We start from the raw sequence: 55,555 nt of genomic DNA, 5'->3' as shown, positions 1-55,555 counted from the left end.
GTCGTACACCGCGGTCAGCGCCGCGAAGGAGCCGCCCGGGGAGTTGACGTAGAGCGTGATGTCCTGGTCCGGCGCCGTGTGTTCGAGGTACATCAGCTGCGCCATCACGTCGTTCGCCGCGGCCTCGTCCAGAGGCGAGCCGAGGAACACGATCCGGTCCTCGAACAGCTTTCCGTACGGGTCGAGCGTGCGTACCCCGCTCCCGGTGCGCTCGGTGAACTCGGGCAGGACATGGCGGGCGGACGGTCGGGACATGGGCACACCCCTCCTCACGGGAGAGCCGGCGCTCTCCGGCTTCTGTACAGAATGTACAGGACGTACCTGACGTTACAATGGCGGTATGGCCTACGAGATTCCGGTGACGCAAGCCAGGGCTGAGCTCGCCGACCTGATCAACCGCGTGGTGTACGGCGGTGAGCGGGTCGTCGTCACACGGCACGGCAAGCCCCTCGTCGCACTGGTCTCGGCCGCTGACCTGGAGCGCCTCGACGCCCTCGACGAGGCGGCCGACGAGCACGTGGTCCGCTCGGTGTCCACCGTGCGCGACGCCGCGTCCGCCCCGCGCGAACGGCAGCGCTTCGGCATCGCCGCAGAGCACCGGAGCCCGGGCGCGTCCTGAGCCGCGCGGGTCCCGGCCGGCTCGGCACCCGCGGCGATGCCGCCCGAGGCAAGCGGCTGAACGTCGCCGCCGGCACCGCGGCTCGGCACCCGCGGCAAGCGGCTGGACGTCGCCGCCGGCATCGCGGTGCGCTTCGAGCCCGGCATCCCCGTCGGCGTCGAACTCGCGCCCCTCAGCAGCGCCCGGAGCCTGACGGGCCTGCACGGCGAGACCGGGGTGCCCTCGATGCCCGAGCTCTCCCGCGCGGCCTACGCCGACCCGTTCGGGCGCACCGCCGGAGACCGCGTCCGGCTCGCCGACGCAGATCTGCTGACCGAGTTCGAGGAGGACCGGTCCGGCGGCCCCGGTTCCGGCGGGGACGAGACGGTCTTCGGCGGCGGCCCGGTCATCCGCGAGTCCATGGACCAGTCCCGCTCGTCAGCGCGGAGACGCCGCCCCGGTCAGTGCCGTGGCCGCCGGCGCGCTCCGGCTGCTGCGGCGGCTGGGCGAGGCCCTCGTGCTGCTCGGCTGTGCGGCTCCGTTCCGCTCAACGGGACGCGATCGTCCGGTTATCGGAATGGTAAAGATGGCCGACAGCCCCTGTTCTCAGGCGGTTCACAGCCGAGAGGATCCCCCGGACCACTTGCAGCGAACAACTGTAGGGGGAGGGGCCCCACTTGAGGGACAACAGACCGAAGAGCCGCCTGCTGGCGCTCGGTTCCGCCGGAGTGCTCGTCACCGCGACCCTGATCGCGGGTGCCGTCTCGGCCCCCGCCGCCGGCGCGGTCGGCCGGCCGAGCCACGACCGGGAGGCCAGGGGCGCCGAGATCGCCGCCGCCCGCGCCGCCAAGGCAGGCATCGACTGGCAGGACTGCCCGGCCGACTGGGGGCTGGCCAAGCCCATCCAGTGCGGCTGGGTCAGCGTGCCCGTCGACTACGCCCACCCGTACGGCCGGCAGATCAGACTCGCCGTGGACCGCATCGGCAACACGGGCACCAAGGCGGAGCGCCAGGGTGCCCTCGTCTACAACCCGGGCGGCCCCGGCGGTTCCGGGCTGCGCTTCCCGACCCGGGTCACCGGCAAGAACCCCGTCTGGGCCAACGTCGCCAAGGCCTACGACTTCGTCGGCTTCGACCCGCGCGGCGTCGGCCACTCGGCACCCATCTCCTGCGAGGACCCGCAGGAGTTCGTCAAGGCGCCGAAGATGGACCCGGTCCCGGACTCCGAGGCGGACAAGCTGGCCCAGCGCAAGCTCGCCCGCGAGTACGCGGACGGCTGCCTGGACCGCACCGGCCGCACGATGCTCCAGCAGATGACCACGCCGAACACCGCCCGGGACCTGGACGTCGTCCGTGCCGCCCTCGGCGAGAAGAAGCTCAACTACCTCGGCGTCTCCTACGGCACCTACCTGGGCGCCGTCTACGGCACCCTCTTCCCGGGCCATCTGCGCCGCATGGTCGTCGACAGCGTGGTCAACCCGGCCCGCGAGAACATCTGGTACCAGGCCAACCTGAATCAGGACATCGCCTTCGAGGGCCGCTGGAAGGACTGGGAGGACTGGGTCGCCGCGAACGACTCCGCCTTCCACCTCGGCACCACTCGCGCGGCCGTCCAGGACAAGTGGCTCCAGTTGCGCGCCACCGCGAAGAAGAACCCCATCGGCGGCGTCGTCGGCCCGGCCGAGCTGATCTCCTTCTTCCAGAGCGCCCCGTACTACGACTCCGCGTGGGTGCCGGTCGCGACGGTCTTCAGCAAGTACGTCGCCGGTGACACCCAGGCTCTGGTCGACGCGGCCGCCCCCGACCTGTCGGACACCGCGGGCAACACCGCCTCGGAGAACTCCAACGCCGTCTACACGGCCGTGGAGTGCACCGACGCCAAGTGGCCGACCAGCTGGCGGACGTGGGACCGGGACAACACCCGGCTCAACGCCGACTACCCCTTCATGACCTGGGCCAATGCGTGGATGAACCTGCCCTGTGCCACCTGGCCGGTCAGGCAGCAGAACCCGGTCCACGTCACGACCCACCAGGGCCTGCCCCCGGTGCTGATCGTGCAGTCCACCCGTGACGCCGCCACCCCGTACCAGGGCGCCGTCGTCCTGCACCAGCGCTTCCGGGGCTCCCGCCTGATCACCGAGAAGGACGCGGGCTCGCACGGCGTGACCGGCCTGGTCAACCCGTGCATCAACCAGCGTGTCGACGCCTACCTGATCGACGGCAGGCTGGACGGCGCGGACGTGACCTGCACCCCGCACGCCACGCCCAAGCCGTAACCGTCCCGGCACGGCGACGAGGGGCGGCCGGACTCTCCGGCCGCCCCTCGTCGGCACAGCCCTCGCGGTCAGCTCAGCGGGGCCCGCGGGAACCTGCGCTCCTTCTCGCCCGATTCCGCGGACTGCTGCGCCTTGGCGACCGCCGCGTACTGGTCGACGTACTCCTGTTCGGACAGGGTCAGAATGGCGTACATGATCTCGTCGGTGACGGCCCGCAGCACGGCCTTCTCGTGCTCCAGGCCGGCGTAGCGCGAGAAGTCGAGCGGCTTGCCGAAGCGGATGGTGACGGGATGGATCCGCGGGACGACCTTGCCAGGAGGCTGGGCCTCGAACGTGCCGATCATCGCGCACGGCACGACGGGAACGCCCGCCGTCAGCGCCATCACGGCGACCCCGACCTTGCCCTTGTACAGCCGGCCGTCGTGCGACCTCGTCCCCTCCGGGTAGATGCCCAGCAACTCGCCCCTGCGCAGCACTCCGAGGCCCTCCCGGATCGCCGCCTGGCCCGCCTCCTTGCCGGAGCGGTCCACCGGGATCTGCCCGGCGCTGCGGAAGAAGAAGGCGGTGAGCCGGCCCTTGAGGCCGGGCCCGGTGAAGTACTCCGCCTTGGCCAGGAAGGTGATGCGGCGCTTGAGCATCGCCGGCATCAGGAAGTGGTCGGAGAAGGACAGATGGTTCCCGGCGACGATGGCCGGGCCCGCCGCCGGCACGTTCTCCAGGCCCTCGATCCGGGGCCGGAAGACCAGCCTGAGCAGGGGACCCAGCAGCACGTACTTCAGCAGGTAATAGAACACGGCTCGCCCCTCAATCCAACCCGGTTCGGTGCTGACCAGGGTTCTTCGCAGGTCAGGGTGCAGATCAGGGGCGTGGGCCCAGGTGCACCCGCAGTCATCTGTAGCCATGTTCGTTCGCGCTCATGCCGACCGCCCCGCCGAGTGCTCCGTCGTGTCATCGATGTGCCACGACGGGGTCACTGCCCCACTGCGGTGACGTGGGCCGGGCGTCCCCGCGCCGGTCGCGGAGGTCTCCTCGCCCCGGACGGAGGGCGACCGCCCGTGAGGGTGTCGGGGGAGACCCGAGGAATGCTGGCGTCATGCTGCCCTCCGTGCCAAGCCGGTTGCAGGTGCACGGCGTACGCAATCGCAGCTTCCGCTGACGCGTCAACAGGGCGAGAGCCGGTTGCCGGAGAATCCGCCGATGCCGGACGGCGGGCGGGGCCGGACGTGGGCTGGATCGCGGTGACGGAGGCATGGCGCAGGGCCTCCCGGCTCACGCTGCCGAAGCGGCGTGATGGCGCGGTTCCCCGTCAGATGCCGGGTAGGCGGGGGCCGGTCTGGCGCTGCCTGAGCGGGGGCTTGCCGGGCACCACGACGGCGCCGGCGCGCGCGGGACGCCGTCGCCCCTCCGCGGTCACCCGCGCAGAGCGGAGGCGAGGACGGCGGACAGTCGGGCGGAACCCGGGGCGGTGGTGAAGCGGGTGACGCGCTCCAGCGTGGCGAGGCCGGTGCGGTTGGTGACGAAGTACGGCGGCTTGGGGGACAGCGAGGGGCAGCCCGTGAACAGGCCACGGGGAGCGGGGGCGAAAGGGGCGCGCAGCACGGTCTTCTCGATGTCCTCGAGCATGAAGGCGTTGTTGACGAAACCGATGCCGCTTCCGATCGCCTGCCGGGTGTGGCCGGGATGGGCACCCCATGGCGTGTATCCGAGCAGGAAGTTCACGCCGGACCAGGAATTGACGCCGATGGTGCCGTAGCGCAGTCCGCTCACGGCCGCCTCCACCTCGCGGGGCCCGGTCCGGGGGTGCACGATCAGGGTCGCGCCGAGTGTGCCGGGCAGGACGGTGTTGGCGAAGTCCACGGCCTGCTGGAGGAAGTGCGCGGGGGTCTCGCCGGGCAGGCGCACGACGCCCAGCGCACTGGCGAAGACCTCGCGGGTGAGCAGCATGTCGTCGTGGTCGGCGATGTCCGCGACGAGGATCCGGGAGTCGTCGCCGTGACATTCGGCCCCCGGATGTGCCGCCAGGACGCCCTGGAGCCGGTGATGGGCCCCGGGGTAGTAGTCGGTGCGCGCCGGCAGGGCCCGCAGCACCCGCCTGATCTCGTCCAGCAGTGGTTCGGTTCCGCGCCAGGAGCGGGGCAGCACCAGCACCTGGCTGGCGATGCAGTTGTGGCCGGAGTTGTTCATCTTGCTCGTGACGATGTGCTCGGCCTGGAAGCGGAGGTCCGCCCTGCTCCACGGCCCCGGTACCACGATGCACGGGCTGACGCCGCCGAGCTCGCTCGTGAACGGCTTGTCGATCAGCGGGGTGTCCTCGCGGCGACGCCGCGACGCGTGTTCGTCGGTACCCCAGACGATGGCGTCGTGGGTGCGGTCGCTGCCTGTGACGTGGATGGAGTCCACGCTGTCGTGGGCGGTGAGGTAGGCGCCCTCGGCGGGGCCGCCGTCCACGAACCGCACCCAGCCGCGCTGGACGTACTCGGCGAAGATCCGCTCGAAGTGCGGGCGCAGATAGGCGTTGACAGGGTTCATCTTGGCGATGACGACCTGGCCCTCGGCGTAGAGCTTGTGCAGGATGTCGGTCGCGGTGAGCGAGGCGACGTTGCCGGCCCCCAGGACCAGCGCCACGCCGGGACGCGGCACACCGCCCCGGTACTGTGCGGCCGCGCGGTGCCGTACCTGCTCGGCCGTGATCCCGGGGCGCATCCGGACCCGGGCGGAGTAGCCGCCCAGCAGCAGGCGGTCCCAGCCGGTGGCGGGGAAGACGTCCACCCAGGTGCGGCCGCCGCGCTCGTGCACCGCGCCTGCGGGCAGCGGTTCGTGGCCGGCGGCCAGGCGCCGCAGCACGTGCAGCCGCGCGGTGACGTGCTGGGCCAGCGCCCACGGGCCGCCGGCCCAGTCCTCGGCGGCCCACGGTGAGCCGGGGCCGTATCCCTTGGCGCGTGCGCCCGCCGCGGCCAGACCGGCAGCGGCGTCACGGATCCTCGGCAGGAGCCGTTCCAGCAGACCGATGCGTTCGGTGAGGGGCGCGGTCGCCCAGGACGGAGCGCTGTGACGCAGCTCCCCCAGGGCGCGGTCGAGGACGGTCGGGTCGAGGGTGGGGCTGTTCACGTCACTCCTTGGCGGGGCGAACAAGCTTCGCGGGAAGGGGAGTCGTCGGGCGGCGCGGCGCCGGACGCCGAGGCCCCGGGCGATCCGGGCGATCCGGGTGACGGTGGCCGTCCCGCCGGATTGCGCGGGACGGCCACCGTGTGCGGGCGGACGGTCGGTCCGCGGATCACGGGCAGTGCCGGGTGAGGGGCACGGCCGCTCAGGACAGCGGGACGCCGGCGATCGCGATGCGCTCCATCACGCGCCGCTGGGGGTAGTAGTCGTTGATGGCGTAGTGCTGGACGGCGATGTTGTCCCAGATCGCGATCGAGTCGGGCTCCCAGCGGAACCGCACCTGGAGCTCCGGAACGCGGGCCTGCAGGCCCAGCTCGTGGAGCAGCTCCCGGCTCTCGTCCTCGGGCAGTCCGACGATCCGGGTGGTGAACGGCTCGTTGACGTACAGGGTCTTGCGCCCGGTGCGCGGGTGCCGCACGACGACCGGGTGCTCCACCGGAGGCAGGAACACACGCAACGCCTCGATCTGCTGCGGGGTCATGAACGTACCCCAGCTGGACTCCCAGTCGTGTACGGCGGTGAGGCCCTCGATGCGCCGCTTCAGCTCGTCGCCGAGGTTGTCGTAGGCGGAGCCCATGTCCGCCCACATGGTGTCGCCGCCGGCCGGCGGGACCTCGACCGCGCGGAGCACCGAACCGAGCGCGGGCGCGGCCATGAACGAGTGGTCGCTGTGCCAGATGTTCTCCTGGCCGATGGCCGACTCGTCCTTCGCCAGCCGTGAGACGCCGACGGTGTCGCCCTTGGGGAAGAACGGGTTCGGCTCCGGTTCACCCCACACCGCGGCCAGGGCCAGGTGGGTGTCCACGTCGAAGCCGTGCTGATCGCGGAAGAAGATCACCTTCCATTCGAGCAGCGCCTGGCGCAGCTCCTCCGCGAGTTCCTCGCCGATCGGCCCGGACAGGTCCACACCGCCGATCACCGCCCCGATGTGCGGCGTCATCGGCTCGATCCGCAGCAGCCGGTACGCGCCCGGTGCCGCGCCGGGCGCGGTCCGCTCCAGCACCCGCCGGCCGAAGTGGATCAGCGGCTTCTCCAGCAGGGGGTTCTTGTCGGCCCCGATGGTCTCCATGCGTCCTCCACGGTCGCATCCGAAAAATCGTTACGGGCAGTATCGATATCCAGGGGGGTGACGGCAAGGGCCTGTCCCTGGGCATTTCGCCGCCGCTCGCGGCGACCAGCGGGCGAAGCAGGAGAAGAAGGGCGACGTCCTTGCGGGATTCGCGGCGAACAGGTCTTGTCGTCGCGCCGGACTGTATCGATACTTCACGTAACGATTTATCCGCCGCCATGATCGGCGCATGCCGACGCGCCCCGATCCGTCGGTGTCCTCTCCCCGCCGTTGCCCGCCTGACCACGCCTGCCCGAGAGCAGCTACCTTCGCGGAGCCCCTGTGCCCAACACCGACCTCACCCCTGCCACGGCCACCGATCCCGTCCTGTCGAGCCCCCGCCACCGACGGCTGGCCTGGACCGTCACCGGTCTGCTGGTGGTGTTCATGATGGTCAACTTCGCCGACAAGTCCGTCCTCGGCCTGGCGGCCGATCCGATACGTCATGACCTGGGCCTGTCGGCGACCGGGTTCGGGCTGGCCAACAGCGCGTTCTTCCTGCTCTTCTCCCTGTGCGGCGCCATGGGCGGGCTGCTGGCGGACCGGGTGCGACCGCGATGGCTGCTGCTGGGGATGGCGCTGCTCTGGTCGATCGCCCAGGTGCCGATGGCTCTCGGCGGAGGACTGGTCGCGCTGGTGGCCTCGCGGATCGTGCTGGGTGCCGCGGAGGGGCCCGCCTTTCCGGTGGCCCAGCACACGGCCCTGGCGTGGTTCCCGGACCGACGACGCAACCTTCCCGGCGCTCTGATCACCGTGGGGGTCACCCTCGGCGTGGTGTTCGCCGCCCCGGGGCTGACCTGGGTGATCCACCGCTACGGCTGGCGTTCCGCCTTCGCCGCGGTCGCCGTCGCCGGCATGGTGTGGGCCGCGGCCTGGGCCGTTCTCGGCGCGGACCACCGGACTTCGCAAGCCGAATCCCGCGGCGCCGGCGCGCACGCCGGCAGCAGCGGCGAGGAGAGCTCGCCGGCACCCTCGTATCGCCGCATCCTGACCACCAGGACCTGGATCGGCGCCACGATCGGCTACTTCTCCACGTACTGGATGATCGCTCTGTCACTGGTGTGGGTGCCGTCCTACCTGCACGACGGCCTGGGCTATCCCACAACGACCGCCGCCGGCCTGGTCGCCGGGATCTGGGCGGTCAGCGCCATCGCGCTGCTGGGGCAGGCGGGAGTGACCGGATGGCTGCTGAAACGCGGCGCGACCAGCCGGCTGGCCCGTGCCCGTGTCGGCGGCATCAGCCTGATCGTCTCCGCCCTCGGCTGCGGCGCCCTGTCGCAGGCCGGGCGCGGTCCGGTCACGGTGCTGTTCCTGTTCGCGGGCTTCGGCCTGTGCGGAGCCATGTCGGCGGTCGCGGTGACCACCGTCGCCGAATTCGTCCCGGCCCGTCGACGCGGCGGCGCGCTCGGCATCATGAACGCCGTGGTCACGACGGGCGGCCTGGTGGCCCCCGCCCTGACCGGCTACCTGGTCGACACCCAGGGCAGGGCCGGCTACCAGCACGCCGTGCTGCTCGCGGCCGCACTGCTCGCGCTGGGAGGCACGGCCGCGGTGACACTGATCGATCCGGCCCGCGACGCCTGGCGCCTGGCTCCCTGACCGTCGACACCGACGGCCGCGCCGCACTGTTCCGTCCGGACGACGGGCGGAACGGTCCGCTCGCCGCCCGCCGCCCGCCGCCCACGGACAGGCGGTGCTCAGGCTCCGGGGTGACCCACTGCCCGGACGACCAGGGCCACCAGATCCTCCACGAAACGTTCGTTGGGCAGTTCGCGTTCCGCCAGCAGGCGGTACACCAGCGGCGCCGCCACCAGCGTGGCCGCCGAGCGGATGTCGATGTCGGGCCGCACTTCGCCGCGTGCGATGCCGCGTTGAAGAATGCGGCGCGTCTCGGCCATCAACCGGTCCGTGTAGTCCGCGTACTCCCCGCGATCCCCGCCCGCCTCGGCGGCCGCCGCCATGAGTTCCGTCATCAGCCGCGCTGTGCCAGGCAGTCGGTACGCCGCCAGGCGCGCCGTCAGTACTGCGCGCAGCTCGGCCCGGATGTCACCCAGGTCCGGCACCGACAGCGGGCCGATGCGTGACTCGGCCGCCGCAATGATCAGGGCCCGCTTGGAGGGCCAGCGCCGGTAGATGGCGGGCTTGCTCACCCCAGCGCGCGCGGCCACGGCATCCATCGTCACCGCTTCCACACCCTGCTCGGTCACCAGCTCGATCACCGCCTCGAGGGTGTCGTCCGTGACCCGCTCCTGCCGCGGCCGCCCCGGTCCGCGTTCGGCCTTCTGTGTCTGTGCGCCGCCCATGGCTCCGAGAATACGAGGCGCCGCGAGCACCCCGTCACGCTGTTCGCTGCCGGCCCGCCCGGGCCGGGCGCGTCCAGGGGATCAGCGCCGGGACGCGCGTGCGGTAGGCGTCGTAGGCGGCGCCGAACTCACCCGCCATCAGGCGGTCCTCGATCCGGACCCGGCGCAGCAGCCAGGGGACGGCGGCCGCGAGCAGGGCGATCCAGACGCCGAAGCCGCAGGCCAGCATGGAGCCGACGACCAGGCCGAGCAGGCCGGTGTATATGGGGTGGCGGACCAGCCGGTAGGGACCCTCGGTCCGCAGTTCGTGGTGCTCCTGGACCGTCGGGACGCCGGCCCACATCGTGCCGAGCACCCAGCGGGCCCACAGCAGGAGAGCGGTCGAGGCGACGGCGAGCATACCGCCCAGGAGCGCGAGCTCCGGCTGCCAGTACTGCAGGTGGCGCCAGACGTCCCGGGAGTGCCGGACCAGCGTGACGAACACGAACACGCCCGCGACCAGCGCGGCCCGGCGCGGCAGCGCGTGGCGCAGCCCACGCAGCCGCTCCTGGCGCCCCGTCCGCCTCTTCATCCCGAAGTACGCGGCACCCACGATCCAGGCCACGACGAAGACCAGGACGCAGACGTCGGTCAGCACGACCAGTGCGTGATGAAGCGAGCTCATGCCCACAGCGTGCTCCGCTCAGGAAGTCGATCACCACCGCCCACGGGTTGAATGTGCGGTCTCCACCCGGGGATGGAGACCGCACCCCCCGGGGCCGGGGCGGACAGCCCGCCCGCGGCCCCGGGCGGGGTGGGTCAGGCCAGCACCTTCTCCAGCGCGGCCAGTGCGGAGCGCAGTTCCTCCGCCGTGATGGTGAGCGGTGGTGCCAGGCGGATCGTGGAGCCGTGGGTGTCCTTGACGAGGATGCCCTCCCGCATCAGGCGCTCGCTGACCTCGCGGCCGCTGCCGATCGCCGGGTCGACGTCGACGCCCGCCCACAGCCCGCGCGAGCGGAAGCCGACCACGCCCTTGCCGACCAGCTCGGTCAGACCGTCCCGCAGAACCACGCCCAGTTCGGCCGCCCGGCGCTGGAACTCGCCGGTCTCCAGCAACTCGATCACGGCCGTGCCGACCGCCGCAGCGAGCGGGTTGCCGCCGAATGTGGAGCCGTGCTCGCCCGGGTGCAGCACGCTCAGCACCTCGCGGCGGCCCACCACCGCCGACACCGGCACGATGCCGCCGCCGAGCGCCTTGCCGAGCAGCACCAGGTCCGGCACGACGTCCTCGTGCTCGACGGCGAGGGTGCGGCCGGTGCGGCCGAGGCCCGACTGGATCTCGTCCGCGATGAACAGGCAGCCCCTGCGGCGGGTCAGCTCGCGCACCCCGGCCAGGTAGCCGTCGTCGGGGATGATCACCCCGGCCTCGCCCTGAATCGGCTCGACGAGCACCGCGGCCGTCGTGTCGTCGACCGCCGCCTCCAGCGCGGCCAGGTCGTTGTACGGCACGATCCGGAAACCGGGCGTGAACGGGCCGAAGCCGGCCCGGGCCGTCTCGTCCGTGGAGAAGCTGACGATCGTCGTCGTACGGCCGTGGAAGTTCTCCGCCGCGACCACGATCGTCGCCTGGCCGTCCGGGACGCCCTTCACGTCGTACGCCCACTTGCGGGCCACCTTGATGCCGCTCTCCACCGCCTCCGCGCCGGTGTTCATCGGCAGCACCATGTCGAGGCCGGTCAGCTCCGCGAGCCGCTCGGCGAACCCGGCCAGCCGGTCGTTGTGGAAGGCCCGGGAGGTGAGCGTCAGCCGGTCCAGCTGGTGGTGCGCCGCCTCGATCAGCGCCGGGTGCCGGTGGCCGAAGTTGAGCGCCGAGTACCCGGCGAGCATGTCCAGGTAGCGGCGGCCCTCGACGTCCTCCACCCAGGTGCCCTCGGCCCGGGCCACCACCACCGGCAGCGGGTGGTAGTTGTGCGCCAGGACCGGCTCCTCCGCCCGGATCAGATCGTCGGACGTGCGGGTGCGCGCGGGTGCGGTCATCAGCGGATCTCCTGGGTGCAGCACTTGATGCCGCCGCCGGCCTTGTGGAACTCCGACAGGTCGACGGGGACGGGGACGAAACCGTGGTCGGCGAGGCGTTCGGCGAGCGCCTCCGCCTGGGGGGCGATGAAGACGTTCCGGCCGTCGGAGACGGAGTTCAGGCCGAACGCGAGCGCGTCCTCGCGGGTGGCGAGCACCGCGTCCGGGTACAGGCGCCGCAGCACCTCGCGGCTGCCCGGCGAGAACGCCTCCGGGTAGTAGCAGATGTTCTCGTCGTCGAGCACGAACAGCGCCGTGTCCAGGTGGTAGAAGTACGGGTCCACCAGGGTCAGGCCGATCACCGGGTGGCCCAGGAACTCCTGCGCCTCGCGGTGCGCCTCACGGGTCGTGCGGAACCCGGTGCCGGCGAGCACGTAGCGGCCCGTCCACACCAGGTCGCCCTCGCCCTCGGACACCGACTCGGGGCGGTACACGTCGTAGCCGGCCGCCTTGAACCAGGTGTCGTAGTGCGTCGACTCGGGGCGCCGCTCCGGCGCGTGGAAGAGGGAGCCGAAGACCCGGCCGCCGACCACGAACGCCGCGTTGGCGGCGAACACCATGTCCGGCAGCCCGGGGACCGGCTCGACCGCCTCGACGGTGTGCCCGTGGGCACGGTAGGCGCGGATCAGCGCCTGCCACTGCTCCTGGGCGAGATCCACGTCGACGGGGCGGTCGGGATGCATCCAGGGGTTGATCGCGTACTGCACGGCGAAGTGTCTGGGTTCACAGACGAGGAAGCGCCGAAGGCGCGGCACACGGCTTTCGGACACAGAGGGTCTCCTCCGGTTTCCTGTGTGTCACTGAGGGGTGACACCACGGTAGGAAGCGAGGGAGACGGTCGACAAGCACAGAAAGCTGCGTGGTTGCGCAGCATCGCTGCGTTGTAACGGCAGGTCGCGCACGCCTGCTGCGTGCCCGCGGCCCCTCACTCGGGGGCCGGGTGGGTGGCGCCCGCTTCCGGGCTTTCCGGGAGGAGGTGGGACAGCACCATCACGCTGATCGTCTTCCGGATGAACGGCTCGGCGCGGATCCGCTCCAGCACCTCCTCGAAGTGCTCCACGTCCCGCGCCCGCACGTGCAGCAGCGCGTCGGCTCCGCCGGTCACCGTCATGGCCGCCGTGATCTCCGGATGGTTGCGCACCACCTCCGCCAGCCGCCGGGGCGGGGCGGCGCCCTCGCAGTACACCTCGACGTACGCCTCCGTGCGCCAGCCGAGCGCCGAGGGCTTCACCGTCGCAGTGAACCCGGTGATCACCCCGGTCTCCCGCAGCCGGTCCACGCGCCGCTTGACCGCCGTGGCGGACAGCCCGATCGCCCCGCCGATCTCGGCGAAGCTGGTCCTGGCGTTCGTCATCAAAGCGGTGATGATCTTGCGGTCGAGCTCGTCGAACGACGCGGTCCTGCTGTTCATGCGGGCACTGTAACCAGCCCCGCGACGCCGGGCGCGCCTACGACTGCGTGACGATCATGGCGAGCGTCAGCAGGCCCAGCACTACCCATCCGAACCACAGCCAGCCGTTGCTGCCGAGCGCGACGGTGTAGGCCGTCACGACGACGAGTCCGCCGACCGTGAGCGCACCCATCGCCTTGGTGGAACCGTTCGTGGAACCGGGCATCGCGGCACCCTCCTCCTGGTCCGTCCCGACCATGGTGCCCCGGCTGCGGCCCGGAGGGGATACCCGTGCTGCCGCGGGCTCAGCCCTTGTGCGCGTTCAGCGAGGCCAGATAGGCGTTGTACGCCTCCAGCTCCCGGTCGCCGTCCCGGTCGGCGGCCCGGTCCTTGCGCCTGGCCTGCCGCTGCTCGGAGCTGTACCACTGGAACAGCAGCGCGATCAGCACCAGCACCGACGGGATCTCGCTGAACGCCCAGGCGATGCCGCCGGCCGCGTTCTGGTCGGAGAGGGCGTCGATGCCCAGCGAGGCGGGCGGGTGCTCGAAGGTCCCCACCATCGGGGCCGACGCCATCATCAGCGCGATGCCGAAGAACGCGTGGAAGGGCATGCCCGCGAACAGCTCCAGCATCCGCATCAGGTGACCCGGCCGGTGCGGGCCCGGGTCCACGCCGATGATGGGCCAGAAGAACACCACACCCACGGCGAGGAAGTGCACCATCATCGCGACGTGCCCGGCCTTCGAGCCCATGAGGAAGTCGAAGATCGGGGTGAAGTAGAGCGCGTACAGGCTCGCGATGAACAGCGGGATCGTGAACGCCGGGTGGGTGATCACCCGCATGTACCGGCTGTGCAGCAGCGCCAGCAGCAGCTCGCGCGGCCCCTTGCGGCCCTTGCCCGCGGCCGGCAGCGCGCGCAGTGCCAGTGTGACCGGCGCGCCGAGCAGGATGAGGATCGGCGACAGCATGCTGATCACCATGTGCTGCACCATGTGCACGCTGAACATGACCATGCCGTAGTCGTTCAGCCGGGTGCACATCATCAGCCCGACGGTCAGGACACCGACGACGTAGGAGACGGTACGACCCACCGGCCACGCGTCCCCGCGCCGTCGCAGCCGGACCACACCCCAGCCGTACAGGGCCAGCCCGAGCAGGCAGGCGACGAGGAAGAAGGGGTCCGCCGACCACTGGAGCCCCCGCCCCAGCGTGAACGGCGGCAGATCCGTCATCATGCCGTGCCCGCTGTGATCCATCCGGCTGCTCCTGCTTCATGGGGGTTGTGCGGTGTTGGTCCACAGCTGTCTGTGTCCGCACCAAGAGTAGAGCCGCCCCCGGTCGACGCCGTGACCGGGGGCGGCTTCTCCACACCCGGACGGCCGAGCCGTCCGGGCCCGCGAACTACAGCACGCACTCAGCCTCGTCGTACCGCTCGACCGGAACGGTCTTCAGCGTCTCGACGGCCTCCGCCAGCGACACCATGACGATGTCGGTCCCGCGCAGCGCCGTCATCTTCCCGAACTCGCCCCGGTGCACGGCCTCCACCGCGTGCCAGCCGAAGCGGGTCGCCAGCACCCGGTCGTACGCCGTCGGCGTGCCACCGCGCTGGACGTGACCGAGGATGACCGGCCGTGCCTCCTTGCCGAGCCGGTGCTCCAGCTCCACGGACAACTGGCGGGCGATCCCGGCGAAGCGCTCGTGACCGTACACGTCCTTGCCGCCCTCGTCGAACTCCATGGTGCCGGGCCGCGGCTTGGCCCCCTCGGCGGCGACCACGATGGCGAACCGCTTGCCCGCCTCGAACCGCTCACCGACCCTCTTCGCCAACTCCTCGATGTCGAAGGGCCGTTCGGGGACGACAATGGCGTGGGCACCGGCCGCCATCCCGGAGTGCAGCGCGATCCAGCCGGTGTGCCGCCCCATGACCTCGACGATCAGCACGCGCTGGTGCGACTCGGCGGTGGTCTTGAGGCGGTCCAGGGCCTCGGTGGCCACGGTGACGGCCGTGTCGAAGCCGAAGGTGACGTCCGTGACGGCGATGTCGTTGTCGATGGTCTTGGGCACGCCCACGATCGGCAGCCCGTTGTCCGACAGCAGGCGGGCCGCCTTCAGCGTGCCCTCACCGCCGATCGGGATGATCGCGTCCAGACCGAGCTCCTCGACGTGGCCCCTGGCCCGGGCCACGCCGTCCCGCAGGTGCTCCGGGCGGACCCGGGAGGAGCCGAGGATGGTGCCGCCGCGGGCCAGGATGCCGCCCACGGCGTCGAGGTCGAGCTTCAGATAGTCGCATTCCAGGAGGCCCTTCCAGCCGTCCCGGAAACCGATGACCTCGTCGCCGTGGTCGGCGACAGCACGGTGCACGACGGACCGGATGACGGCGTTCAGGCCGGGGCAGTCACCGCCGGACGTGAGGACACCAATGCGCATAGCCCGAATTACCTTCTCAACGTGGGCCGGGAAACCGGACCACGTTGTCCGGCGGATTCCCGGCCACCCTACCGGCGCGAGGGGGTGGCTCCGTAGCGGGCGTCCGCCTGCTGGACGCGCCCGCCCATGTGAGCGGACGGGCCGTCAGGCGGGCCCGCCACAAGCCTGCCGGAACACGCTGAAATGCCGCCGGGACCCGCCTGCGCGGGCCGCCGTGCGGCAGCGCCTACGCGGGCTGCTGCGCGGCAGCGCCTACGCGGGCTGCTGCGCGGCGGCGATGCGCTCGCTGCGCAGCGCCTCGTACCAGCGGTCGTCGATCGGCGGCAGCGCGTTGACGTCGAGCGCCAGCTTCAGCAGCAGGTCGGCGATCTGCGGGTTGCGGGCGAGGACCGGGCCGTGCATGTACGTGCCGAAGACGGTCCCGTTGTACGCGCCCTCCGTGCCGTCCCCCGTGCCGTTGCCCTTGCCGATCTGCACCCGGGCGAACGGGCGCGCGGTGGGGCCGAGGTGGGTGACGCCCTGGTGGTTCTCGAAGCCGGTCAGCTGCGGGAGGCCCAGCTGCGGGTCGATGTCCGCGAGCACGTCGCCGACGCACCGCTCGCCCTCGCCGCGCACCGAGACCACGTCGAGCAGGCCGAGTCCCGGCTCGCGCTGGCCGAGGTCGTTGATGAACTCGTGGCCGAGGATCTGGTAGCCGGCGCACACGGAGAAGACGATCGCGCCGTTCTCCACCGCCCGGTGCAGATGCCCGTCCCGGCGCAGCCGCTCGGCCGCGAGCCGCTGCGGGCGGTCCTCGCCGCCGCCGATCAGGTAGATGTCGCCGGAGGTCGGGATCGGCTGGTCGCTGCGCACGTCGAGCCGGGCCACGTCCAGGCCGCGCTGCCGCGCCCGGCGCTCCACGACGAGCGCGTTGCCCTGGTCGCCGTAGGTGCTCAGCAGGTCCGGGTAGATCCACACCAGCCGCAGTTGGTTGTCGCTCATGAGGTGATCGCCCCTTCGAAGGTCAGTTGCCGACGCGGCGGCGCAGGTCCTGGAACGCGGTGTAGTTCGCGATGACCTCGATCCGGCCCGGCGGGCACGCCTGCACGGCCTGGTCGAGGTTCTCGCAGACCTGGAAGTGCTGGTTGGCGACCTCCAGACGCACGGCGAGGTCCAGCTTGCGGTCGCCGATCACGACGATCGGGTGGCCGGTCAGCCGGGTGTAGTCGACGTCCCACAGCCAGGAGGTGTCGGTGCCGTCGGCTCCCCGTGCGTTCACGGACAGGATCACCGGGGCGGGCGGCGGGTCGATCAGGGAGAACGTCTCCAGCCAGCCGGCCGGGTTCTTCGCCAGCAGCAGCCGCAGATCACGGCCCTGGAACTGGACGACGTCGTACCGCCCGGCGACGGCCTGCACCTGGTACATCCGCTCCAGGGCGACCTGCGGCGGCACCCCGAAGACGGCTGCGACGGCCGCGGAGCTGGCCGCGTTCGCCTTGTTGGCACGGCCCGGCAGCTGCAGATGGATCGGCCAGGCGGAGCCGTGCGGATCGAGGACGTGGTCCCCGGACAGCGCCCAGGCCGGCGTCGGCCGCCGGAACCCGCACTCGCCGCAGAACCAGTCGTCACCGGGGCGCTGCATCACGCCGCCGCACGACGGGCAGGACCAGGCGTCGTCCTTCCACATCTGCCCGGCCGCGACCCAGATCACGTTCGGGGACGAGGAGGCGGCCCAGACCACCAGCGGGTCGTCGCAGTTGGCGACGATGACGGCCTTGGACCCGGCGAGGCCCTCGCGCCAGTTCTCGGCGAGCATCCGGGTCTCGGCGGCACGGTCGAGCTGGTCGCGGGACAGGTTGAGCAGGGCGATGCACTTGGGGCCGGTGTCCCGCGCCACCCCGGCCAGGTACTTCTCGTCGACCTCGATGACGCCGAACTTCGCGTCCGAGCCCCCCGCGAGCGCGGAGGTGATGCCGGCCGGCATGTTGGCGCCGAGCGCGTTCGACACGACCGGGCCCGCGGCGCGCAGCGCCTCGGCGATCAGCCGCGTGGTCGTCGTCTTGCCGTTGGTGGCCGACACCAGGACGACGTCCAGGTTCTGGGCCAGCCGCCCGAGCAGGTCGGGGTCGAGTTTGAGCGCGACCCGGCCGCCGATCACCGACCCGCTGCCGCGCCCTGCGGCGCGCGATGCCGCGGCGACCGCCTTGCCCGCGGTCACGGCCAGCTTGGCCCGCGGCGTGAGCGGGTCCGAGTTGCCTGCCATCAGTTCTCGATCCTCCTTGCGTACGCGCCGCGCCTGGGGCCATCCGGCAGCGTGGTGTGGACCTCAGCCTATCGAGATCCATTCGCACACCCGAATCGCGCCCCGCGCCTCCGGCGGCGGGCATGAGCGAAACGAACCGTACCCTTGCCGCCATGCGACACGGATCCATCCCGGGCGCCCGCGGGCGCGTCCGGCCCCTCACCCTGCTCGGCGACGGCGCGCTGCGCGAGCGGTGCCGGGACGTCACCGAGTTCGGCGCCGATCTGGCGGCGCTCGTGGAGGACTTGTTCGCCACGATGTACGCGGCCCAGGGGGTGGGCCTGGCCGCGAATCAGATCGGGGTGCCGTTGCGGGTCTTCGTGTACGACTGCCCGGACGACGAGGACGTCCGCCACCTCGGGCATGTGGTGAACCCGCGGCTCGTGGAGACGGACGGGGTCGTGATCCGGGGGCCCGAGGGCTGCCTGTCCCTGCCGGGGCTGGAGGCGGGCACGGAGCGGTACGACCACGCGGTGGTCGAGGGCCGAACGGTGACCGGGGAGCCGGTCACCGTGCACGGCACCGGCTTCTTCGCGCGATGCCTGCAGCACGAGTGCGACCATCTGGAGGGCATGCTGTACGCGGACCGTCTGACGGGCCGGCGCAGCCGCAGACTGGCCCGGCAGATCAGACGGGCTTCGTGGCACCGGTGAGGGTCGGCGGGGATCCGCTCAGAACCCCGGGCCTCCTATCCTGTCGCCGACCGCGGCGAGACGGCCCCACAGCAGATCGGCGAGGGAGCGCACCAACTCGGCCCGGCTGCAGGGGCGCTCGCCCAGCCACCAGTCCCCGGCCGCGTGCATCATCCCGACGATTCCGTGTCCCCAGACCCGGGCCAACTGCTGACTGTCCGGCCCCAGATCGACCCGCTCCTCGATGACCTGGGCCAGTTCCTCGCCCATGCGCCGCAGCAGCGGAGCCGAATGCCGGCCGACGTCGAACCCCTGGTCCCCGCTCCCGCCCCCCTCGGCCGGATGCATCAGGAACCGGTACACCTGAGGCCGGGCCTCGATCGCGGCGAGGTACGTGTCCAGCGTGGACTCGACGCGCTCGCGCCGGTCCGCGGGGGCGTCCAGCGCCGCCCGCAGCGAGTCGAGCAGCGCATCCGTGTGCCGCTTGGCGAGTGCGGCGTACAGTCCGCCCTTGTCGCCGAAGTGGCGGTAGAGGATCGGCTTGGTGATGCCCGCCTCCGCGGCGATGGCGTTCATCGACGCCTGGGGGCCGTCGCGCAGCACCACCCGGTCGGCGGCCTCCAGCAGCTCGCGCCGTCGGCGGTCGGCGGACCTCTGCTGATCGGTCCGCTGCGTGGTGTCCATGATCTCTCCCCACCCGTGCTGATTCGGTGACGCCTGCGCAAACTAACACTGTCGGTGCCCCCGGCATCGAACGGGATACCGAGACGTCATCGACGGTTGACTTTTCCTACCGACCGGTAACAGACTGGTGTTACCGCTAGTAACATCGCACCGCCGCCGCTGGAGGGGACATGGCCGAGTTCACCATGGAGCTGAACGACGAACAGAAGGAAGTCCGGGACTGGCTCCATGGCTTCGCCGCCGACGTGATCCGCCCCGCCGCCGCCGAGTGGGACGAGCGCGAGGAGACCCCCTGGCCGGTCATCCAGGAGGCCGCGAAGGTCGGCATCTACTCCCTCGACTTCTACGCCCAGCAGTACTTCGACCCCACCGGCCTCGGCATCCCGATGGCCATGGAGGAGCTGTTCTGGGGCGACGCGGGCATCGCCCTGTCCATCGTGGGCACCGGTCTGGCCGCGGTGGGCGTGCTCGCCAACGGGACCGAGGAGCAGATCGGCACCTGGATCCCGCAGATGTACGGCGACCCGAACGACGTCAAGGTCGCCGCCTTCTGCTCCTCCGAGCCCGACGCCGGCTCCGACGTGGGCTCCATGCGCACGCGTGCCGTGTACGACGAGGCCAAGGACGAGTGGGTGATCAACGGCACGAAGACCTGGGCGACCAACGGCGGCATCGCCAACGTCCACGTCGTCGTCGCCGGCGTCGACCCGGAGCTGGGCTCCAAGGGCCACGCCTCCTTCATCGTCCCGCCGGGCACCCCGGGCCTCGCCCAGGGCCAGAAGTTCAAGAAGCACGGCATCCGCGCCTCGCACACCGCCGAGGTCATCCTCGACAACGTCCGCGTCCCCGGCTCCTGCCTGCTCGGCGGCAAGGAGAAGCTGGACGAGCGGCTGGCCCGGGCCCGGGAGAAGGCGGGGAAGGGAGGCGAGCGCGTCAAGAACGCGGCGATGGCCACCTTCGAGGCCTCCCGTCCGGCGGTCGGCGCGATGGCCGTGGGCACCGCTCGGGCCGCCTACGAGGTGGCCCTCGACTACGCGAAGACGCGGGAGCAGTTCGGGCGGCCGATCATCGACAACCAGGGGGTCGCCTTCCAGCTCGCGGACATGCGGACGCAGATCGACGCCGCGCGGCTGTTGGTGTGGCGGGCCTCGTGGATGGCGGTCAACGGCAAGCCGTTCACCGCGGCCGAGGGCTCCATGTCGAAGCTGTTCGCCAGCGAGACCGCCAAGAAGGTCACCGCGCAGGCGATCCAGATCCTGGGCGGCAACGGCTACACCCGGGAGTACCCGGTGGAGCGGATGCACCGGGACAGCGCGATCTACACGATCTTCGAGGGCACGAGTGAGATCCAGCGGCTCGTCATCGCGCGCACCCTGTCCGGGATGCCCATCCGCTAGCACCGCCGGGTTCCGCGCGGCCGGCCCAGGAGTCGGCCGGCCGCGCGGAACCCCGCGCCCCTTCGGGCAGGGACGCTCACCGGTGCCTGAGCGGCGTGAGCTGCTGGATGTCGTACTTCGCCCGCAGGGCCTCGATGGCCTCCTGGTCCGGTGGGCCGCCGTCGCCGAGGATCTCCAGCAGCTCCTCGAAGTAGCGCTCGTGGTCCGGGGGCGGGCTCGCCTGGAAGAACATCTTCGCGGGCGTCTCCGTCGGGTTCGCGAACGCGTGCGGACACCCGGGGGGCACGACGATGACCGTGCCCGGGGTCGCCCGGACCACTCGGTTGCCCGAACTCGACTCCCACTTCTGCCAGTTGTCGGGGGTGCGGATGCGAGGCTCGAAGGCCAGGACGTCCAGCTCACCCTCGAGGACGTAGAAGAGCTCCTCGCTGCGGGTGTGCACATGCGCACCGACGTCGAAGCCCGGCGGGACCTCCACCTCGAAGGTCGAGGCCATCCGCGAGTGCACGCCGGTGACCTTGAACGTCACCCGCTGGGCCGGTGTCTCGACCACCCGGCCGTGGCCGGGCGGCACGAGCAGCCCGTCGACCGGTGCCAGTTCCTGGCGCGGCGGCACCGCCTGGGTCGGCGCCATGCCACGCGCCGCGGGCCCGTCGGGTGCGGCCAGTCCCTCTGTCGTCGTCATAGGTCGCTCACCACGTCAGGGGCAGGGCCCCGGGCCGGGGCGGAGTGCGGGGCGAGCCGGGTGACCGTCCTCCGGCGCACCTCGTCGTACCGGGTGACCAGCCACGCGCAGCCCTCGCCGTCGGGCAGCCGGATGCGGGTGACGGAGCCGTCGCACGTCGGCCCGCCGGGCACCGGGCCGAACCCGGTCCCGAGGGCTGCCGCCGGCCGCTGCCGGACCGGCGGCGGACCGTCGGCGAGCGCCGTGTCCGCGGACATCATCGGGCTCCGTCCCCGTTGGCCCAGCGGCCCACCGTCATCTCGGCGGTGATGCCGGGGCCGAAGCCGGCCAGCAGTCCACGCGCCCGGTCCTCGGCGCCGCCCTCGTCGAACAGCCGGCGCAGCGCGTCCAGGACGACGGCGCTGGCGATGTTGCCGTACTCGGTGAGCGTGGACCGGCTGAACCGGAAGGCGTGCGGTTCGACCTCCAGGAACTTGCTGAGGTCGTCGAGTATTCGGGGCCCGCCCGCGTGGATGATGTAGAAGTCCAGGTCGGACGCGTCCCAGCCGTGCGTGCCGGCCAGATCCTTGAGTGCCGGGGCGAGGGGCTCCATGGTGGCGGGCACCCGCTTGTCCAGCAGGAAGTGGAAGCCGGTCGCCCGGACGTCGTAGGCGATCCAGTCCTCGGTCTTCGGGATCAGATAGGAGCCGTTGCGCTCCAGCTGGACGCCCCTGCCGCCGCTTCCGCGCACCACGGCGGCGGCGATGCCGTCGCCGAACAGGCCGTTGGAGAGCAGCGAGCCGACGCCGAGGTCCGTGGGCTGGTAGCACAGCGAGCAGAACTCGCAGGCCACGATCAGCGCGTTGGCGTTCGGGTACGCCGAGCAGAAGTCGTGGGCCCGGTTGATCGCGGCACCGCCGGCCGCGCAGCCCAGCTGCGCGATGGGCAGCTGACGGGTGGTGCTCTCGAAGTCCATCTCGTTGATGAGCCAGGCCGTGAGCGAGGGCATCATGAAGCCCGTGCACGACACGTAGATGATCACGTCGATGTCGGTGGTGAGGAGCTCGGCGTCGTCGAGCGCACGCTGGATCACCGCGGGGACCCGGGCCTTGGCCTCGGCCTCGTAGAGCTTGTTGCGCTCCTCGAAGCCGGGGTGCTTGAGGGTCTCCTCGATCGGCTGCACGATGTGCCGGGTCTTCACGCCGGTGTTCTCGATGAGCCGCAGTGCGAGCGCCAGTTGAGGGTGGTCCGCGTGGCGGGAGCGCGCCAGCTCCAGCGTCTCCTCCATCGTGATCACGTGCTCCGGGACCGACACCGAGGGTCTGCACAAAGTCGCCATGAACCGTCCCTGCTTTCCGCGTTCGGGGGGCTTTGCCCACCGGCCAGAAGGTGGTTCACCTCAGGAGGTGCTGCACCCACCGTCACCCGGCGGAGCGGCGATCTCGCGTTGGGTTACTCCGAATCGGGGACCCCGGGTCCGGCTCGACGGAGGACTTCCGGCGCCGGACGAGGGAAAACGGCATGACGACCGTTAGGGCGAAGGCCCTGCTGGGGAAGGTCGCCGGCCCCCTCGCACCCCTTCCGGGCGGCCGACGGCGGTGCCGCTCGTCGAAAGCGGCGAGGCGCTTCTGAGGCCCCGTCGCACCCGCCCGGGAGCAACAAGGGGCGACGGCCGCCGGTGGCACGGCCTTGCGCCGGTCGCACGGCGCGCCCGCATCCGCCGCGTTCCTCACCACCCCGGCGACGGCGGGAGCCCGCGTCCGGTCCCCGGCTCGGCCTCGGCGCGCTCCCGCCGGGCGGCGTTGCGGCTCTTGCGACTCTTCCGGCTCTTGCGGCTCGTACGGCTCGTACGGCTCGTACGGCCAACTTCTGTGCAGAGGACGGGGGTTACCGCTGTGCGCCGCGGGGTCCCGGGACGTACGACTAGGGCGCCCCGCTGCTGTGGGCGATGCACGCCACGTCGATGCGGTCCGCCAGCTTGGCCAGCTCGATGGTCAGCGCGGCGACCGTGTCCTCGTCCAGCCCCTGCTCCCCGCCCTCGACGAGCCGCAGCCACCGTCCGCCCACGGTCCGCAGCAACTTGCTCACATCGGCCGCAGCGACCTGCAAGGTACCGCGGTCGTCGACGATCAGAGGCAGGGTCACTTCGCGGTTCACAAAAGGGGATGGTAGCTGCGCAGCGCTCACGCACCCTGCCAAACCGTGGTGATGTTGCAGAACTCCCGGATTCCGTGCCCGGACAGCTCACGCCCGTACCCGGACCGCTTCACCCCGCCGAACGGGAACGCCGGATGCGAGGCGGTCATCCCGTTGACGTACACCGAACCGGCCTCCAGGTCCCGGGCGAACCGCTCGATCTCGCTCTCCTCCCGCGTCCACACGTTCGAACTCAGGCCGAACAGCGAGTCGTTGGCGATCAGCACGGCCTCGTCCAGGTCGCCGGCCCGGTACAGCGTGGCCACCGGCCCGAACGCCTCCTCCCGGTGGATGCGCATCTCCCGGTGGATGCCGGTGAGCACGGTCGGCGGGTAGAACCAGCCCGGCCCGTCCGGGCGCCGCCCGCCGCACAGCACCTGGGCACCGACCCGCACGGCGTCGTCCACCAGCTCCTCCAGGTCGGCCCGCCCCCGCTCGCTGGCGAGCGGCCCGATGTCCGTGTCCTCCGCCAGGGGGTCGCCCATCTTCAGCGCCTTCATGCCCGCGACGAACTTCTCGGCGAAGGCGTCGTAGACGTCGGTGTGCACGATGAACCGCTTGGCGGCGATGCACGACTGCCCGGTGTTCTGCACCCGCGCGGTCACCGCGACCTCGGCCGCCCGGTCGAGGTCGGCGGAGGGCATGACGATGTACGGGTCGCTGCCGCCCAGTTCCAGCACCGTCTTCTTGATCATCTCCCCGGCGGTGGAGGCGACCGCGCGGCCGGCCGGCTCGCTGCCGGTCAGGGTCGCGGCCTTCACCCGCTCGTCGCGCAGGATGTCGTCCACCGCGGCCGAGCCGATCAGCAGCGTCTGGAAGCAGCCCGGAGTGAAGCCCGCCCGGTGGAACAGGTCCTCCAGGTACAGGGCCGTCTGCGGGACGTTGGAGGCGTGCTTGAGCAGGCCCACGTTGCCGGCCATCAGCGCGGGCGCGGCGAACCGGATCACCTGCCACAGCGGGAAGTTCCACGGCATCACCGCGAGGACGGGGCCGAGCGGGCGGTAGCGCACCCGCACCCGGGAGGCGCCGGAGTCGCGCACGTCCGCCTCGGCGGGCTCCTCGTCGGCCAGCAGCGCCTCGGCGCGTTCGGCGTACCAGCGCATGGCCTTGGCGCACTTGGCGACCTCGGCCCGCGCCTGCTTGACCGGCTTGCCCATCTCCGTGGTCATGACCCGGGCGACCTCCTGCTGGTCCTCGTCCAGCAGGTCGGCGGCCTTGTTCAGCAGGCGGGCGCGCTCGGCGAACGTGGTCGTCCGGTACGTGCGGAACGTGGCCTCGGCGAGCTGGAGCCGGCGTTCGAGCTCCTCCTCGCCCATGGGCTCGTACGTCTTGAGCGTCTCGCCGTTCGCCGGGTTCACCGTCGCGATGGGCATGGCTGACCTCCCTGGGAGCGGGCTTGCTTCGACCTTCGCGCGCGGGCGGGCAAGTCGCAACGCGAAAGTCCCCTGGTCAGCCCGAGTGCTCCGCCAGCCGGTCGAGAAACGTGGCCTGCGCCGGGACGATCACCGTCCGGGCCCGCCGGAGGCCGAGCCATTCGACCCGGTCCAGCTCGGGGAACTCCTGCACCCGGCCCGACCTCGGGGGCCACTCCATGGTGAAGGTGCCGGGGGTGAAGTCCGTGAGGTCCAGGTCCGCCTCGACGGCCCACGCCGTGACGATCTTCCCGTTCTTCTGGGCGACCTCGCCCAGCGGTACGGCCGGTCCGTCGGGCGGGGCGAGGCCCAGCTCCTCCCGGAACTCGCGCCGGGCCGCCTCCCAGGCGGGCTCGTCGCCTTCGTACTCGCCCTTCGGGACGGTCCAGGCCCCCGCGTCCTTCTTCGCCCAGAACGGCCCGCCCATGTGGCCCAGCAGAACCTCAAGTTCCTCAGGTGTGCGCCGGAACAACAGCAGTCCCGCGCTGCGCCTCGTGGAACGCACCGTCACGGTGTGACCTCCGGATGGGCTGCCAGTAGGGCCTCCACCGTATCGGCCTCCTCCGGGCGCTTGTCCTCGCGATAGCGGACCACGCGGGCGAAGCGCAGGGTGACGCCGGCCGGGTAGCGGGAGGAGCGCTGGAGGCCGTCGTAGGCGATCTCCACGACGAGTTCGGGGCGGACCCTGACCAGCCAGCCGTCGTCCTCGACCTGCAGTTCCCGGAGCCTGTCGGTCTGCCAGGCGAGCATGGCGTCGGTCATGCCCTTGAAGGTCTTGCCGAGCATGGCGAAGCGCCCGTCCGCGGTGCGGGCGCCGAGGTGCAGGTTGGAGAGCCTGCCGGTGCGGCGGCCGTGGCCCCACTCGGCGGCCAGGACCACCAGGTCGAGGGTGTGGACGGGCTTGACCTTCAGCCAGGAGGCGCCGCGCCGGCCCGCGCTGTACGGCGCGTCCAGCGCCTTCACCACCACGCCCTCGTGGCCCCGGGCCAGCGTGTCCTCCAGGAACCGCTCCGCCGCCGGGATGTCCTGCGGCCCGGCCGCCACCGTGCGCCGCACCCGCATCGGCTCGGGCACCAGCCGGGCCAGCTCCGCGTGCCGCCCGGCGAACGGCAGGTCGAGGAGGTCGCTGCCGTCGACCGCGAGGGCGTCGAAGAAGACCGGGGAGACCGGGACCTCCTCGGCGGCCCTCGCCACGTCCGTGCGGGAGCCCACCCGGCCGGCCGTCTCCTGGAAGGACCGGGGCCGGCCGGCGGCGTCGAAGGAGATCACCTCGCCGTCCAGGATGAAGCGCGCACCCCGCAACTCCAGGGCGGCGGCGCGCACTTCGGGCAGCCGGTCGGTGATGTCGTCCAGGGTGCGGGTGTGGATGCGGACCGTGTCGCCGTCCCGGTGGACCTGGACCCGGATGCCGTCCAGCTTCTCCTCCACCGCGCAGGCGCCCAGCTTCTCCACCGCCTCGGCGACCGAGGAGGCGCTGTGCGCCAGCATCGGCAGCACCGGGCGGCCGACGGTGAGCCGGAACCGGTCGAGCGCGCCGAGCCCCTCGCCGAGCAGGGCCTGGGCGACCGTCTGCAGCGACCCCGAGAGCATCACCGCCCGCCGTACGTCCGCCGGGTCCGCGCCGGTCGCCCGGGCGAGGCCCTCCACCGCGACCGCGTCCAGCGCGCCCTGGCGGACCTCGCCGGTGAGCAGGCCGCGCAGGAAGCGCTGCTCGTCCTCGGTGGCCGCGCCCATCAGCCCGCCGACGAGCCGGGAGCGTTCGGCCTGCGAGCCGGGGCCGGAGACCTTGCCCAGCTCGCTCAGCAGGGCGTCCACCTCGCGGACCGTGAGCGCGGGTGCGGCGGCCGGCGGCACCGGGCGGCCCAGAACCTTCCAACCGACGCCGAGCCGGCCCTGCGGGAGCCGTCCGGCCAGGTACGGGATGACGATCGGCACGTCGTCCGCGTCCGCCTCCCGGAACAGCTCGGCGAGCAGTGCGATCTTCCGGGACCGGGCCGCGGTCGCGGCCACCTCCCGGGACACCTGGGCGAGCCGGATGAGCAGCATGCCCTCAGAGTGCCCCAACGCTCCGCCGGGTGCTCGGTGCCTGTTCCGCGGGTACGTTCGGCCGGCCCCGCGGATTTCCCGCGTTCTTTCGGGGGCCGCGGTGTGCGGGCCTACCCTTCGCGGCTCGGCTCCGGTAGGTGCGGCTGCGGCTGCGCGTGTGGGCCGGTGTCCTGCCTGCGGGTGCGTTGTGGCCGCAGTTCCCCGCGCCCCTGTGGCCCGCCGTTCCCGCTGTTACCCACGCTGCGTCGAGAGGCTGCTGTCCAGGGCGGTCATCAGCAGGTCGGCGTTGATCGCCGCGCCCACACGGTAGCCGCGGCTGGCCGCGTTCACCACCTGCTCGGCGAACCCGCTCGCGTTGCCCGCCGCCCACAGGCCGGGCACGCTCGTCAGGCCCCGCTCGTCGATCACCGGGTAGGCGCCGAACGGCGTCTCACGCAGTTCGGCGCCGAGCCGGATCAGCAGCTCGTTGCGGGGGACGGCGCGTGGGGCGACGTACAGCACCTCGCGGTCGTGGACCGTGCCGTTTGCCAGCCGCACCCCGGTGAGCCGGTCGCCGTCGACGACGAGCCCCGCGACCTCGCCGGGCACCACCGCGACCCCGGCGGCTGCCAGCCGGCGCAGGTCGTCGTCGCTCAGCTCCGCCTCCCGCACCCGGTGCAGGAAGAACCGCACGTCCTTGGACCACTGCGTGACCATCAGCGCCTGGTGGACGCTCAGCGGGGAGGCGGCCAGCACCCCGGTCGGCCGGTCGCGCAGCTCCCAGCCGTGGCAGTACGGGCAGTGGACCACGTCCCGGCCGAACCGCTCGGCCACCCCCGGCACCGGCGGCAGCTCGTCCTTCAGGCCCGTCGCGATCACCAGGTGCGGGGCCCGTACGGTCCCGCCGCCCGCGAGCACGGCGGTGAACTCCGCGCCGTGCCCCTCGGCGCCGTCCCTCTCCACGTCCAGCACCCGCTCCCGGACCAGCTTCACCCCGTACCGGGCGATCTCCTCCCGGCCGGCGGCCAGGAACTCGGCGGGGGACATGCCGTCCCGGGACAGAAAGCCCTGCATGTGCGCGGACGGCGCGTTGCGCGGCTCGCCGGCGTCCACGACCAGCGTGCGGCGCCGGGCCCGGCCCAGGACCAGCGCGGCGGACAGGCCGGCCGCACCACCTCCGACGACGATCGCCTCGTACTTCTCGGTCACAGTGACCACCTCCACGCCCGACGGTCGCCCGCCCGGGGCGCGATTGACAAACCTGTTTGCCGAAACTGCAATATCGGTATGACGACCGACGACGTTCTCGCGGAGGTGGGTCCCCGGCTGCGGCGGATCCGCAAGGAGCGGGAGGTGACCCTGGCGGCGCTGTCCGAGGCCACGGGCATCTCCGTCAGCACGCTCTCCCGGCTTGAGTCGGGCCTGCGCAAGCCCGGCCTGGAGCTGCTGCTGCCGATCGCCCAGGCGCACCAGGTCCCGCTCGACGAGCTGGTCGGCGCCCCGCCGGTCGGCGACCCGCGGGTGCGGGCGAGGCCGCTGAAGCGGCACGGCCGCACGTTCTGGCCGCTGACCCGCCAGCCGGGCGGCCTCCAGGCCTTCAAGGTCGTCGAACCCCGGCGCAGGCAGGAGCCGGAGCCGCGCATCCACGAGGGCTACGAGTGGCTGTACGTGCTGTCCGGGCGGCTGCGGCTGGTGCTGGGCGCGCACGACGTCGTGCTGTCGGCCGGGGAGGCGGCCGAGTTCGACACCCGGGTGCCGCACTGGTTCGGGTCGACGGGGGAGGGCCCGGTGGAGTTCCTCAGCCTGTTCGGTCCGCAGGGGGAGCGGATGCACGTACGGGCGCGGCCCCGGCAGACGTGATGCGCGTGACGGTTCCCCGATCGGCAAGCGACCGCTTAGTATGCCGTCGGAACCCGGTCAGACGAAGCAGTCCCGTGGAGGCCCCGCATGCAGGCATGGCAAGTGCACGAGAACGGCGAGCCGAGCGAGGTGATGCGCCTGGCGGAGGTGGAGCCGCCCACGCCCGGTGACGGCCAGGTGCGCCTGCGCGTGCGTGCCGCGAACATCAACTTCCCGGACGCGCTGCTGTGCCGCGGCCAGTACCAGGTGCGCCCGCCCCTTCCGTTCACGCCGGGCGTGGAGATCTGCGGCGAGACGGAGGACGGCCGCCGGGTGATCGCCAACCCCGCGCTGCCGCACGGCGGCTTCGCCGAGTACGCCCTCGCCGACGCCCGCGCCCTGCTGCCCGCGCCCGAGTCGCTGGACGACGCCGAGGCCGCAGCGCTGCACATCGGCTACCAGACGGGCTGGTTCGGCCTGCACCGCCGGGCCCACCTGGAGGCGGGCGAGACGCTGCTGGTGCACGCCGCGGCCGGCGGCGTGGGCAGCGCCGCCGTACAGCTCGGCAAGGCGGCCGGCGCCACCGTCATCGGCGTGGTCGGTGGCGCCGACAAGGCCGCCGTCGCCCGCGAGCTGGGCTGCGACGTGGTCGTGGACCGGCGCGGCGAGGACGTCATCGCGGCCGTGAAGGAGGCCACCGGCGGCCGGGGCGTCGACGTGATCTACGACCCCGTCGGCGGCGAGGCCTACGCGCAGTCCGCCAAGCTCGTCGCCTTCGAGGGCCGCATCGTCGTCGTCGGCTTCGCGAGCGGCACCATCCCGAGCCCGGCGCTCAATCACGCGCTGGTGAAGAACTACGCGATCCTCGGCCTCCACTGGGGCCTGTACAACACCAAGAACCCGAAGCTGATCCAGCACTGCCACGAGCAGCTCACCGGGCTGGCCGCGCGGGGCGCGATCAAGCCGCTGGTGAGCGAGCGGGTGCGGCTCGACGAGGCCGCCGCCGCCGTGCAGAAGGTGGCCGACGGCCGGTCCACCGGCCGGATCGCCGTGGTCATGGAGGAGGCAGCATGATCGACGCCGGCGAACTGCGCCGCCGCACCCAGGAGTTCCTGACCGAGCATCCCCCCGCCCGCACCGAGCGCCTGGACTTCCTGCGGGCCCGCTTCGACGCGGGCCTCGCCTGGGTCCACTACCCGGAAGGACTCGGCGGACTGGGCGCGCCCCGCCATCTGCAGGCCGTCGTGGACGCCGAGCTGGAGGCCGCGGGCGCGCCCGACAACGACGCGCGCCGCAACGGCATCGGGCTCGGCATGGCGGCGCCGACCATCCTGAAGTACGGCACGGAGGAGCAGAAGCAGCGCTATCTGCGGCCGCTGTGGACGGGGGAGGAGGTCTGGTGCCAGCTGTTCAGCGAGCCCGGCGCCGGCTCCGACCTCGCCGCGCTCGGTACCCGGGCCGTCCGTGAGGGCGACGACTGGGTGGTCAACGGGCAGAAGGTGTGGACGTCCGGCGCCCACAACGCCCGCTGGGCCATCCTCATCGCGCGCACCGACCCGAGCGTGCCCAAGCACGCCGGCATCACCTACTTCCTCTGCGACATGACGGACCCCGGCGTCGAGGTCCGGCCGCTGCGCCAGATCACCGGCGAGGCCGAGTTCAACGAGGTCTTCCTCACCGACGTCCGCATCCCCGACTCCTGCCGCCTCGGCGAGGTCGGCAACGGCTGGCGGGTCGCCCAGACCACGCTGAACAACGAGCGCGTGGCCATCGGCGGCATGCGGCTGCCCCGCGAGGGCGGCATGATCGGACCCGTCGCGAAGACCTGGCGCGAGCGCCCCGAGCTGCGCACCCACGACCTGCACCAGCGGCTGCTGAAGCTGTGGGTCGAGTCCGAGGTCTCCCGGCTCACCGCCGAACGTCTGCGCCAGCAGCTCGTCGCGGGGCAGCCCGGCTACGAGGGCTCCGGCATGAAGCTCGCCTTCGCCCGCCTCAACCAGGAGATCAGCGGCCTGGAGGTGGAGCTGCGCGGCGAGGAGGGCCTGTTGTACGACGACTGGACCATGCGCCGCCCCGAACTGGTCGACTTCACCGGCCGCGACGCCGGATACCGCTATCTGCGCGCCAAGGGGAACAGCATCGAGGGCGGGACCAGCGAGGTCCTGCTGAACATCGTCGCCGAGCGCGTCCTGGGCCTGCCCGCCGAGCCGCGCACCGACAAGGACGTCGCCTGGAAGGACCTCGCCCGATGACGGACCTGCTGTACTCCGAGGAGGAGGAGGCGCTGCGCGCCGCCGTCCGCGACCTGCTCGCGGACCACTGCGCCCCGGCCGACGTGATCACCCGCACCGAGTCGGGGACCCCGCACGACCTCGCCCTGTGGAAGCTGCTCGCCGACGGCATGGGTCTCGCCGGTCTCCTGGTCCCCGAGGAGCAGGGCGGCCAGGGCGCCTCCCACCGGGAAGTCGCCGTCGTCCTGGAGGAGCTGGGCCGGGCGGTGGCCCCCGTGCCCTACCTCACCAGTGCGGTCGTCGCCACCGAGGCCGTGCTCGCCTGCGGCGACGCGCAGCTGCTCGGACAGCTGGCCTCCGGGCGCACCATCGGCGCCCTGGCGGTCGGGCTGCACACGGCACCGGGCGCCGCCGTCACGTCCGCGCGGGTCGAGAACGGCACCCTGCACGGGGAACTGACCGGCGTCGCCGACGCGGCCGTCGCGGACGTGCTGCTGGTTCCGGCCGACGACGCGGGCCTGTACGCCGTCGCCCGTGACGCGGTGACGATCACCCCGCAGGTCGCCCTGGACCTCACCCGGCCGCTCGTCACCGTCACCCTCGACGGTGTGGCCGGCAGGCGCATCGGCGACGCCGAACCCGCCGTACGCCGGGCCCTGCGCGCCGCCGCCGGACTGCTCGCCTCCGAGCAACTGGGCGTCGCCGACTGGGCGCTGACCGAGACGGTCCGCTATCTGAAGGAGCGCAAGCAGTTCAACCGGCCGGTCGGCGGCTTCCAGGCGCTCAAGCACCGGCTGGCCCAGCTGTGGCTGGAGGTCGTGAACCTCCGGGCCGCCGCCCGGGCCGCCGCGGACGCCCTGGCCACCGGCGAGGACACCGACGTCTCGGTCGCCGTCGCCCAGGCGTACGCCTCGCCCGTCGCCGTCCACGCCGCCGAGGAGGGGCTGCAGCTGCACGGCGGGATCGGCATGACCTGGGAACACCCGGTGCACCTGTATCTGAAGCGGGCCAAGGCCGACTCGATCGCCTACGGCACCGCGGGCGCCCACCGCGAGGCCCTGGCCGCCCTGGTCGACCTCCAGGCGCCCTGACCCACGGCGCACAAGAGCCCGCCTCACGCGGGGCGGGCTCTTGTACGCGCGCAACCGGTGATGTGAATACAGGGCCACCTTCCCGCGAGGCGCGAGGCGGACGCCCTGTGGCTCACCACCGGCGGCCTCCCCGGCCCGCGGGCCTTCCTGGACGCCCGCCCCTCCGCGTAACACCACACGATCGGAGGACATGTCAGCCGCCCGGACGGCCCCTCCGCTACGCCACACTTGCGGCCGGACGCCGCTCGTGGGCGTGGCGGAGGAGGTTCCCGATGGCAATTTCCATCTCTGCGGTACTGCTGCTCCTGATCCTGGCCGTGATCTTCATGCGCAACGGCGCCCTGAAGATCTCCCACGCCCTGGTCTGCATGCTGCTCGGCTTCTACCTGGCCGGCACGGGCATGGCGCCCACCATCCACAGCGGGCTCACCGCGACGGCCGACCTGGTGAGCAGCCTGCGGCCCTGAGGCGGGCCGGCCGGCTCAGCCGGTCTCGAAGACGCCGACCCCGTTCGCGACGGGCCGCTCGGCGCCGCCGCTCGGGTGGTTGCGCACCGTCACGGAGGCCGCGCCCGGGTCCCGGCTGACCAGCTCGCTCGAGCCGCCGCCGTCGAGGTTGAACGCGTCGGCCGCGCCCAGGGAGCGCATGGCCGCCGCCTCCTCGGCGACCGTCATTCCGCTCCGGTAGGCCGCGGCCCCGTCCAGCACCAGGATCAGCAGCTGCCGGCCGCCGCTCCGGAAGCCGACCACCGTGCGCACCGTCGAGGTGACGTCGTCCAGCCCGGGCAGCGCCCTGCCGTCGCGCAGCACCGGGAAACCGCCGATGGCGAATGCGTACGGAACCCTGGACGCGGCCGCGACCAGCGTGTGGGTGACGGTCACCGGGTCGCCGACCGCCAGCTTGCGCAGCCGTCGCGCGCCCTCCTCGCGGCCCAGCAGGACCGTGGTCCCCGCGGGGATCGAGCCGCTGCCCGGGGTGCCGGACGCGGAGACCACCCGGCCGCCTCGCACCTTCACCTCGTAGGTGTCGGTGCTGCACCCCGCCGCCCGGTTCGTGTCGGTGCCGCAGGCGGCGCGCATCCGTGAGGCGCTGCCCCAGCGGGAGGTGAAGGCGCCGACGGAGTTCTCCGGGAGCGCGTACTGGTTGAGGCCCCTGAGCGGCAGCCGCCCCTGCGGTGTGCTCACCGAGCCGGCGAGCGAGAGGCGGTCCATGCGGGCCCGCCGGTCTGTGCCCACACCGAAGACGTCCCGAGTGTCCGTGCCCGGCGGCAGCGCGGGCCCGAACCGCTGGCCGTCCGGCACCGCCGCCTTGAGGACCTGCCCGTCCGCGACGGCCGGCCCGACGGACGCGCCGGTGGCCTCGACGCCCGGGTGCTGCGCCTCGGTGATGTCGAAGAAGTCCCCGTTCACGCCCGCGACCGCCCCGGCGGAGTCCGCCAGCCGGGAGACCGTGGCCCGGGCCGCCACCGCGCCTGGGTGCAGCAGGCCGACGCGGACGTGCGGATCGGCCAGGTCGATCGTGAGCAGATGGTCGTGCGCCGTGCCCGCCGCGGTGCGCACGTCGAACTGCCGGTAGGTGACGCCCGGCGCGATCCGCTGGCCGGCGGGTGCGGCGCCGGCCGGCGCCGCACCCGCCACAGCCGCGCCGACGAGCACGCCGAACGCCGTGGCCACCGTGAGAACCGCTCTGCCCGCTGCCGAACGTGTGTGACGTCTCGCCACCGCACTCCCCCTGGAGGTCCGTCAACTGCCCTTGTTTTCAAGGGCAGTGGAGCAGACCGGAGGCGGCGGGCGGGCGGACTAGGCGTCGACTACGCGAGAACGAGTGAGAAAACGCACTCCCTCGGGTGCTTCGAGGGAGAATCCGCTGCCGCGCCCGGGGACGACGTCCACGATCAGCCGGGTGTGGCTCCATGCCTCGTACTGGCTGCGGGACATCCAGAAGGTGACGGGCTCCGCCACGCCCGCCACGGACAGCTCGGCCAGCAGCACGTCGGAGCCGCCGGTGCGGAACTCGCCGTCCGGGTAGCACATGGGCGCGCTGCCGTCGCAGCAGCCGCCGGACTGGTGGAACATCAGCGGACCGTGCTCGGCGCGCAGCCGGCGCACCAGGTCCGCGGCACGCGGGGTGAGTTCGACGCGGGGGACTTCCTCTTCCATGGGCACCGTCCACAAGAGCCGGGGTCGGGACCCGCCCCAGTCTCACCGGTCGTCGGCGGTCCGTCCAGAACGCGTCCTCGCCGCCCGCCCGGTCGGCGAGGGCCGACGCCGACCGCGTGTCCGTCCGGGTCCCGGACGGAGAACCGGCGCACGCCCCGCTCCTCGTCGGCCGGCGGATGCATGATCCGCGCGCCGCGCTCCCGCATCGCCGCGTACGCCGCGTCGATGCTCACGTCCGGGGTGACCGGGGCAGCGCGGTCCTCCGTTACGACGCTCGGCCGGCGGCCCGGTCCGCGGGGAAGGCGGGCATCACCACCCGGCCGAGGTCCACGACCGCCTCGCGCCCCGGGGCTCACCGCGCGGGTTCACCGCGGGGAACGGCGCCGTTCGCGGCGTGCCCGGCGGGCCTCGATCAGCAGGGGCAGCATCGACAGCACGACGACCACGGCGACCAGTGGCAGCAGATAGTCGTCGACGTGGGGGACGGAGGCACCGAGGGTGTATCCGGCCAGGACGAGGAACTGCGACCAGAGCACCCCGCCCACGCACTGCCACACGGTGAAGGTCCGCGTGGGCACCCCGAGCGCACCGGCCACCGGGTGCAGGACCGTCCGCAGCAGCGGCACGAACCGGCCGATCACCAGCGCCTTGCCGTAGCCGTACCGAGCCAGCAGCTCCTCGGCCCGGACCGCCGCCGACTTCAGCCGCTTGCTGGACGAGCGTGCCAGCAGGGCCCGGCCGCCGTGCCGGCCGATCAGATAGCCCACCTGGCCGCCGGCCACCGCCCCGACGGCCGCGCACAGCAGCACCTGCCACAGCGCCAGCCGGGGCGGCTGGCCGGCGCTGCCCGCGCACAGCACGCCGGCCGGGAACAGCAGCGTGTCGCCGGGCAGGAAGAAGCCGACGATCAGGAGGCCCGACTCCGCGAAGATCACCACCAGCACACCGAGTGCGCCGAAGGCGGCCAGCACCGAGGTGCTGTTCATCGGGTTGACGGCGATCACCGGCCGGACCTCCTGGCGTCCTCGCGAGGCTGCTGCTCACCAGGATCCCGTGCCCAGCGGCGCTGCGCCTGCGCCCTGTCACGGGGAACCGCCGGCAACGGGCCGGGGCAGCGCCGAGGGCTACGTCGGGCGAAGGGTCAGCGTGAAGGGCGCCCGCCGGGCCTCAACCCGGCGAGCGCCCTTCGGGGGCGTGGCGAGCCCCCGGCCGCTAGGGCCGCTGCCGACGGTCCGGTGTCCGGCGGGCGGGCTCGATCTCCTCGGACCCGATCTCCTCGGACCCGAGGTCGTCGGACCCGATCTCCTCGGACCCGAGGTCGTCGGACCCGAGGTCGTCGGACGTGGTGTCCACCGCTACGGGATCGAGGACGTGATCGCCGTACAGGTCCTGGAGCCAGTTGATCTGGTAGACGGTGTCCAGGTACCGCTCGCCGAGGTCCGGCGCGATCGCCACCGCGGTCAGGCCGTGGGTGTCGTGCCGGGCCAGCCAGTCCGTGGCTCCGCTGACCACCGTCCCGGTGGAGCCGCCGAACAGGTAGCCCCGTCTGGCCAGGCGGTGGCACGTCCGGATGGTGTCGGCCTCCTCCACCCGGACCACCTCGTCCACGAAGGACTCGTCCAGCAGCGGTGGGCGCATGCTCATGCCCAGGCCGGGGATCATCCGGCGGCCGGGCTCGCCGCCGAAGGCCACGGAGCCCACGCTGTCCACGGCGACGATCCGCACCGGCCGGTGCCACTGCCGGAAATAGCGTGCGCAGCCCATCAGGGTGCCGGTGGTGCCCGCACCGATGAACAGGACGTCCAGGCCCGGGAACTCCCCGGCGATCTCCGGGGCCGTCGTGCGGTAGTGCGACCGCCAGTTGCCCGGGTTGGTGTACTGGCTGAGCCAGACGTACCGCTTGTCGGAGTCGCACAGCCCGCGGACGTACTCGATCCGCGTGCCGAGGAAGCCACCGTTGGAGTCCTGGTCGGCGATGATGTGCACCTCGCTGCCGAGGGCCTCCATCAGCAGCCTGGTCGACAGGTTGCAACGGGAGTCCGTCACACACAGAAACCGGTACCCCTTGCTCGCGGCGATCATGCTGAGCGCGACACCGAGGTTCCCCGAGGAGGATTCGACGAGAATGGAATCCGGCGTCAGAACTCCGTCACGCTCGGCGCTCTCCACCATCTCGTTCGCGGCCTTCAGTTTGATGGAGCCGGCGAAGTTGAAGCCCTCGCACTTCAGGAAGAGGGGGTGTCCGCAGATCGACTGCAGGTCGACGAAGAGGTGACCCTCGTTGAAGGCGTAGGGTGCGGAAATGACAGGCACGGCGGGCCTCCTGGTGCCAGGCCGAGGAACGGCCTCAGCCGTAGCGGCGCAGGTCGTGGAAGAAGTCGTCGATGAGGCGGAGGTCACCCGCCCGGGATACTTCGTCGTAGACGTACTTGCCGACGGCGAGGTCGAGGACACCGAGTCCGAACGGAGAGAAGATCACCGGCCGGTCGGTCGGCGGGGCGGCTCTCCCGAGCATCACGTCGTTGAGCGTGCCGTTCAGGAAGTCGCGGTCGCCGGTGCGCTGTTCGACCAGATGCGGCGACGTGTCGGCCTTGAGGCAGTGCTCGACGTCGTCGACGAAGTTGGCCGAGGCGAGCAGGACCTCGGGGGCGAGGTCCCGCAGGGACACGTGGAGCACCAGCGGGTTGTGGGAGAACCACGCCGGGTCGGTGACATGGGGCTTGCCCGCCACGGTGGCGAAGACCACGAGGTCGCTGGAGCGGACCAGGTCCTCGGCGCTGTCGTGAACGGTGACCTGCCCGGCGGCGCCGGCCTGGCGCAGATAGCCGCTGAAGCCCTCGGCGCTGTCGGCGGACACGTCATGCACGCCGATCGCGTCGAACGTCCAGCCGGTCCCGGCCAGGAAGGTGTGGATGTACCGCGCGATCAGCCCCGTGCCGAAGAACCCGACCCGGCTGGGGCGGGTCCGGCCGCGGCTGAGCCAGTCGGCCGCCAGCGCGGCGGACGCCGCGGTCCTGGTGGCGCTGATGATGGAGCTCTCCAGACAGGCGAACGGATAGCCGGTCACCGGGTCGTTGAGGATGAGCACGGCGGAGGCCCGCGGCAGCCCCGCGCGCACGTTCTCCGGGAAGCTGGAGATCCACTTCACGCCGTCCACGTGGACCGACCCGCCGATGGAGGCCGGCAGCGCGATGATCCGCGCCGTGGGGCGGTCGGGGAAGCGCAGGAAGTACGACGGCGGGTTCACCGAGTCCCCGGCGCCGTGCAGCCGGTACGTGGCCTCGACGAGTTCCACGAGTTCCTTCTCGTGCCCGCTCAGCGCCTGCTGCACCTGCTCGCCGGAGATCACGGCGAACGTCGGCGTGGAGGGCCGTCCGGACGCGGCCGGCTGAGTGGCGGTCGACAGCACGTCGGTCATCGCTCGCTCGCCTCCTTCGCCGGGCTGCCGTCGGCCAGACGGCGGGGATCGGCCATGCCGACCAGCACCTGCCGCTCTCCGGTGAAGGGCTCCCTGCTGTGCGCGGTGCGGATGTTGTCCACCAGCAGCAGATCGCCGGCCTGCCAGGGCTCGCGCCGGGTGTGCGCCTCGTAGGTGCTGTTGAGCTGCTCCACGACGTCCTCGCCGATCGGACTTCCGTCGCCGTAGCGGGTGTTGAACGGCAGTCCGTCCGCGCCGTACTCGTCCACCAGGTACTCGCGCACCTCGGGGGCCAGGGTCCACTCGTTGAGGAAGGCGATCTGGTTGAACCAGCAGCGCCGGCCCGAGACCGGGTGCCGTACGACGGCGCTGCGGCGCTGCTCGGTGTACAGCGACCCGTCGGGCCGCCAGGTGAAGTCGATGGCGTGCGCCCGGCAGTACTGTTCGATCTCGGCGCGGTCGCCGGTGCCGAACGACTCCTCCAGGGTCGCGCCGATCTCCTCGTTGTAGGTGCGGGTCAGCAGCCAGCCCTCACGCTCGAACCGCTCGGTGAGCGCGGCGGGCAGTGCCTGCAGCACCTCTTCGGCGTCGGCCACGGCCGTCGCCCCGCCGTCCTCCGGAGGGGTGAGGCACGCGAACAGCATCAGGCCGGGCACGTCCAGCGTGTAACTCAGCTCGTGGTGCATGCACATCGGCTGGTTGGCCGGCCAGGCCGTGGAGGAGTACACCCCCCGGCCGTGGGCCTCGCGGGGCGCGAACGCCTCCCTCTCGGTCATCAGCTCACCGGCGAGCGCGGCGAAGACGGCACCGACCTGGTCCGCGTCCCGCAGTCCGAGCCCGCGGACGACCAGCGCCCCGTGCTCGGTGACCTGCGCGCGCAGCGCCTCGCGGTACTCGGCGGCCCAACCCGGGGCGTCGCCCGGGGGGCCGACGCGCAGCAGCGCGGGTCTGTGCGGCCGCAGCTCCACCTCGAGCGGTGCTGCCAGGGATGAGAACGGCATTTCGGTTTCCTTTCGGTTGCCCGTCCGGGGGTTGGGCGGGGCTCAGGACGTGGCCATGGGTGCGGTGGCACGCAGCACGGCCTGCGCGGCCTCGGCCGGACGGGTGCGCGGGAAGTAGTGGCCTCCGTCGGCGAGTTCGTGCAGTTCGACCTGGTCGGCCACGAGCAGCCAGTCCCGGTGGTGCTCGGTGTGCCCGGTGGTGTGCGGGTCGTCGGCCGCGACGACCACCGTGACCGGCGCGGTCAGCTTCGCCCTGGGTGGGTGGTCCAGGGCCGCGCAGAAGTAGCGGTGCGCGGACACGCAGTCGTGCCGGTACACGGCGCCGATGTGCTCGGCGTGCCGCGCGTTCAGTTCGGCGAGTTCGGTGTAGCCGCTGTCCGCGGCGAGCCGGGCGGCGATCTCCGTGTCACTCAGGCTCGTCAGTTCGTCGACGGCGGCGCGCCGGTCGGCCGCGGTGCCCAGCAGTTGCGCACCGACGAACACCCGCGTCACCTCCACGCCTCGCTCCTGCAGCCGCCGGGCCGTCTCGATGGCCGGGGCGGCGCCCGACGAGTGGCCCCACAGCATGACCCGGGTCAGGCCGCGCGCGCCGATCTCGTCGGCGACCCGCTCGGCGACCTGCTCGATCGACGCGAACGGCTCCTGGTGCGCGGCCAGGTCGTGCCCGGGCAGGTCCACCGCGAGCACCGCCAGGCCGCCGTCCGCCAAGGCGCCCGCCATCGGCCGGTAGTTGACCGCGTTGCCGCCCGCGTACGGGAAGCACACCAGCGCGCCCTGCGGCCTGCCGTCCGCCTCCGACAGCGGCTGGAGCAGTTCCGCGTGCCGGCGTCGCGCGCCGTCGAGCAGGGCGGCCAGGTCGGCGAACACCGGGTTGCGGGTGATCTCCTTGAGGGACACGGCACGGTCCAGCGCGACGGTGAGTTTGACCGCCGTCAAAGAGGTGCCGCCGGAGTCGAAGAAGTGGTCCGTGCGGCGGATCTGCTGCTCGGTCACGCCCAGCACCGTGGCCCAGGCCGCGGCCAGCCTCCGCTCGGCCGGGTTGAGCGGGGCGTCGCCCTCGCCCTCGGCCGTGGCGCTGTCGGCGGCCGGTGCCATCTGTTCGGCCAGTCCGGTCAGGGCCTTGCGGTCGATCTTCCCGTTGGCGGTCAGCGGGAGGGTGTCCTGCCAGTGGAAGGCCGAGGGCACCATGTAGGCGGGCAGCACCGAGCCGAGCGCCTCGCGCAGCACCTCCGGGTCCAGGCGCCTGCCGGTGTGGAACGCGATCAGGTGCTTGCTCCCGCCGGCCCGCTCGGCGACGACCACCGCGGCGTCCCGCACGCCGTCCACCCGCAGCAGCGAGTTCTCGATCTCACCGATCTCGATGCGGAAGCCGCGGATCTTGACCTGGTTGTCGCGGCGGCCCAGGAACTCCAGCTTGCCGCCGGGGTGCCAGCGGCCCCAGTCACCGCCCAGGTAGAGCCGCTCGCCGGGCCGGTACGGGTCCGTGCGGTAGGCCTCCCGGGTCCGTTCGGGGTCGTTGACGTAGCCGCGGCCCACGCAGACACCGGAGAAGGCGATCAGCCCGGGGGCGCCGAGCGGCACCAGCGACAGCTGCTCGTCCACGACGTAGACGCGCACGTTGTTCACCGCCCGGCCCAGCAGGACCCGGTCGGGCACCCGGTCCAGGACCTCGTGGTTGGTGTCGTCCGACGTCTCCGTCAGCCCATAGGCGTTGAGCAGTTTGACATCGGGCTGAACCGCGAACCAGCGCTGGACCAGCTCGCGTTTGAGCGCCTCACCGGTCACCGACACGCAGCGCAGGTCGGGCAGTGCGCGCGGGTGCTGTTCCAGGTACGAGACCACGACCTCCAGGTAGGAGGGCACGACTTGCGCCACGGCGACCCGGCCGCGCACCAGCGTGTCCAGGAACCGCTCGACGTCCGTGATCACGTCCTGTTCGACCAGCAGGGTCCGCCCGCCGACCAGCAGAGCGGAGATCAACTGCCACAGGGAGATGTCGAAGCACTGCGGGGCCGTCTGCGCCACCACGGAGCCCTCGCCGATCCCCAAGTCGTCGATCTTGGCGTGGAGGTGGTTGAGCATGCCCGCGTGCTCGCACATCGCGCCCTTGGGCGCGCCGGTGGAGCCGGACGTGAAGTAGATGTAGGCCAACTGGCCGGAGTCGACCGGGACGCCCAGGTCGCCGTCGGCGTGCGGCTCCGCGTACGCCGTGCCGACGGGCAGCTTCTCGATTCCCGGCAGTGTGGCCAGCGCCTGGTCGAGGGTGCCGGTGCTGCCGGATTCGGTCAGGACCAGCCGGCAGCCCGCGCGGGACAGCGTCGCCGCGATGCGGCCGGGCGGGAAGTGCGGCTCGATCGGCAGGTAGGCGCCGCCCGCCTTGAACACGGCCAGCGTCGCCGCGAGCCAGTCGAGGTTGCGCTCGGTGACGACGGCGACCACGCCCTCGCGGTCCAGTCCCCGGTCCAGCAGGGCCCGAGCCAGCCGGTTCGCGCGCCGGTTGAGCTCGTCGTACGTCCACTCCTGCCCGCCGTGCGCGGCCGCCACCGCGTGCGGGTGCGCCCGTACCCGCTGCTCGAACAGTTCATGCGCCCGCGCGTCCGGCAGGGGCCGGCGGGGACCGGCGAGCCCTTCCAGTTGCTCGCGCACCTCGTCGGCGGACAGCAGGCTCTGCCGTGCGTGGTCGGCGCCCGGATCGGCCGCCATCAGCCGGAGCGCGGTCACGTGGTAACCGGCGATCCGGGCCGCGGCCGCCGCGTCCAGCACGTCCCTGCGGTACCGCAGGCGAAGGATCAGGTGCCCGCCGAGGTCGGACCAGCGCACATGCAGGACACCGTCGTCGGCATGGGCCTCGGCGGCCCCCAGCGGGCCGAACACGACCTCGTACGGCGGCTCCGTCATCCCCAGTTCGCGCCGCAGCTTCTCCACCGGGAACTCCCGGTGCGCCAGCACCTGCGCCTCGGCGTGCTCGGCGGCCTCCAGCAGGGCCTGCCAGGAGCCGGGTGGCACGGCCAGCCGGCACGGCAGCGGCTCGCCCCGCACCCCGGTGGTGTACCCCGTCACCACCTCCGGCTCGCCGGACAGCACGGCCAGCACCTTGGCGTGTGCGGCCAGCAGCAGCGCGCTGACCGGCACTCCCCGGCGCCGGACCAGGCCGCGCACCGCCTCGGCGACGTCGGCGGGCACCGGCGTCTCGTGCTCGGCCGCTCCCGGAGCCGGCTCCCTGACCCACCGCGGCACCGTGGTGACACCGCCGGCGGTCAGCGCACGGCTCCAGAACTCACGGTCCGCTTCCACGTGCGTTCCCATCGAATGGCCTTCCTCAACTCACGTTCGCCGCAGCGGCGTCGGCCGCTGCCGTTGTCCGCCCGGTGCCGATGGACCTGCTGCCGGTCTCCGGCATCTCCACCGCGGGGTTGCCGCCCCACCGGGCGTTCGGGGGCACTTCCTCGCCCTTCATGAGGAAGGAGTCGGGTGCGAGCACCGAGCCGTCGCCCATGGTCACGCCGTAGTGCACATGGGCGGCGACGCCGAGCGTGCAGCCCGTACCGAGCGTGCTGCCGTCGGACTTGAAGGTGCCGTCCTCCTGCGAGTGGCACTGGATCTTGCTTCCGGCGTTGAGGGTGCACTCGTCACCGATGGTGGTGAGCGTCCGCTCGGTCAGGTAGCAGCCGTCGTCGAACACCCGGCGGCCGATGCGCACGCCCAGCAGCCGCCAGATCAGGCTCTTGAAGGGGGTTCCGTTGAACAGGTCGAGGAAGTGGTCCGGCACCTTCCACAGCCGCTCGTGCCACCAGAAGTAGGGGTCGTAGATGGAGCAGAGCTGCGGGCTCAGCGCGCGGAACCGGCCGATGCAGCGCTCCACCAGGACGAAGTACGCGGCGGAGAAGCCCAGCGTGAAGGCCAGGTATCCCCCTATCACCAGGTTCCCGGCCGTGCCGTAGAGGTCCACGGAGACGAGGCCGAACAGGGTGAGTGCGAAGGTGTGCAGCCACCGCGCGAGCAGCATGAGCGTCATCGAGCGCAGGTTGTAACGGTTCTTCGCGGAGAGCCGGTTGCGCAGCTCGTCGCCGGTCCGGAGGTGGTCGAACCGCGTGTCGCGGTCCACCGATCGCGGGATCTCGAAGCACGGTGAGCCGAGCAGACCCACGCCCTCGCGGACCTCCCCGTCGAGGGGAACCATCACCTTCGTCGCGAGCAGGCAGTTCCCACCGGTCCTGCCGCCCGCCGGGTAGGCGATGTTGTTGCCGAGGAAGTTGTGCGGCCCGATCGAGACCCGGGAGAGCTTGAAGGAGGTGCTGGAGAAGTCCGCGTTGATGACGGACAGTCCGTCGGCCACCATCGTGCCGCTGCCCACGGACACCAACAGCGGTGTCTCGTGCTGGACTTCGGTACCGAAGTTCGAGCCGGTCTGCTCGACGTGCGACAGGTCGTATCCGAGCCCGCGGAGATAGTGCACGATGTACGAGCTGTCACCGAACAGCCAGGCGAAGAACTTGATGTTCGTCAGCCGGGCGGTCGTCCGCTGCAGCGCGTAGTGGAACCCGTAGAGCGGGTAGACCTTGTCGGGCTTGACGGCCAGGCCCAGCAGGCGCGGCACGGTGTACAGGGCGATCAGGCCCAGCACCAGGAACCCGAAGAACAGCACGGCCGACAGCAGCAGCGCGTCGGGGACCAGTTCCGCCGGGCTCAGCTCCACCGTCTGCGGGTCCAGCCGGCTGCCGATCGCGGGCACCGCGTGGAAGACCATGTACACTCCGCCGACCGCCAGCGGTACGTACAGGAAGAGCGTCTGCAGGAGCATGGTGAGGCTGAACCATGCCCGGCGCCCGGTGCCGCACTTGGCCGGTGCGACCCGTACGTAGTCGACGTCGGTGGGCTCCGCCGGGGATCCGTGCCAGTGCTCGCCGTCGGGGATCGACTGGCCGCGGTGCAGGGCGGAGGAGTGGCCGAGCTGCGCGCCGTCGCCCATCGAGGTGTCGATGTCCAGGACGGTCTTCTCGCCGATGTACACGTCCCGGCCGAGCGTGATCCGGCCGGTCTGGATGCGCCCGGCGTGGGCCCGGTAGCCGAGGAGGAACGAGTCCTTGCGGATCACCGTGCCGGAGCCGATGGTCAGCAGGTCGGTGCAGACGGGGACGGAGGGCGAGAGGATGGTCACCCCCTTGCCGATCCGCGCGCCCAGGGCCCGCAGATACAGCACGAACAGGGGAGTGCCGACGAAGAGGATCATCGGGTTCGCGTGGAGCAGCACCTTGACGAGCCAGAAGCGCAGATATGCAAGGCTCCACACGGGGAACTCGCCCGGTTTCCAGCGGCCGACGAGAAGCCATTTTGCGACGATCGGGAAAACACACAGTGTGATCAGTCCGATGTCTCCGAATACAAGCGCGCGCAGGTAGATGTCGGTCACACCCGAACCGTCGGAGATCCACTCGTACCCCATGGCGGTCGCGAATCCGGAGGCGAGGGAGTAGCACAGGAAGATCAGCAACTGGAGTGTTCCGCACAGGACATGGTTCCAGCGGCCGCTCTTTGCCGGCGGGGCCGGTGGTGTCTCGGGTTCCGGCGCCGGCGTGGCCACCGCTGACTCGGCCGGAGCGGCCTCTGTGAGAGCCGCCGCCAGGCTCCGGATGGTGGGATACCGGTAGATGTCCTTCATGGAGGGGGACGGCAGGTCCTCGCGCTTCCGCACCCGTGCGCAGAACTGGGCCATGACCAGGGAGTTGGCGCCGAGATCGGTGAAGAAGTGACCGTCGACCGGTACTTGCTCCGCGTGTACGACCTCGGCGAGCGCCTGCGCGAGTTTTCTCTCGGTCTCTGTTCCCTGAGGGCCGGAGCCGTTCACCGTGACGGCAGGTGATTCCGGCCCGATTATATCGATCTCGGAGGACTGCTCCACCATTCGATCTCCTGGAAAACGTTCTGGATCGTTCATGCTCATTTCCTGATCACGAACCGCGAGTTCAGTTTGGACAGGGCATCGGCAGATTGCCACTTCGAGTCGATTGCCATGCTTGTGGGAAAGCGTCTATGAGACCGTAGTTTTCGGCCTGGTGCGGGTTGCGATGCGGTACGGATCACCCGAATGGCGGTTCACTCGTGCGGCAGATGGGCGAGTGGAAGAACATGAGTGCGGGAGGTTCTGACCGGGCCTCGGGCACATTCGCCCGGCGAGTACGGCGCGGATATGCCCCCGTGCGGCCGGGCGGAGCGAGGGGCGCGAAAGAAGAGCCGCAGGGGGAAGTCTCGGCACCGCCTTGACGAGGCCGGTGTGCCGGAAGGCCCGGGCGTACGGCGGACGCGGTCAGTAGCGCAGGGCCGTGCCGACCGTCGCGCGGATCTCGCCGCTCAGCTTCCGGTTGCTGCGGGCCGTGCCCGTGCCCGAGGCGCCGGCGGCCACGTCCTTGACGGTCATCACGACCACGTCCAGCAGATTGCCGTTCCTGTCCGTGAAGTTGACCAGGACGGCGAAGGACTTGGCGGAGCCGGCGGTGTTCCTGGCGGTCACCCCGACCGCGGCCCGGCCGTCGCCGCCGATGGTGACCGTGCCGAGCGTCACCTGGTTCTTGGCGTTCACGCCGCCCTTGGCCTCGTCCAGCTCGCGCCTGGCCTGCGCCGAGGCCGAGGCCAGGGCATCGGTTCCGCGGGAGGCGAGGGAGGAGGCGGCGGAGGCGGCCGCCGACGCCGCCTTGCTGACGTCGCCGGACGGGCTACCGGAGTCGCCGGAGCACCCTGCCGCCGTGACCGCGACCAGTGCCGCACCTGCCGCACCCCGTGCCCAGAGCCCTGCCATGACGCGTCTCCCGTGACGACGGAACGAACTGTTCCTCTCAGTGAAGGGTGCGGGTGCGGGCCCCGCACACCGGGTGCGGCGCCCGGGGCGCGCAGGCACCCGAACGGCTGTCCTTCCGTAGCCCTTCCGGCCTGTTCGGACCGCACGGTGCCGGGCGCTCGGTGGGTCGACCGGCGCAGCAGTCGGTCCGTCAGCGACGGACAGGGCGACCGGCCTTCGCGGGGACGATGCGGCCGGGGGCCGGTGCCGTGTGCGCACCTTCGAGGGGCCCGGCTCCTGTCCGCCGGGTGCGGTCGGTCTCGCCGGGCGGGTCCGGCGGCTCTGACGGATAGTGGAGGGGTGGCGGGACCGCGTCCCTGACAGTTCCCCGACCCTCTGGAGGCCCGATGCCCTCTTCACGGTCGCTGGCCGCGCTCACCGGCGTCGCGTTGCTCGCCGTCGCGCTCACTGCGTGCCAGGACAAGGCGTCCGGGATGGTCGAGGCGCGCAACGGCGCGAGGCTCGTGGAGTCCCTCAGCAACCCGCCGACCGAGGGATGCCACACCTTCCGGGAAGGCGTGACCCAGGTCCTCAACCAGACGCAGAGCAACCTGATCCTGTACACGACCCCCGACTGCACCGTCCCGCCGGGCGGAGCGAGCAACTACCTGGACATCGGGGCGTCGGACGTGGCCGTCCCGAGCACCGGGCCGTGGCGCAGCTTCTCCTTCGCGCCCGAGTGACCCCGAGCGAGGCGGCAGGTGCGGCTCACAGGTTGATCATGTGTCCGGCCAGGCCGTGGACGGCCTCCTGGACCGCCTCGCCGAGCGTCGGATGGGCGTGGACGTTGCGGGCGATTTCGTGGACGGTCAGGTCCCACTTCTGCGCCAGGGTCAACTCGGGCAGCAGCTCGGTGACGTCCGGTCCGATGAGGTGCCCGCCGATCAGCTCGCCGTACCGCGCATCGCTGATCAGCTTCACGAAGCCGGCGGCGTCGCCCAGTCCGTGCGCCTTGGCGTTCGCGGTGAACGGGAACGTGGCCACCTTGACGTCGTAACCCAGTTCGCGGGCCTGGGCCTCGGTGTAGCCGAAGCCGGCGATCTGCGGCTGGCAGAAGGTGGCCCGCGGGATCATGGCGTAGTCCAGCTCCATGGTCTCCGCGCCCGCGAGTGTCTCGGCGGCGATCACGCCCATCGCCTCGGCCGCGTGCGCGAGCATCAGCTTCGCGGTGACGTCTCCGATGGCATAGAGGTGCGGCACGTTGGTGCGGCAGCGGCCGTCCACGTCGATCGCGCCGCGCTCGGTGACCCGCACACCGGTGTTCTCCAGCCCGTAGCCGCCCACGTTGGGCGCGAAGCCGAGCGCCTGGAGGACCTTGTCGGCCTCCAGGACCCGCGGGGCGCCGTCCTTGCCGGTGACCGTGACGCGGACGCGGGGGCCGGATTCGTCGATGGAGCCGACGCGGGTGGAGGTGAGCGCCTCGATGCCCAGCCTGCGGTACTGCCTGGCGAGCTCGGCGGAGACATCGGCGTCCTCCAGCGGGGCGAGCCGGTCAAGGAACTCGACGATCGTGACCTTCACCCCGTAGTTGTGCAGGATGTAGGCGAACTCGACGCCGATCGCGCCGGCCCCCGCGATGATGATCGACTCCGGCAGGTCCTCGGCGAGGATCTGCTCCTCGAAGGTGACCACGCGCGAGGTGCGGCGGGTGCCGGGCAGCATCTTGGCCGTGGCGCCGGTGGCGATGACGGCGTGGTCGAACCCGATGGTGCGCGTGTCGCCGTCGAAGCCGGACACCTGCAGGGTGTGGGGGTCGAGGAACGTGCCGTGCCCGTCGATCTCCGTGATCCCGTTCTTCTTCATCAGGTAGTGCACGCCCCTGACCCGGCCGTCGGCCACCTTGCGGCTGCGGCGGAACGCCTCGCCGTAGTCGAAGGAGACCTGTCCGTCGACGCGGATGCCGAAGGTCTTCGCCTCGCGGGTGAAGACGTGCGCCAGCTCGGCGTTGCGCAGCAGGGCCTTGGTCGGGATGCAGCCGACGTTCAGGCAGATGCCGCCCCAGTACTTCCGTTCCACGACGGCGACGCGCTTGCCCAGCTGGGCGGCGCGGATCGCGGCGACGTAGCCACCGGGGCCCGCGCCGAGCACCACCACGTCGAACCGGTCGTCCTGCTCGTCCGTCATCGATGCCTCCTGAGGCGGGACGCGTTCCGACTCCGGCCAGAGGTCCCCGTTCGGAGCCGGCGGCAAACTGCGCCGCTCGCCGCAGTGGCGGACTTCACTCGCGCGGTCCGGTCGCTTCTCGGTCCGGCCCCATCTGGTTTAGTCTTCAACCACTGGGTGCCGTGAGGAGGTCGCACCATGACGGAACTCGGACCGGCCGACACGGTCGGCATCCTGCGGCAGCCCGGCGTGCGGACCCGGCACAGCAGCTCAGGGCTCGGATGGGACCGGCTGTACCTCGCCGCCCAGGAGGAGCAGCCCTACCACGCCGCGTTCGATCCCGCCCCCACGCACCTGGTCATCCTGCACCTCAGCGGCCCCGTCACCGTACGGCGCGGACGGGGCGCGGACCGGCGGTCGGGGACGATCCCGGCCGGTGGGCTCTTCCTGCAGCCGGCCGGCCGCACGCTCGCCGTGGAACTCGGCGGGCGCCTGGAGACGATCCACGCCTACCTCACCGACGAGGCCCTGCGCGACGCCAACGACGGGCGGCCCGTGGAGCTGTCCGAGGAGCTCGGGGCCAGCGATCCCCTCACCGAGCAGCTCATGCTCGCCCTGGAAGGCACGGTGCGCTCCTGGGAGCCCTCGGCCCGCACCTACGCCGACCAGCTCACCGCGATGCTCGCGGCTCAGCTCGTGCGCCGCCACGGGGCCGGCGCGGCACCGCCCGCGCCCGACCGGGCCGGGCTGTCCCGCCGGCAGCTCGCCGCCGTCCGCGAGCTCATGGAGCAACGGCTCGCCGAACCGCTGCCGATCGCGGACCTCGCCGACGCGGCCGCGCTGAGCGCGAGCCAGTTCACGCGGAGGTTCCGGGCGAGCACGGGCAGGTCGCCCCACCAGTTCCTGCTGCGCCTGCGTCTGGACGCCGCGTGCCGGCTGCTGCGCACCGGCTCCGACCCGATCGCCGAGGTGGCCGCCGCCTGCGGGTTCTCCCACCAGGAGCACCTCACCCGGGTGATGCGCGCCCGGCTGGGCACCACCCCGGCCGCGCTGCGCCGCTCCGGCTGAGCGGATACCCCGCGGCCTCGCCTCAGCGCTCCAGCACCAGTGCCAGCGCCTGGCCCACCCCGATGCACAGCGCGGCCAGGCCCGTGCCGCTGCCCGCGGCGGCCAGCTGGTGCGCCACGGCTCCGGTGATGCGCGCGCCCGATGCGCCCAGCGGGTGGCCGATGGCGATGGCGCCGCCGCGCGGGTTGACCACCTCCGGATCGAGCTCGGGAAGCGCGGCCAGGCACGCGAGCACCTGCGCCGCGTAGGCCTCGTTCAGCTCGACGGTGTGCAGGTCGCCGGGCGCGACCGCCGCCTTGCCGAGCACCTTGCGGACGGCGTCGACGGGGCCGAGCCCGAAGTACTGCGGCTCGATGCCCGCCACGGCCGCCGCCCGCACCCGGGCCAGGGGCTCCCGGCCGATCGCCGCGAGCCCGTCCTCGTCGGCGAGCAGCAGCGCGGCCGCCCCGTCGTTGAGCGGCGAGGCGTTGCCCGCCGTGATCGTGCCGTCCGCGACGAAGGCGGGCCTGAGCCGGGCCAGGGCCTGCAGGGAGGTGTCGTCCCGGATGCCCTCGTCGCGGTCCAGGGCCACGCCCCCGACGGGGACGACCTCTCCCGCGTACGCGCCCTCGCGCCAGGCACGTGCGGCGTTGCGGTGGCTGGCCAGGGCGAACGCGTCCTGCGCCTCCCGGGTGACGGCGTGCTTGGCGCCGACGAGCTCCGCGCTCTCGCCGAGCGGGATCGTCCACTGCGCGGGCATCCGCGGGTTCACCATCCGCCAGCCGAGCGTGGTCGAGTACAGCTGTCCGTCCTTCGCCGGGAAGGCCCGCTCCGGCTTCGGCAGCACCCAGGGCGCGCGGCTCATCGACTCCACACCGCCCGCGACCGCGATGGAGGCGTCGCCGAGCGCGATGGCGCGCGCCGCCTGGACGACGGCCTCCATGCCGGATCCGCACAGCCGGTTGACGGTGGCGCCGGGCACGCCGACCGGGAGGCCGGCGAGCAGGACGGCCATGCGGGCCACGTCGCGGTTCTCCTCGCCCGCGCCGTTGGCGTTGCCGAGCAGCACGTCGTCGATGCGCGCGGGGTCCAGGCCGGGGCTGCGGTCGACCAGGGCGCGCAGCACTCCGGCGGCCAGGTCGTCCGGGCGCACGCCCGCCAGGGCGCCGCCGTAACGGCCGAAGGGGGTACGGACGGCGTCGACGACGTACACGTCACGCGGTCGCTCGATCATCGGTCGCTCCCGGCGGGAATGACGAGTGACGGTGTCAGGTCCGCCGCCTGATCGACCGTCACCTGTGGTGCGAGCTCGACGAGTTCGAGCCCTCCGGGCGTGACGTCCAGGACGCACAGGTCGGTGATGATCCGGTCCACGCAGCCCCGGCCCGTGAGTGGCAGCGTGCACTCCTCGACGATCTTGGAGTCGCCGTCCCTCGTCAGGTGCTCCATGAGCACGACCACCCGGCCGGCGCCGTGGACGAGGTCCATCGCACCGCCCATGCCCTTGATCATCCTCCCGGGCACCGCCCAGTTGGCGAGGTCGCCGCGGACCGAGACCTGGAGGGCGCCCAGGACGGCGGTGTCGATGTGGCCGCCGCGGATCATGCCGAAGGACAGTGAGGAGTCGAAGAAGGACGCTCCCGGCCGTACCGTCACCGTCTCCTTGCCCGCGTTGACGAGGTCGGCGTCGACCTCGTCGGGCGCGGGGTACGGGCCGACGCCGAGCAGCCCGTTCTCCGAGTGCAGCACGACGCCGACGCCCTCTGGCAGGAAGTCCGCCACCCGGGTGGGCAGTCCGATGCCCAGGTTGACGTAGTCGCCGTCGCGCAGTTCGCTCGCGGCGCGCGCCGCCATCTCGTCCCTGCTCCAGCTCATCGCTCGCGCACCGTCCTCTTCTCGATTCCCTTGTCGGCCGCCTGCTCGGGGGTCAGCGCCACGACACGCTGCACGAAGACCCCCGGCAGGTGGATCTCGTCCGGGTCGAGCACGCCCGGCTCGACCAGCTCCTCCACCTCGGCGATCGCGATTCGGCCGGCCATGGCGGCCAGGGGGTTGAAGTTGCGGGCCGCGCGGCGGAAGACGAGGTTGCCGTGGCGGTCCCCGCGCGCCGCCCTGACCAGCGCGTAGTCCGTGGTGATGGCGTGCTCCAGGATGTGGTCCACGCCGGCGAAGGTCCGCACCTCCTTGGGCGGCGAGGCCACGGCGACCGAACCGTCCCGCGCGTACCGCCAGGGCAGTCCGCCGTCGGCGACCTGCGTGCCCACGCCCGCCGGGGTGTAGAAGGCCGGGATCCCCGCGCCGCCCGCCCGCAGCCGCTCGGCGAGCGTCCCCTGCGGCGTCAGTTCGACCTCCAGCTCGCCCGCGAGGTACTGGCGGGCGAACTCCTTGTTCTCACCGATGTACGAGCCGGTGACCCGGGCGATGCGGCCCGCGGCCAGCAGCACGCCGAGGCCGCGGCCGTCGACGCCGCAGTTGTTCGACACAACCGTCAGGCCGCTCGCCCCGCTCTCGTACAGGGCGCCGATGAGGACCTCGGGGACACCGCTCAGCCCGAAGCCGCCGACGGCGAAGGACCGTCCGTCCGTCACGTCCGCCAGGGCCTGCCGGGCCGTGGCCACCACCTTGTCCATTCCGCCTCCTCCTACCGGGCCAGCACCCGGCGCAGGGCGCCGAGCAGCTCCTCGCCGGCCGACCGCTCGCTCGCGGGGGCGGTGGCGCGGCGCCAGGCGACATGGCCGTCGGGGCGCACCAGCACCACGCCGTCCTCGGCCGTCTCGCAGACCCGGCTCCACTCGCCGTACGCGTCACGGCAGTCGTCGTCGCCGATGCGCACCACCCGCAGGGGCACGCCGAGCTCCGCCCGGCACGCGCGCGCGGCCGCCTCCCAGACCCCGCCCGACAAGCCGGTCAGCACGGTGAAGGCGCCGGCGCCGACGACGTCCAGGGTGGACAGCCGCTCGCCCCGCCCGTCGACGAGCCACGCGTGCGGCAGTTTCGCGCCGGGGCGGGTGGTCGGCCGCGCCACCAGTTCCGGGTCGTCCTCCCATATTTCGCCCGGGCCGTCGTCGGGCAGCACCGCCGCGGAGACGTAACGCTGGTTCATCTCGACGCCGTGCGCGTTGAACTCGTAGTTCTTGAGCCGGATCGCCTCTTCGAGCAGGCGCCGCTTCTTGGCTCCCTCGGGCGTCGGCGCGCCGATCGCGGCGAGCCCCTCGGCGATGGCCGCGTGGTCTCCGCCGCCGCCGATGCCGAGCACCTCGAAGATCGGGCCGAACTGGTCGCGGCTGAGGTTGGCCCGCTCGACGATCTGCCGCCCGACGGGGGCCCGTTCGGCGGAGTAGGAATCGAGCAGCCCCGGTCCGGCCTCGCCCCGGATCACCATCGCGAGCTTCCAGGCGAGGTTGTAGGAGTCCTGAACGGAGGTGTTGGAGCCGAGCCCGTTGGACGGCGGATGACGGTGCACGGCGTCGCCGGCGCAGAAGACCCTCCCCGACGAGTACGCCGAGGCGTAGGCGTGGTTGACCGTCCACAGTGACGTGGAGGTGATCTCCACCGGCAGCTCGGGGTCGCCGACGAGGTCGCGCACGATCCGCCGGGCCGATTCCTCGTCCACCTCGGGCGGCGGCTGCTCGATGTCGTAGCCCCACACCAGCAGCCACTCGTTCCACGGACGGACCATGCGGACCAGGCCCATGCCGATGCCACCGGTCTCCGCCCCGGGCTGCAGCACCCAGTACAGGACGCTCGGCCGGTGGGCGCAGTACCGGGAGAGGTCGGCCTTGAAGACGATGTTCATGCTGCCGGCCTTGGCCATACGGCCGTCGAAGGGCAGGCCGAGCTGCTCGGCGACCGCGCTGCGCCCGCCGTCCGCGCCGATCAGATAGCGGGCCCGTACGGTGAACTCGTCGCCGCGGACCCGGTCGCGCAGCAGCGCGGTGACGCCGTCCTCGTCCTGGGTGAAGCTGAGGAACTCGGTGTCGAAGCGCACCTTGGCGCCGCGGGCGGCCGCGTTGTTCACCAGGATCGGCTCCAGGTAGGTCTGCGGCAGGTCGATCATCTCGCAGGGGCTCTTCGCGGCGTACTCGGTGGCCGACGCGGGCCCCGTGCCCCAGCTGCGGATGCGGCCGATCTCGTGCCCCGTCAGGGAGGTGCACAGCACCGTGTCGCCCATGAGGTGGGAGGGGCTGCCGACGGCCAGCGCCTCGGACTCCACGCCCAGGTCGCGCAGCACCTCCATGGTGCGCTGGTTGGTGATGTGCGCCCGCGGCGTGTTGGCGAGCCAGCCGTACTTCGTCACCAGCAGGGTGCGGATGCCGTAGGTGGCCAGCAGCAGCGCGGCGGAGCCCCCGGCGGGGCCGCTGCCGACGACGAGGACGTCGGTGTCGTACGCGTCGTGCGCGTCGGTGAAGGTCATGGGGCGCTCCTCGGTCATCCGGCCAGGGGGGCGAGGCGGAAGGTGTAGTCGAGCCGGCGCCACTCGCCGTCGACCCGGCGGCCGTCGGGGGTGGGTCCGGACCGCGGGGCGAAGTCGACGACGAGCGCGTCCTTGACGCCGAAGACGGTGTCGCTGTCGAGGTAGGCGCCGCCGGCCACGAACAGCTGTGTGATGAGCCGGGGATGGCCGGGCGCGTCGATCATGAAGTGGAGGTGCGGTGCCCGGAAGGGATGGCGTCCCACCGCGTCGAGCATCTGTCCCACCGGTCCGTCGGCCGGGATCGGGTAGTCCGAGGGCAGGATGGACCAGAACGTGATCCGCCCGTCGGCGCCGGTGCGCAGCCGGGCACGCAGCACCGGGCCTTCCAGATCCGGGAGCTGGACGTCGTAGAAGCCGTCCTCGTTGGACTGCCACACGTCGACGACCGCGTCCTTGAGCGGCTCACCGGCGGTGTCCGTGACCCGCACGTCCACCCAGAGCGGGGTGCCGGGCAGTCCCGCGGCGATGTCGCCGCCGTGCTCGGTGTCGGGCGGGCCCTCCACGTAGAAGGGACCGAGCACCGCGGACGGAGTGGTCCCGGGCGTACGGGAGTTGGTGAGCAGATCCACCGCGCTGGAGACGCCGAGCGTGTCCGACAGCAGCACGAACTCCTGCCGGGTCGGGGTGCAGGTCTGACCGGTGCGGGTGAGGAAGTCGATGCCGTACTGCCATTCGGCGGCGGTGACGTCGTTGGTGGCGACGAAGGTGTGCAGATGCCTCACCAGGTCGGTCAGCAGGGTGCGCACGCGCGGATCGGGCGCCTGAGCGAAGCTGGCCACGACCTGTTCGGTGAGCCGGGCGAGCTGGGCCCCTGCGGAGGGGAGCTCCGCGGGGCGGCGTCCGTGCCAGGCGCCGCGCAGCAGGTCCGCGATGCCCTCGGCGGTCAGCTCGCGCGGGTTCGGGTACGGCGTCGAGACGGCCAGCCCGGCCGCGCGGGCCAGGCCGGACTCCGGCATGCCGAGGTCGCGCAGCGAGGTGGGGCCGCCCAGGGAGGCCACCAGGTCGTACACGCCGCCGGGCGCGTCGGGCACCCCCAGCGCGTCGGCGATGCGGCGCATCACGTCGGGCACCGCGGGCGCGTTGTAGGCCATGGCGTGCGGCAGCACGACGGTGTGCGTCTCGGCGTGCGGCAGATCGAAGGCACCGCCCAGGGTGTGGCACAGCTTGTGGTGCAGGCCCATGCCCACCGTGGCGAGGCAGGTCCCGGCGAGCCAGGCCGCGTGCAGCAGGTCGGCGCGCGCCTCCCGGTCGGCCGGGTCGGCGGCCAGGCGGGGCAGTGCCCGTGCGATCCGGGAGACGGCGTCGAGGGCGTGCCGGTCGGTGACCGGGTCGGCGTCGGGGGAGTACAGGGCCTCGACGGCGTGGGCGAGCGCGTTGACGCCGCTCGTGACCGTCAGGGGCAGCGGCAGCGTCAGGGTGAAGTCGACGTCGTAGACGACGGTCTCCGGCAGGATCTCCGCAGACGACCGGGTGACCTTCCGGCCGTCGCGGGTCTCACCGAGGACGGGGGTCACCTCCGAGCCGGCGTACGTGGTCGGCAGGATCAGCTGCGGCAGCCCCGTGCGCAGCGCCAGCGCCTTGGACAGGCCGGTCGTCGAGCCGCCGCCGACGGCGACGATGCCGTCCGCGGAGGACCCCTCGAGAACCTCCAGGGCCCGCTCGGTCACCTCGACCGGGGTGTGCATGGCCGCGCCGTCGAACTCCGCGGCCAGGAGGCCGCCGAGTTCCCGGCGGACCCGTTCGGCGGTCGCCGCGAGGGGCCCGCCGGCCAGCAGCAGCACCCGGGAGCAGCCGAGCCGCTCGACCTCCTCGCGGAGGCGGCTCACCGTGCCGGCGCCGAAGACCACCCGCGAGGGGTGGGATGTGTGGACGAACGTCCGCATCGAACTCTGCCTCCGCATGTCATCCGGTCGCGTCGGTCGCTTGGAGCACCGAGTATGCGAAGGACGCCCGCGGAACTCCTGCACAAAGCACGCGCCCCGCTGCACGAAAGGCGCGAGCGGGGAGCGTCGGGAGAGGCGGACCGGGCAGGGTCAGGCGGTCGCCTCGTCGAGGAGTTCCAGCACGTGCCGGTAGGGGCGGCCGGTGGCGCGGGTCATGCCCATCTCGCAGGTGCGGTTGCAGGAGGCGTACGCGTCGTACGTGCCCGCGCTGATCTCGGCGGCCTGGGCGGCGGTGGCGCTCGCGGTGATCTCCGGGTGCAGCAGGCCGCGGTCGCCGGCGAACGCGCAGCAGCCCCAGGCGTCGGGCACGGTGACCTCGTCGCTCACCGCCGCGGCCACGGTGCGCAGGGCGCCGTCGATGCCCAGGTGCACGGTGGAGCAGGTGGGATGCAGGGCGAGGCTGCCCAGGCGGCGGGGCTCGGGCAACGCGGGGAGCAGGTGCTCGGCGGCGAAGGCGACGCTGTCGACGAAGCGCAGGGCGGCGAAGCGGGCCCGGCCGGACTCCGGGAGGGCGCCGGGCAGTTGCTCAAGGCCGTGCGTGCAGGAGGACGCGTCGCAGACCACGGGCAGCCGGCCCCGGTCGCTCGCCTCCCAGAGGGCCTCCAGGGTCCGCGCGGCCATGGTGCGGTGCCCGGCGGTGAAGCCCTTGGACTGCCAGGGGGTGCCGCAGCACAGGCCGGACAGGCCCTCGGGCACGGCGACGGGCACGCCCGCCCGGTCGCACAGCCGCAGGAAGGCGGCCGCCGCCCCGCCGGAGGCGCCCTGTGGGGCGAAGACGCTGCCGATGCAGGCGGCGAAGAACACCGC

The 55,555-nt window shown here is 72.2% G+C and carries 52 protein-coding genes and 2 pseudogenes (1 of these 54 cut by a window edge); 14 read left to right on the top strand and 40 right to left on the bottom strand.

Features of this window, described 5'->3' with window-relative positions:
- Window positions 1-255, bottom strand: the 5' end (the start) of a protein-coding gene (locus ACLU3S_RS07225; protein ID WP_413950913.1) for an ATP-dependent Clp protease proteolytic subunit. 381 nt of this gene lie to the left of the window's left edge; 255 of the gene's 636 nt are visible here — the first part of the coding sequence; it begins with the start codon at window positions 253-255; its stop codon lies beyond the left edge, outside the window.
- Window positions 256-340: 85 nt separating this feature from the next.
- Here ACLU3S_RS07225 and ACLU3S_RS07220 point away from each other — a divergent pair, with 85 nt between their 5' ends.
- The 4 genes and pseudogenes from ACLU3S_RS07220 to ACLU3S_RS07205 all read left to right on the top strand — a co-directional run bounded on the left by ACLU3S_RS07220 (window position 341) and on the right by ACLU3S_RS07205 (window position 2,874).
- Window positions 341-619, top strand: coding sequence for a type II toxin-antitoxin system Phd/YefM family antitoxin (locus ACLU3S_RS07220; RefSeq protein ID WP_413950912.1), 279 nt, complete (start codon window positions 341-343; stop codon window positions 617-619).
- A gap of 78 nt (window positions 620-697) precedes the next feature.
- Window positions 698-835 (top strand): annotated as a pseudogene (locus ACLU3S_RS07215) (urease subunit beta); the annotation flags it as partial.
- A 9-nt stretch (window positions 836-844) separates the two neighbouring features.
- Window positions 845-1,039: pseudogene (gene ureC / locus ACLU3S_RS07210) on the top strand (urease subunit alpha); the annotation flags it as partial.
- 236 nt (window positions 1,040-1,275) lie between these two features.
- A complete protein-coding gene (locus ACLU3S_RS07205) occupies window positions 1,276-2,874 on the top strand; it encodes an alpha/beta hydrolase (RefSeq protein ID WP_413950911.1) in 1,599 nt (532 codons plus the stop codon).
- 68 nt (window positions 2,875-2,942) lie between these two features.
- On the opposite strand, the gene ACLU3S_RS07200 is transcribed toward ACLU3S_RS07205, so the two are convergent.
- The 3 genes from ACLU3S_RS07200 to ACLU3S_RS07190 form a co-directional block, all read right to left on the bottom strand.
- The gene (locus ACLU3S_RS07200; protein WP_413950910.1) at window positions 2,943-3,668 is read right to left on the bottom strand and encodes a lysophospholipid acyltransferase family protein; all 726 of its coding nucleotides are present in this window, start codon (window positions 3,666-3,668) and stop codon (window positions 2,943-2,945) included.
- A 616-nt stretch (window positions 3,669-4,284) separates the two neighbouring features.
- The gene (locus tag ACLU3S_RS07195; RefSeq protein WP_413950909.1) at window positions 4,285-5,982 is read right to left on the bottom strand and encodes an aldehyde dehydrogenase family protein; all 1,698 of its coding nucleotides are present in this window, start codon (window positions 5,980-5,982) and stop codon (window positions 4,285-4,287) included.
- 199 nt (window positions 5,983-6,181) lie between these two features.
- Window positions 6,182-7,105 (bottom strand): TauD/TfdA dioxygenase family protein, encoded by a 924-nt coding sequence (locus ACLU3S_RS07190; protein ID WP_413950908.1) that lies wholly within the window; start codon window positions 7,103-7,105, stop codon window positions 6,182-6,184.
- A gap of 321 nt (window positions 7,106-7,426) precedes the next feature.
- Here ACLU3S_RS07190 and ACLU3S_RS07185 point away from each other — a divergent pair, with 321 nt between their 5' ends.
- On the top strand, window positions 7,427-8,743 hold the full coding sequence (locus tag ACLU3S_RS07185; RefSeq protein ID WP_413950907.1) for an MFS transporter: 1,317 nt from the start codon (window positions 7,427-7,429) through the stop codon (window positions 8,741-8,743).
- A 98-nt stretch (window positions 8,744-8,841) separates the two neighbouring features.
- Here ACLU3S_RS07185 and ACLU3S_RS07180 read toward each other — a convergent pair whose 3' ends face one another.
- The 10 genes from ACLU3S_RS07180 to ACLU3S_RS07135 all read right to left on the bottom strand — a co-directional run bounded on the left by ACLU3S_RS07180 (window position 8,842) and on the right by ACLU3S_RS07135 (window position 17,561).
- Window positions 8,842-9,447, bottom strand: coding sequence for a TetR/AcrR family transcriptional regulator (locus ACLU3S_RS07180; protein ID WP_413950906.1), 606 nt, complete (start codon window positions 9,445-9,447; stop codon window positions 8,842-8,844).
- 34 nt (window positions 9,448-9,481) lie between these two features.
- The gene (locus tag ACLU3S_RS07175; protein ID WP_413950905.1) at window positions 9,482-10,111 is read right to left on the bottom strand and encodes a methyltransferase family protein; all 630 of its coding nucleotides are present in this window, start codon (window positions 10,109-10,111) and stop codon (window positions 9,482-9,484) included.
- A gap of 134 nt (window positions 10,112-10,245) precedes the next feature.
- Complete coding sequence (gene rocD / locus ACLU3S_RS07170) at window positions 10,246-11,463, bottom strand: ornithine--oxo-acid transaminase (RefSeq protein ID WP_413950904.1); 1,218 nt, start codon at window positions 11,461-11,463, stop codon at window positions 10,246-10,248.
- Window positions 11,463-12,272: a dimethylargininase gene (gene ddaH, locus ACLU3S_RS07165; RefSeq protein WP_413950903.1), complete on the bottom strand. Its 810-nt coding sequence runs from the start codon at window positions 12,270-12,272 to the stop codon at window positions 11,463-11,465. The genes rocD and ddaH overlap by 1 nt, the downstream gene beginning before the upstream one ends.
- A gap of 155 nt (window positions 12,273-12,427) precedes the next feature.
- Window positions 12,428-12,913: an Lrp/AsnC family transcriptional regulator gene (locus ACLU3S_RS07160; RefSeq protein ID WP_413950902.1), complete on the bottom strand. Its 486-nt coding sequence runs from the start codon at window positions 12,911-12,913 to the stop codon at window positions 12,428-12,430.
- Window positions 12,914-12,950: 37 nt separating this feature from the next.
- Window positions 12,951-13,118, bottom strand: a complete 168-nt coding sequence (locus ACLU3S_RS07155; protein ID WP_351607810.1) for a hypothetical protein — start codon at window positions 13,116-13,118, stop codon at window positions 12,951-12,953.
- Window positions 13,119-13,197: 79 nt separating this feature from the next.
- The gene (locus ACLU3S_RS07150; protein ID WP_413950901.1) at window positions 13,198-14,148 is read right to left on the bottom strand and encodes a cytochrome c oxidase assembly protein; all 951 of its coding nucleotides are present in this window, start codon (window positions 14,146-14,148) and stop codon (window positions 13,198-13,200) included.
- Between the two features lie 145 nt (window positions 14,149-14,293).
- Window positions 14,294-15,319 carry a 6-phosphofructokinase gene (locus tag ACLU3S_RS07145; protein ID WP_413950900.1) on the bottom strand — a complete coding sequence of 342 codons (1,026 nt, stop codon included), beginning with the start codon at window positions 15,317-15,319 and terminating at the stop codon, window positions 14,294-14,296.
- A 252-nt stretch (window positions 15,320-15,571) separates the two neighbouring features.
- Window positions 15,572-16,300 (bottom strand): type 1 glutamine amidotransferase, encoded by a 729-nt coding sequence (locus ACLU3S_RS07140; protein ID WP_413950899.1) that lies wholly within the window; start codon window positions 16,298-16,300, stop codon window positions 15,572-15,574.
- Window positions 16,301-16,322: 22 nt separating this feature from the next.
- Window positions 16,323-17,561, bottom strand: coding sequence for a MurT ligase domain-containing protein (locus tag ACLU3S_RS07135; RefSeq protein ID WP_413950898.1), 1,239 nt, complete (start codon window positions 17,559-17,561; stop codon window positions 16,323-16,325).
- Between the two features lie 152 nt (window positions 17,562-17,713).
- Here ACLU3S_RS07135 and def point away from each other — a divergent pair, with 152 nt between their 5' ends.
- Entirely contained in the window at window positions 17,714-18,253 is a 540-nt protein-coding gene (gene def, locus ACLU3S_RS07130; protein WP_413950897.1) for a peptide deformylase, read from the top strand.
- An 18-nt stretch (window positions 18,254-18,271) separates the two neighbouring features.
- Here def and ACLU3S_RS07125 read toward each other — a convergent pair whose 3' ends face one another.
- The gene (locus tag ACLU3S_RS07125; protein ID WP_413950896.1) at window positions 18,272-18,916 is read right to left on the bottom strand and encodes a TetR family transcriptional regulator; all 645 of its coding nucleotides are present in this window, start codon (window positions 18,914-18,916) and stop codon (window positions 18,272-18,274) included.
- A gap of 170 nt (window positions 18,917-19,086) precedes the next feature.
- Here ACLU3S_RS07125 and ACLU3S_RS07120 point away from each other — a divergent pair, with 170 nt between their 5' ends.
- Entirely contained in the window at window positions 19,087-20,313 is a 1,227-nt protein-coding gene (locus ACLU3S_RS07120) for an acyl-CoA dehydrogenase family protein (RefSeq protein WP_413950895.1), read from the top strand.
- A 76-nt stretch (window positions 20,314-20,389) separates the two neighbouring features.
- Here ACLU3S_RS07120 and ACLU3S_RS07115 read toward each other — a convergent pair whose 3' ends face one another.
- From ACLU3S_RS07115 to ACLU3S_RS07080, 8 genes are all read right to left on the bottom strand, one after another.
- A complete protein-coding gene (locus ACLU3S_RS07115; protein ID WP_413950942.1) occupies window positions 20,390-20,947 on the bottom strand; it encodes a cupin domain-containing protein in 558 nt (185 codons plus the stop codon).
- Window positions 20,948-20,994: 47 nt separating this feature from the next.
- Window positions 20,995-21,258 carry a hypothetical protein gene (locus ACLU3S_RS07110; RefSeq protein ID WP_413950894.1) on the bottom strand — a complete coding sequence of 88 codons (264 nt, stop codon included), beginning with the start codon at window positions 21,256-21,258 and terminating at the stop codon, window positions 20,995-20,997.
- A complete protein-coding gene (locus ACLU3S_RS07105) occupies window positions 21,255-22,316 on the bottom strand; it encodes a type III polyketide synthase (protein ID WP_413950893.1) in 1,062 nt (353 codons plus the stop codon). The genes ACLU3S_RS07110 and ACLU3S_RS07105 overlap by 4 nt, the downstream gene beginning before the upstream one ends.
- A 584-nt stretch (window positions 22,317-22,900) precedes the next feature.
- Complete coding sequence (locus tag ACLU3S_RS07100) at window positions 22,901-23,134, bottom strand: DUF6213 family protein (protein ID WP_413950892.1); 234 nt, start codon at window positions 23,132-23,134, stop codon at window positions 22,901-22,903.
- A 26-nt stretch (window positions 23,135-23,160) separates the two neighbouring features.
- Window positions 23,161-24,546 carry an NADP-dependent succinic semialdehyde dehydrogenase gene (locus ACLU3S_RS07095; protein WP_413950891.1) on the bottom strand — a complete coding sequence of 462 codons (1,386 nt, stop codon included), beginning with the start codon at window positions 24,544-24,546 and terminating at the stop codon, window positions 23,161-23,163.
- Between the two features lie 76 nt (window positions 24,547-24,622).
- The gene (locus ACLU3S_RS07090; protein WP_413950890.1) at window positions 24,623-25,096 is read right to left on the bottom strand and encodes an NUDIX domain-containing protein; all 474 of its coding nucleotides are present in this window, start codon (window positions 25,094-25,096) and stop codon (window positions 24,623-24,625) included.
- Complete coding sequence (locus ACLU3S_RS07085; protein ID WP_413950889.1) at window positions 25,093-26,631, bottom strand: ATP-dependent DNA ligase; 1,539 nt, start codon at window positions 26,629-26,631, stop codon at window positions 25,093-25,095. The genes ACLU3S_RS07090 and ACLU3S_RS07085 overlap by 4 nt, the downstream gene beginning before the upstream one ends.
- Window positions 26,632-26,862: 231 nt before the next feature.
- Complete coding sequence (locus ACLU3S_RS07080; protein ID WP_413950888.1) at window positions 26,863-27,819, bottom strand: NAD(P)/FAD-dependent oxidoreductase; 957 nt, start codon at window positions 27,817-27,819, stop codon at window positions 26,863-26,865.
- A gap of 78 nt (window positions 27,820-27,897) precedes the next feature.
- Between ACLU3S_RS07080 and ACLU3S_RS07075 the strand changes: the two genes are divergently transcribed.
- From ACLU3S_RS07075 to ACLU3S_RS07055, 5 genes are all read left to right on the top strand, one after another.
- Window positions 27,898-28,470: a helix-turn-helix domain-containing protein gene (locus ACLU3S_RS07075; protein WP_413950887.1), complete on the top strand. Its 573-nt coding sequence runs from the start codon at window positions 27,898-27,900 to the stop codon at window positions 28,468-28,470.
- Window positions 28,471-28,557: 87 nt separating this feature from the next.
- Entirely contained in the window at window positions 28,558-29,523 is a 966-nt protein-coding gene (locus ACLU3S_RS07070; RefSeq protein WP_413950886.1) for an NADPH:quinone oxidoreductase family protein, read from the top strand.
- Window positions 29,520-30,701 (top strand): acyl-CoA dehydrogenase family protein, encoded by a 1,182-nt coding sequence (locus ACLU3S_RS07065; RefSeq protein WP_413950885.1) that lies wholly within the window; start codon window positions 29,520-29,522, stop codon window positions 30,699-30,701. The genes ACLU3S_RS07070 and ACLU3S_RS07065 overlap by 4 nt, the downstream gene beginning before the upstream one ends.
- Window positions 30,698-31,771 (top strand): acyl-CoA dehydrogenase family protein, encoded by a 1,074-nt coding sequence (locus tag ACLU3S_RS07060; protein ID WP_413950884.1) that lies wholly within the window; start codon window positions 30,698-30,700, stop codon window positions 31,769-31,771. Before ACLU3S_RS07065 ends, ACLU3S_RS07060 begins: the two co-directional genes overlap by 4 nt.
- A gap of 272 nt (window positions 31,772-32,043) precedes the next feature.
- The gene (locus tag ACLU3S_RS07055; RefSeq protein ID WP_413950883.1) at window positions 32,044-32,238 is read left to right on the top strand and encodes a hypothetical protein; all 195 of its coding nucleotides are present in this window, start codon (window positions 32,044-32,046) and stop codon (window positions 32,236-32,238) included.
- Between the two features lie 15 nt (window positions 32,239-32,253).
- Here the strand turns inward: ACLU3S_RS07055 and ACLU3S_RS07050 are convergent, their stop codons facing one another.
- The 10 genes from ACLU3S_RS07050 to ACLU3S_RS07005 all read right to left on the bottom strand — a co-directional run bounded on the left by ACLU3S_RS07050 (window position 32,254) and on the right by ACLU3S_RS07005 (window position 45,142).
- Window positions 32,254-33,444, bottom strand: a complete 1,191-nt coding sequence (locus tag ACLU3S_RS07050; protein WP_413950882.1) for a phosphodiester glycosidase family protein — start codon at window positions 33,442-33,444, stop codon at window positions 32,254-32,256.
- A gap of 126 nt (window positions 33,445-33,570) precedes the next feature.
- Complete coding sequence (locus tag ACLU3S_RS07045; RefSeq protein ID WP_413950881.1) at window positions 33,571-33,930, bottom strand: DUF779 domain-containing protein; 360 nt, start codon at window positions 33,928-33,930, stop codon at window positions 33,571-33,573.
- Window positions 33,846-34,163 (bottom strand): VOC family protein, encoded by a 318-nt coding sequence (locus ACLU3S_RS07040; protein WP_413950880.1) that lies wholly within the window; start codon window positions 34,161-34,163, stop codon window positions 33,846-33,848. The genes ACLU3S_RS07045 and ACLU3S_RS07040 overlap by 85 nt, the downstream gene beginning before the upstream one ends.
- Before the next feature lie 132 nt (window positions 34,164-34,295).
- Window positions 34,296-34,934, bottom strand: coding sequence for a DedA family protein (locus ACLU3S_RS07035; protein WP_413950879.1), 639 nt, complete (start codon window positions 34,932-34,934; stop codon window positions 34,296-34,298).
- Window positions 34,935-35,142: 208 nt separating this feature from the next.
- The gene (gene sbnA / locus ACLU3S_RS07030; protein ID WP_413950878.1) at window positions 35,143-36,243 is read right to left on the bottom strand and encodes a 2,3-diaminopropionate biosynthesis protein SbnA; all 1,101 of its coding nucleotides are present in this window, start codon (window positions 36,241-36,243) and stop codon (window positions 35,143-35,145) included.
- A 34-nt stretch (window positions 36,244-36,277) separates the two neighbouring features.
- Window positions 36,278-37,348: a 2,3-diaminopropionate biosynthesis protein SbnB gene (sbnB, locus tag ACLU3S_RS07025; protein ID WP_413950877.1), complete on the bottom strand. Its 1,071-nt coding sequence runs from the start codon at window positions 37,346-37,348 to the stop codon at window positions 36,278-36,280.
- The gene (locus ACLU3S_RS07020) at window positions 37,345-38,349 is read right to left on the bottom strand and encodes a TauD/TfdA family dioxygenase (RefSeq protein WP_413950876.1); all 1,005 of its coding nucleotides are present in this window, start codon (window positions 38,347-38,349) and stop codon (window positions 37,345-37,347) included. The genes sbnB and ACLU3S_RS07020 overlap by 4 nt, the downstream gene beginning before the upstream one ends.
- A 42-nt stretch (window positions 38,350-38,391) precedes the next feature.
- Window positions 38,392-41,655, bottom strand: a complete 3,264-nt coding sequence (locus ACLU3S_RS07015) for a non-ribosomal peptide synthetase (RefSeq protein WP_413950875.1) — start codon at window positions 41,653-41,655, stop codon at window positions 38,392-38,394.
- Window positions 41,656-41,668: 13 nt separating this feature from the next.
- On the bottom strand, window positions 41,669-44,251 hold the full coding sequence (locus ACLU3S_RS07010) for a Pls/PosA family non-ribosomal peptide synthetase (RefSeq protein WP_413950874.1): 2,583 nt from the start codon (window positions 44,249-44,251) through the stop codon (window positions 41,669-41,671).
- A gap of 402 nt (window positions 44,252-44,653) precedes the next feature.
- Complete coding sequence (locus ACLU3S_RS07005) at window positions 44,654-45,142, bottom strand: hypothetical protein (RefSeq protein ID WP_413950873.1); 489 nt, start codon at window positions 45,140-45,142, stop codon at window positions 44,654-44,656.
- A 386-nt stretch (window positions 45,143-45,528) separates the two neighbouring features.
- Between ACLU3S_RS07005 and ACLU3S_RS07000 the strand changes: the two genes are divergently transcribed.
- A complete protein-coding gene (locus ACLU3S_RS07000; RefSeq protein ID WP_413950872.1) occupies window positions 45,529-45,864 on the top strand; it encodes a hypothetical protein in 336 nt (111 codons plus the stop codon).
- Window positions 45,865-45,889: 25 nt separating this feature from the next.
- Here ACLU3S_RS07000 and lpdA read toward each other — a convergent pair whose 3' ends face one another.
- Window positions 45,890-47,305: a dihydrolipoyl dehydrogenase gene (lpdA, locus tag ACLU3S_RS06995; protein ID WP_413950871.1), complete on the bottom strand. Its 1,416-nt coding sequence runs from the start codon at window positions 47,303-47,305 to the stop codon at window positions 45,890-45,892.
- Between the two features lie 177 nt (window positions 47,306-47,482).
- On the opposite strand from lpdA, the gene ACLU3S_RS06990 reads away from it, so the two are divergent.
- Window positions 47,483-48,352 carry a helix-turn-helix domain-containing protein gene (locus ACLU3S_RS06990; protein WP_413950870.1) on the top strand — a complete coding sequence of 290 codons (870 nt, stop codon included), beginning with the start codon at window positions 47,483-47,485 and terminating at the stop codon, window positions 48,350-48,352.
- A 22-nt stretch (window positions 48,353-48,374) separates the two neighbouring features.
- On the opposite strand, the gene ACLU3S_RS06985 is transcribed toward ACLU3S_RS06990, so the two are convergent.
- The 6 genes from ACLU3S_RS06985 to ACLU3S_RS06960 form a co-directional block, all read right to left on the bottom strand.
- Window positions 48,375-49,565 (bottom strand): thiolase family protein, encoded by a 1,191-nt coding sequence (locus ACLU3S_RS06985; RefSeq protein ID WP_413950869.1) that lies wholly within the window; start codon window positions 49,563-49,565, stop codon window positions 48,375-48,377.
- On the bottom strand, window positions 49,562-50,206 hold the full coding sequence (locus ACLU3S_RS06980; protein WP_413950868.1) for a CoA transferase subunit B: 645 nt from the start codon (window positions 50,204-50,206) through the stop codon (window positions 49,562-49,564). The genes ACLU3S_RS06985 and ACLU3S_RS06980 overlap by 4 nt, the downstream gene beginning before the upstream one ends.
- Complete coding sequence (locus ACLU3S_RS06975; RefSeq protein WP_413950867.1) at window positions 50,203-50,961, bottom strand: CoA transferase subunit A; 759 nt, start codon at window positions 50,959-50,961, stop codon at window positions 50,203-50,205. The genes ACLU3S_RS06980 and ACLU3S_RS06975 overlap by 4 nt, the downstream gene beginning before the upstream one ends.
- Window positions 50,962-50,972: 11 nt before the next feature.
- Window positions 50,973-52,745, bottom strand: a complete 1,773-nt coding sequence (locus ACLU3S_RS06970) for an FAD-dependent oxidoreductase (RefSeq protein WP_413950866.1) — start codon at window positions 52,743-52,745, stop codon at window positions 50,973-50,975.
- 14 nt (window positions 52,746-52,759) lie between these two features.
- Window positions 52,760-54,688 (bottom strand): maleylacetate reductase and hydroxyquinol 1,2-dioxygenase domain-containing protein, encoded by a 1,929-nt coding sequence (locus tag ACLU3S_RS06965; protein WP_413950865.1) that lies wholly within the window; start codon window positions 54,686-54,688, stop codon window positions 52,760-52,762.
- Window positions 54,689-54,838: 150 nt separating this feature from the next.
- Window positions 54,839-55,555: (Fe-S)-binding protein (locus ACLU3S_RS06960; protein ID WP_413950864.1), on the bottom strand; the 717-nt coding region annotated here is incomplete at its 5' end.

It is taken from the genome of Streptomyces sp. AF1A, assembly GCF_047340315.1.
GTDB lineage: Bacteria > Actinomycetota > Actinomycetes > Streptomycetales > Streptomycetaceae > Streptomyces.
Note: the sequence above shows the minus strand (reverse complement) of the source record. Positions and strands in the feature narration are given on the sequence as shown.

Bases quoted from the DNA above. Each gene is read 5' to 3' on its own strand.
- ACLU3S_RS07010 (WP_413950874.1), bottom strand. From the start codon at position 44,251: ATGGTGGAGCAGTCCTCCGAGATCGATATAATCGGGCCGGAATCACCT.
- ACLU3S_RS07140 (WP_413950899.1), bottom strand. From the start codon at position 16,300: ATGAGCGACAACCAACTGCGGCTGGTGTGGATCTACCCGGACCTGCTG.
- ACLU3S_RS07150 (WP_413950901.1), bottom strand. From the start codon at position 14,148: ATGGATCACAGCGGGCACGGCATGATGACGGATCTGCCGCCGTTCACG.
- ACLU3S_RS07155 (WP_351607810.1), bottom strand. From the start codon at position 13,118: ATGCCCGGTTCCACGAACGGTTCCACCAAGGCGATGGGTGCGCTCACG.
- ACLU3S_RS07145 (WP_413950900.1), bottom strand. From the start codon at position 15,319: ATGCGCATTGGTGTCCTCACGTCCGGCGGTGACTGCCCCGGCCTGAAC.
- ACLU3S_RS07070 (WP_413950886.1), top strand. From the start codon at position 28,558: ATGCAGGCATGGCAAGTGCACGAGAACGGCGAGCCGAGCGAGGTGATG.
- rocD (WP_413950904.1), bottom strand. From the start codon at position 11,463: ATGACCGCACCCGCGCGCACCCGCACGTCCGACGATCTGATCCGGGCG.
- ACLU3S_RS07190 (WP_413950908.1), bottom strand. From the start codon at position 7,105: ATGGAGACCATCGGGGCCGACAAGAACCCCCTGCTGGAGAAGCCGCTG.
- ACLU3S_RS07020 (WP_413950876.1), bottom strand. From the start codon at position 38,349: ATGCCGTTCTCATCCCTGGCAGCACCGCTCGAGGTGGAGCTGCGGCCG.
- lpdA (WP_413950871.1), bottom strand. From the start codon at position 47,305: ATGACGGACGAGCAGGACGACCGGTTCGACGTGGTGGTGCTCGGCGCG.
- ACLU3S_RS06965 (WP_413950865.1), bottom strand. From the start codon at position 54,688: ATGCGGACGTTCGTCCACACATCCCACCCCTCGCGGGTGGTCTTCGGC.
- ACLU3S_RS07135 (WP_413950898.1), bottom strand. From the start codon at position 17,561: ATGGCAGGCAACTCGGACCCGCTCACGCCGCGGGCCAAGCTGGCCGTG.
- ACLU3S_RS07005 (WP_413950873.1), bottom strand. From the start codon at position 45,142: ATGGCAGGGCTCTGGGCACGGGGTGCGGCAGGTGCGGCACTGGTCGCG.
- ACLU3S_RS07015 (WP_413950875.1), bottom strand. From the start codon at position 41,655: ATGGGAACGCACGTGGAAGCGGACCGTGAGTTCTGGAGCCGTGCGCTG.
- ACLU3S_RS07045 (WP_413950881.1), bottom strand. From the start codon at position 33,930: ATGGAAGAGGAAGTCCCCCGCGTCGAACTCACCCCGCGTGCCGCGGAC.
- ACLU3S_RS07060 (WP_413950884.1), top strand. From the start codon at position 30,698: ATGACGGACCTGCTGTACTCCGAGGAGGAGGAGGCGCTGCGCGCCGCC.
- ACLU3S_RS06980 (WP_413950868.1), bottom strand. From the start codon at position 50,206: ATGAGCTGGAGCAGGGACGAGATGGCGGCGCGCGCCGCGAGCGAACTG.
- ACLU3S_RS07095 (WP_413950891.1), bottom strand. From the start codon at position 24,546: ATGCCCATCGCGACGGTGAACCCGGCGAACGGCGAGACGCTCAAGACG.
- sbnB (WP_413950877.1), bottom strand. From the start codon at position 37,348: ATGACCGACGTGCTGTCGACCGCCACTCAGCCGGCCGCGTCCGGACGG.
- ACLU3S_RS06975 (WP_413950867.1), bottom strand. From the start codon at position 50,961: ATGGACAAGGTGGTGGCCACGGCCCGGCAGGCCCTGGCGGACGTGACG.
- ACLU3S_RS07175 (WP_413950905.1), bottom strand. From the start codon at position 10,111: ATGAGCTCGCTTCATCACGCACTGGTCGTGCTGACCGACGTCTGCGTC.
- ACLU3S_RS07075 (WP_413950887.1), top strand. From the start codon at position 27,898: ATGACGACCGACGACGTTCTCGCGGAGGTGGGTCCCCGGCTGCGGCGG.
- ACLU3S_RS07000 (WP_413950872.1), top strand. From the start codon at position 45,529: ATGCCCTCTTCACGGTCGCTGGCCGCGCTCACCGGCGTCGCGTTGCTC.
- def (WP_413950897.1), top strand. From the start codon at position 17,714: ATGCGACACGGATCCATCCCGGGCGCCCGCGGGCGCGTCCGGCCCCTC.
- ACLU3S_RS06985 (WP_413950869.1), bottom strand. From the start codon at position 49,565: ATGATCGAGCGACCGCGTGACGTGTACGTCGTCGACGCCGTCCGTACC.
- ACLU3S_RS07105 (WP_413950893.1), bottom strand. From the start codon at position 22,316: ATGGCGACTTTGTGCAGACCCTCGGTGTCGGTCCCGGAGCACGTGATC.
- ACLU3S_RS07120 (WP_413950895.1), top strand. From the start codon at position 19,087: ATGGCCGAGTTCACCATGGAGCTGAACGACGAACAGAAGGAAGTCCGG.
- ACLU3S_RS06990 (WP_413950870.1), top strand. From the start codon at position 47,483: ATGACGGAACTCGGACCGGCCGACACGGTCGGCATCCTGCGGCAGCCC.
- ACLU3S_RS07160 (WP_413950902.1), bottom strand. From the start codon at position 12,913: ATGAACAGCAGGACCGCGTCGTTCGACGAGCTCGACCGCAAGATCATC.
- ACLU3S_RS07085 (WP_413950889.1), bottom strand. From the start codon at position 26,631: ATGCTGCTCATCCGGCTCGCCCAGGTGTCCCGGGAGGTGGCCGCGACC.
- ACLU3S_RS07065 (WP_413950885.1), top strand. From the start codon at position 29,520: ATGATCGACGCCGGCGAACTGCGCCGCCGCACCCAGGAGTTCCTGACC.
- ACLU3S_RS06970 (WP_413950866.1), bottom strand. From the start codon at position 52,745: ATGACCTTCACCGACGCGCACGACGCGTACGACACCGACGTCCTCGTC.
- ACLU3S_RS07115 (WP_413950942.1), bottom strand. From the start codon at position 20,947: ATGGCGCCGACCCAGGCGGTGCCGCCGCGCCAGGAACTGGCACCGGTC.
- ACLU3S_RS07180 (WP_413950906.1), bottom strand. From the start codon at position 9,447: ATGGGCGGCGCACAGACACAGAAGGCCGAACGCGGACCGGGGCGGCCG.
- ACLU3S_RS07125 (WP_413950896.1), bottom strand. From the start codon at position 18,916: ATGGACACCACGCAGCGGACCGATCAGCAGAGGTCCGCCGACCGCCGA.
- ACLU3S_RS07055 (WP_413950883.1), top strand. From the start codon at position 32,044: ATGGCAATTTCCATCTCTGCGGTACTGCTGCTCCTGATCCTGGCCGTG.
- ACLU3S_RS07220 (WP_413950912.1), top strand. From the start codon at position 341: ATGGCCTACGAGATTCCGGTGACGCAAGCCAGGGCTGAGCTCGCCGAC.
- ACLU3S_RS07110 (WP_413950894.1), bottom strand. From the start codon at position 21,258: ATGATGTCCGCGGACACGGCGCTCGCCGACGGTCCGCCGCCGGTCCGG.